Source organism: Amycolatopsis sp. H20-H5 (assembly GCF_035828755.1).
Lineage (GTDB): Bacteria > Actinomycetota > Actinomycetes > Mycobacteriales > Pseudonocardiaceae > Amycolatopsis.
This window is the reverse complement of record NZ_JAYMZS010000027.1, coordinates 1-54,416: the sequence shown is the minus strand read 5'-3', so window position 1 is coordinate 54,416 and position 54,416 is coordinate 1. Positions and strand designations below refer to the sequence as shown.

The 54,416-nt window shown below is 69.3% G+C and carries 60 protein-coding genes and 1 pseudogene (1 of these 61 running past the window's edge); 28 read left to right on the top strand and 33 right to left on the bottom strand.

Features of this window, described 5'->3' with window-relative positions:
• Positions 1 to 448, bottom strand: partial view of an HAD family hydrolase gene (locus QMK34_RS17475; RefSeq protein WP_326415081.1) — the 5' portion only. Its footprint begins 140 nt before the window's first position; only the first 448 of its 588 coding nucleotides appear in the window; its start codon is at positions 446 to 448; its stop codon lies off the left edge, out of view.
• Positions 445 to 1,479 (bottom strand): threonine aldolase family protein, encoded by a 1,035-nt coding sequence (locus tag QMK34_RS17470; RefSeq protein WP_326415080.1) that lies wholly within the window; start codon positions 1,477 to 1,479, stop codon positions 445 to 447. The genes QMK34_RS17475 and QMK34_RS17470 overlap by 4 nt, the downstream gene beginning before the upstream one ends.
• Before the next feature lie 136 nt (positions 1,480 to 1,615).
• Between QMK34_RS17470 and QMK34_RS17465 the strand changes: the two genes are divergently transcribed.
• From QMK34_RS17465 to QMK34_RS17420, 10 genes and pseudogenes are all read left to right on the top strand, one after another.
• Positions 1,616 to 2,134, top strand: a complete 519-nt coding sequence (locus QMK34_RS17465) for a SigE family RNA polymerase sigma factor (protein ID WP_326415079.1) — start codon at positions 1,616 to 1,618, stop codon at positions 2,132 to 2,134.
• Entirely contained in the window at positions 2,121 to 2,831 is a 711-nt protein-coding gene (locus QMK34_RS17460) for a hypothetical protein (protein WP_326415078.1), read from the top strand. The genes QMK34_RS17465 and QMK34_RS17460 overlap by 14 nt, the downstream gene beginning before the upstream one ends.
• Before the next feature lie 395 nt (positions 2,832 to 3,226).
• Positions 3,227 to 3,820 carry a TetR/AcrR family transcriptional regulator gene (locus tag QMK34_RS17455; RefSeq protein WP_326415077.1) on the top strand — a complete coding sequence of 198 codons (594 nt, stop codon included), beginning with the start codon at positions 3,227 to 3,229 and terminating at the stop codon, positions 3,818 to 3,820.
• 29 nt (positions 3,821 to 3,849) lie between these two features.
• On the top strand, positions 3,850 to 5,280 hold the full coding sequence (gene purB / locus QMK34_RS17450; protein ID WP_326415076.1) for an adenylosuccinate lyase: 1,431 nt from the start codon (positions 3,850 to 3,852) through the stop codon (positions 5,278 to 5,280).
• Between the two features lie 251 nt (positions 5,281 to 5,531).
• Entirely contained in the window at positions 5,532 to 6,356 is an 825-nt protein-coding gene (locus QMK34_RS17445; protein WP_326415075.1) for an ABC transporter substrate-binding protein, read from the top strand.
• 4 nt (positions 6,357 to 6,360) lie between these two features.
• Positions 6,361 to 7,040: pseudogene (locus QMK34_RS17440) on the top strand (ABC transporter substrate-binding protein).
• A gap of 16 nt (positions 7,041 to 7,056) precedes the next feature.
• On the top strand, positions 7,057 to 7,839 hold the full coding sequence (locus QMK34_RS17435) for an ABC transporter substrate-binding protein (RefSeq protein ID WP_326415074.1): 783 nt from the start codon (positions 7,057 to 7,059) through the stop codon (positions 7,837 to 7,839).
• Between the two features lies 1 nt (position 7,840).
• Positions 7,841 to 8,602, top strand: a complete 762-nt coding sequence (locus QMK34_RS17430) for an amino acid ABC transporter permease (protein WP_326415073.1) — start codon at positions 7,841 to 7,843, stop codon at positions 8,600 to 8,602.
• A complete protein-coding gene (locus QMK34_RS17425) occupies positions 8,599 to 9,345 on the top strand; it encodes an amino acid ABC transporter ATP-binding protein (RefSeq protein WP_326415072.1) in 747 nt (248 codons plus the stop codon). Before QMK34_RS17430 ends, QMK34_RS17425 begins: the two co-directional genes overlap by 4 nt.
• A gap of 91 nt (positions 9,346 to 9,436) precedes the next feature.
• On the top strand, positions 9,437 to 10,324 hold the full coding sequence (locus QMK34_RS17420) for an MOSC domain-containing protein (protein WP_326415071.1): 888 nt from the start codon (positions 9,437 to 9,439) through the stop codon (positions 10,322 to 10,324).
• Here the strand turns inward: QMK34_RS17420 and QMK34_RS17415 are convergent.
• Positions 10,207 to 11,013, bottom strand: coding sequence for an SAM hydrolase/SAM-dependent halogenase family protein (locus tag QMK34_RS17415; RefSeq protein ID WP_326415070.1), 807 nt, complete (start codon positions 11,011 to 11,013; stop codon positions 10,207 to 10,209). The two genes, QMK34_RS17420 and QMK34_RS17415, sit on opposite strands and share 118 nt — an antisense overlap.
• Before the next feature lie 42 nt (positions 11,014 to 11,055).
• On the opposite strand from QMK34_RS17415, the gene QMK34_RS17410 reads away from it, so the two are divergent.
• From QMK34_RS17410 to QMK34_RS17400, 3 genes are read left to right on the top strand one after another with little or no spacing between them, the layout of a single operon-like run.
• Positions 11,056 to 11,940, top strand: coding sequence for a phosphoribosylaminoimidazolesuccinocarboxamide synthase (locus QMK34_RS17410; protein ID WP_326415069.1), 885 nt, complete (start codon positions 11,056 to 11,058; stop codon positions 11,938 to 11,940).
• Positions 11,937 to 12,449 (top strand): NADPH-dependent FMN reductase, encoded by a 513-nt coding sequence (locus QMK34_RS17405; protein ID WP_326415067.1) that lies wholly within the window; start codon positions 11,937 to 11,939, stop codon positions 12,447 to 12,449. Before QMK34_RS17410 ends, QMK34_RS17405 begins: the two co-directional genes overlap by 4 nt.
• A gap of 37 nt (positions 12,450 to 12,486) precedes the next feature.
• A complete protein-coding gene (locus QMK34_RS17400; RefSeq protein WP_326415066.1) occupies positions 12,487 to 13,194 on the top strand; it encodes a DUF2334 domain-containing protein in 708 nt (235 codons plus the stop codon).
• A gap of 82 nt (positions 13,195 to 13,276) precedes the next feature.
• Here the strand turns inward: QMK34_RS17400 and QMK34_RS17395 are convergent, their stop codons facing one another.
• On the bottom strand, positions 13,277 to 13,912 hold the full coding sequence (locus tag QMK34_RS17395) for an MBL fold metallo-hydrolase (RefSeq protein WP_326415065.1): 636 nt from the start codon (positions 13,910 to 13,912) through the stop codon (positions 13,277 to 13,279).
• A 223-nt stretch (positions 13,913 to 14,135) separates the two neighbouring features.
• Between QMK34_RS17395 and QMK34_RS17390 the strand changes: the two genes are divergently transcribed.
• Positions 14,136 to 15,638, top strand: a complete 1,503-nt coding sequence (locus QMK34_RS17390; protein WP_326415064.1) for an aldehyde dehydrogenase family protein — start codon at positions 14,136 to 14,138, stop codon at positions 15,636 to 15,638.
• A 94-nt stretch (positions 15,639 to 15,732) separates the two neighbouring features.
• Here the strand turns inward: QMK34_RS17390 and QMK34_RS17385 are convergent, their stop codons facing one another.
• The 3 genes from QMK34_RS17385 to QMK34_RS17375 all read right to left on the bottom strand — a co-directional run bounded on the left by QMK34_RS17385 (position 15,733) and on the right by QMK34_RS17375 (position 18,197).
• Positions 15,733 to 17,313 (bottom strand): GMC family oxidoreductase, encoded by a 1,581-nt coding sequence (locus QMK34_RS17385; RefSeq protein ID WP_326415063.1) that lies wholly within the window; start codon positions 17,311 to 17,313, stop codon positions 15,733 to 15,735.
• Between the two features lie 99 nt (positions 17,314 to 17,412).
• Positions 17,413 to 17,790 carry a hypothetical protein gene (locus tag QMK34_RS17380; protein WP_326415062.1) on the bottom strand — a complete coding sequence of 126 codons (378 nt, stop codon included), beginning with the start codon at positions 17,788 to 17,790 and terminating at the stop codon, positions 17,413 to 17,415.
• 146 nt (positions 17,791 to 17,936) lie between these two features.
• Positions 17,937 to 18,197, bottom strand: coding sequence for a hypothetical protein (locus QMK34_RS17375; RefSeq protein ID WP_326415061.1), 261 nt, complete (start codon positions 18,195 to 18,197; stop codon positions 17,937 to 17,939).
• 95 nt (positions 18,198 to 18,292) lie between these two features.
• Between QMK34_RS17375 and purS the strand changes: the two genes are divergently transcribed.
• Positions 18,293 to 18,532: a phosphoribosylformylglycinamidine synthase subunit PurS gene (purS, locus tag QMK34_RS17370; protein ID WP_326415059.1), complete on the top strand. Its 240-nt coding sequence runs from the start codon at positions 18,293 to 18,295 to the stop codon at positions 18,530 to 18,532.
• Entirely contained in the window at positions 18,529 to 19,203 is a 675-nt protein-coding gene (gene purQ / locus QMK34_RS17365) for a phosphoribosylformylglycinamidine synthase subunit PurQ (protein WP_326415058.1), read from the top strand. The genes purS and purQ overlap by 4 nt, the downstream gene beginning before the upstream one ends.
• Positions 19,204 to 19,444: 241 nt before the next feature.
• On the opposite strand, the gene QMK34_RS17360 is transcribed toward purQ, so the two are convergent.
• Positions 19,445 to 21,181 carry an ABC transporter ATP-binding protein gene (locus QMK34_RS17360; protein ID WP_326415057.1) on the bottom strand — a complete coding sequence of 579 codons (1,737 nt, stop codon included), beginning with the start codon at positions 21,179 to 21,181 and terminating at the stop codon, positions 19,445 to 19,447.
• Positions 21,178 to 22,809 carry an ABC transporter ATP-binding protein gene (locus QMK34_RS17355; protein WP_326415056.1) on the bottom strand — a complete coding sequence of 544 codons (1,632 nt, stop codon included), beginning with the start codon at positions 22,807 to 22,809 and terminating at the stop codon, positions 21,178 to 21,180. Before QMK34_RS17355 ends, QMK34_RS17360 begins: the two co-directional genes overlap by 4 nt.
• A gap of 206 nt (positions 22,810 to 23,015) precedes the next feature.
• On the opposite strand from QMK34_RS17355, the gene purL reads away from it, so the two are divergent.
• Positions 23,016 to 25,316 (top strand): phosphoribosylformylglycinamidine synthase subunit PurL, encoded by a 2,301-nt coding sequence (gene purL, locus QMK34_RS17350; protein ID WP_326415055.1) that lies wholly within the window; start codon positions 23,016 to 23,018, stop codon positions 25,314 to 25,316.
• A 57-nt stretch (positions 25,317 to 25,373) separates the two neighbouring features.
• On the opposite strand, the gene QMK34_RS17345 is transcribed toward purL, so the two are convergent.
• From QMK34_RS17345 to QMK34_RS17320, 6 genes are all read right to left on the bottom strand, one after another.
• Positions 25,374 to 26,246, bottom strand: coding sequence for a hypothetical protein (locus QMK34_RS17345; protein ID WP_326415054.1), 873 nt, complete (start codon positions 26,244 to 26,246; stop codon positions 25,374 to 25,376).
• Complete coding sequence (locus tag QMK34_RS17340; RefSeq protein WP_326415053.1) at positions 26,243 to 27,364, bottom strand: pentapeptide repeat-containing protein; 1,122 nt, start codon at positions 27,362 to 27,364, stop codon at positions 26,243 to 26,245. The genes QMK34_RS17345 and QMK34_RS17340 overlap by 4 nt, the downstream gene beginning before the upstream one ends.
• A 3-nt stretch (positions 27,365 to 27,367) precedes the next feature.
• Positions 27,368 to 28,411: a hypothetical protein gene (locus QMK34_RS17335; protein ID WP_326415052.1), complete on the bottom strand. Its 1,044-nt coding sequence runs from the start codon at positions 28,409 to 28,411 to the stop codon at positions 27,368 to 27,370.
• A gap of 188 nt (positions 28,412 to 28,599) precedes the next feature.
• Entirely contained in the window at positions 28,600 to 29,454 is an 855-nt protein-coding gene (locus QMK34_RS17330; protein ID WP_326415051.1) for a lysozyme, read from the bottom strand.
• Positions 29,455 to 29,642: 188 nt separating this feature from the next.
• The gene (locus QMK34_RS17325) at positions 29,643 to 30,449 is read right to left on the bottom strand and encodes a lysozyme (protein ID WP_326415050.1); all 807 of its coding nucleotides are present in this window, start codon (positions 30,447 to 30,449) and stop codon (positions 29,643 to 29,645) included.
• Between the two features lie 122 nt (positions 30,450 to 30,571).
• The gene (locus tag QMK34_RS17320) at positions 30,572 to 31,180 is read right to left on the bottom strand and encodes a type VII secretion system-associated protein (protein ID WP_326415049.1); all 609 of its coding nucleotides are present in this window, start codon (positions 31,178 to 31,180) and stop codon (positions 30,572 to 30,574) included.
• 62 nt (positions 31,181 to 31,242) lie between these two features.
• On the opposite strand from QMK34_RS17320, the gene QMK34_RS17315 reads away from it, so the two are divergent.
• On the top strand, positions 31,243 to 31,623 hold the full coding sequence (locus tag QMK34_RS17315; protein ID WP_326415048.1) for a sterol carrier family protein: 381 nt from the start codon (positions 31,243 to 31,245) through the stop codon (positions 31,621 to 31,623).
• 62 nt (positions 31,624 to 31,685) lie between these two features.
• Here the strand turns inward: QMK34_RS17315 and QMK34_RS17310 are convergent, their stop codons facing one another.
• The gene (locus QMK34_RS17310) at positions 31,686 to 32,540 is read right to left on the bottom strand and encodes an SAM-dependent methyltransferase (RefSeq protein ID WP_326415047.1); all 855 of its coding nucleotides are present in this window, start codon (positions 32,538 to 32,540) and stop codon (positions 31,686 to 31,688) included.
• 168 nt (positions 32,541 to 32,708) lie between these two features.
• On the opposite strand from QMK34_RS17310, the gene QMK34_RS17305 reads away from it, so the two are divergent.
• From QMK34_RS17305 to arfB, 6 genes are all read left to right on the top strand, one after another.
• Complete coding sequence (locus tag QMK34_RS17305; RefSeq protein WP_326415046.1) at positions 32,709 to 33,617, top strand: helix-turn-helix domain-containing protein; 909 nt, start codon at positions 32,709 to 32,711, stop codon at positions 33,615 to 33,617.
• A gap of 263 nt (positions 33,618 to 33,880) precedes the next feature.
• Complete coding sequence (locus tag QMK34_RS17300; RefSeq protein WP_326415045.1) at positions 33,881 to 34,120, top strand: DUF397 domain-containing protein; 240 nt, start codon at positions 33,881 to 33,883, stop codon at positions 34,118 to 34,120.
• Positions 34,107 to 34,508: a hypothetical protein gene (locus QMK34_RS17295; RefSeq protein WP_326415043.1), complete on the top strand. Its 402-nt coding sequence runs from the start codon at positions 34,107 to 34,109 to the stop codon at positions 34,506 to 34,508. The genes QMK34_RS17300 and QMK34_RS17295 overlap by 14 nt, the downstream gene beginning before the upstream one ends.
• A 123-nt stretch (positions 34,509 to 34,631) precedes the next feature.
• A complete protein-coding gene (gene purF, locus QMK34_RS17290; protein ID WP_326415042.1) occupies positions 34,632 to 36,170 on the top strand; it encodes an amidophosphoribosyltransferase in 1,539 nt (512 codons plus the stop codon).
• Positions 36,171 to 36,211: 41 nt separating this feature from the next.
• Complete coding sequence (purM, locus tag QMK34_RS17285; RefSeq protein WP_326415041.1) at positions 36,212 to 37,282, top strand: phosphoribosylformylglycinamidine cyclo-ligase; 1,071 nt, start codon at positions 36,212 to 36,214, stop codon at positions 37,280 to 37,282.
• Between the two features lie 70 nt (positions 37,283 to 37,352).
• A complete protein-coding gene (arfB, locus tag QMK34_RS17280; protein WP_326415040.1) occupies positions 37,353 to 37,781 on the top strand; it encodes an alternative ribosome rescue aminoacyl-tRNA hydrolase ArfB in 429 nt (142 codons plus the stop codon).
• A 154-nt stretch (positions 37,782 to 37,935) separates the two neighbouring features.
• Here the strand turns inward: arfB and QMK34_RS17275 are convergent, their stop codons facing one another.
• From QMK34_RS17275 to QMK34_RS17265, 3 genes are all read right to left on the bottom strand, one after another.
• Positions 37,936 to 38,688, bottom strand: a complete 753-nt coding sequence (locus tag QMK34_RS17275; RefSeq protein WP_326415039.1) for a GNAT family N-acetyltransferase — start codon at positions 38,686 to 38,688, stop codon at positions 37,936 to 37,938.
• 275 nt (positions 38,689 to 38,963) lie between these two features.
• Positions 38,964 to 39,647: a VanZ family protein gene (locus tag QMK34_RS17270; RefSeq protein ID WP_326415038.1), complete on the bottom strand. Its 684-nt coding sequence runs from the start codon at positions 39,645 to 39,647 to the stop codon at positions 38,964 to 38,966.
• A gap of 247 nt (positions 39,648 to 39,894) precedes the next feature.
• On the bottom strand, positions 39,895 to 40,794 hold the full coding sequence (locus QMK34_RS17265; RefSeq protein WP_326415037.1) for a Gfo/Idh/MocA family protein: 900 nt from the start codon (positions 40,792 to 40,794) through the stop codon (positions 39,895 to 39,897).
• Positions 40,795 to 40,971: 177 nt separating this feature from the next.
• Here QMK34_RS17265 and QMK34_RS17260 point away from each other — a divergent pair, with 177 nt between their 5' ends.
• Positions 40,972 to 41,361, top strand: coding sequence for a hypothetical protein (locus tag QMK34_RS17260; RefSeq protein WP_326415036.1), 390 nt, complete (start codon positions 40,972 to 40,974; stop codon positions 41,359 to 41,361).
• Here the strand turns inward: QMK34_RS17260 and QMK34_RS17255 are convergent.
• Together QMK34_RS17255 and QMK34_RS17250 are read right to left on the bottom strand one after the other, a co-directional pair.
• Positions 41,358 to 42,218, bottom strand: coding sequence for a 3-hydroxybutyryl-CoA dehydrogenase (locus QMK34_RS17255; protein WP_326415035.1), 861 nt, complete (start codon positions 42,216 to 42,218; stop codon positions 41,358 to 41,360). The two genes, QMK34_RS17260 and QMK34_RS17255, sit on opposite strands and share 4 nt — an antisense overlap.
• A 107-nt stretch (positions 42,219 to 42,325) precedes the next feature.
• Positions 42,326 to 42,508 carry a DUF3073 domain-containing protein gene (locus tag QMK34_RS17250; RefSeq protein WP_326415034.1) on the bottom strand — a complete coding sequence of 61 codons (183 nt, stop codon included), beginning with the start codon at positions 42,506 to 42,508 and terminating at the stop codon, positions 42,326 to 42,328.
• A 206-nt stretch (positions 42,509 to 42,714) separates the two neighbouring features.
• Between QMK34_RS17250 and QMK34_RS17245 the strand changes: the two genes are divergently transcribed.
• Positions 42,715 to 43,599 (top strand): hypothetical protein, encoded by an 885-nt coding sequence (locus QMK34_RS17245; protein WP_326415033.1) that lies wholly within the window; start codon positions 42,715 to 42,717, stop codon positions 43,597 to 43,599.
• A gap of 311 nt (positions 43,600 to 43,910) precedes the next feature.
• On the opposite strand, the gene QMK34_RS17240 is transcribed toward QMK34_RS17245, so the two are convergent.
• The 3 genes from QMK34_RS17240 to ygfZ are packed head-to-tail and all read right to left on the bottom strand — an operon-like array spanning position 43,911 to position 46,583.
• Positions 43,911 to 44,840 (bottom strand): asparaginase, encoded by a 930-nt coding sequence (locus QMK34_RS17240; protein ID WP_326415032.1) that lies wholly within the window; start codon positions 44,838 to 44,840, stop codon positions 43,911 to 43,913.
• Positions 44,837 to 45,409: an RsiG family protein gene (locus QMK34_RS17235; protein ID WP_326415031.1), complete on the bottom strand. Its 573-nt coding sequence runs from the start codon at positions 45,407 to 45,409 to the stop codon at positions 44,837 to 44,839. Before QMK34_RS17235 ends, QMK34_RS17240 begins: the two co-directional genes overlap by 4 nt.
• Positions 45,410 to 45,452: 43 nt before the next feature.
• Complete coding sequence (gene ygfZ, locus QMK34_RS17230) at positions 45,453 to 46,583, bottom strand: CAF17-like 4Fe-4S cluster assembly/insertion protein YgfZ (RefSeq protein WP_326415030.1); 1,131 nt, start codon at positions 46,581 to 46,583, stop codon at positions 45,453 to 45,455.
• A gap of 31 nt (positions 46,584 to 46,614) precedes the next feature.
• On the opposite strand from ygfZ, the gene QMK34_RS17225 reads away from it, so the two are divergent.
• Entirely contained in the window at positions 46,615 to 47,478 is an 864-nt protein-coding gene (locus QMK34_RS17225; RefSeq protein ID WP_326415029.1) for an aminodeoxychorismate lyase, read from the top strand.
• Here the strand turns inward: QMK34_RS17225 and QMK34_RS17220 are convergent.
• The 9 genes from QMK34_RS17220 to QMK34_RS17180 all read right to left on the bottom strand — a co-directional run bounded on the left by QMK34_RS17220 (position 47,462) and on the right by QMK34_RS17180 (position 53,543).
• On the bottom strand, positions 47,462 to 47,875 hold the full coding sequence (locus tag QMK34_RS17220; RefSeq protein ID WP_326415028.1) for a hypothetical protein: 414 nt from the start codon (positions 47,873 to 47,875) through the stop codon (positions 47,462 to 47,464). The genes QMK34_RS17225 and QMK34_RS17220 overlap by 17 nt on opposite strands.
• Positions 47,876 to 47,877: 2 nt before the next feature.
• Positions 47,878 to 48,738, bottom strand: coding sequence for a biotin-dependent carboxyltransferase family protein (locus QMK34_RS17215; RefSeq protein WP_326415027.1), 861 nt, complete (start codon positions 48,736 to 48,738; stop codon positions 47,878 to 47,880).
• Complete coding sequence (locus QMK34_RS17210) at positions 48,735 to 49,346, bottom strand: 5-oxoprolinase subunit B family protein (protein WP_326415026.1); 612 nt, start codon at positions 49,344 to 49,346, stop codon at positions 48,735 to 48,737. The genes QMK34_RS17215 and QMK34_RS17210 overlap by 4 nt, the downstream gene beginning before the upstream one ends.
• Before the next feature lie 17 nt (positions 49,347 to 49,363).
• On the bottom strand, positions 49,364 to 49,981 hold the full coding sequence (locus tag QMK34_RS17205) for an FABP family protein (protein ID WP_326415025.1): 618 nt from the start codon (positions 49,979 to 49,981) through the stop codon (positions 49,364 to 49,366).
• 302 nt (positions 49,982 to 50,283) lie between these two features.
• Positions 50,284 to 50,592, bottom strand: coding sequence for a DUF1416 domain-containing protein (locus QMK34_RS17200; RefSeq protein ID WP_326415024.1), 309 nt, complete (start codon positions 50,590 to 50,592; stop codon positions 50,284 to 50,286).
• A complete protein-coding gene (locus tag QMK34_RS17195) occupies positions 50,592 to 51,428 on the bottom strand; it encodes a sulfurtransferase (RefSeq protein WP_326415023.1) in 837 nt (278 codons plus the stop codon). The genes QMK34_RS17200 and QMK34_RS17195 overlap by 1 nt, the downstream gene beginning before the upstream one ends.
• A gap of 47 nt (positions 51,429 to 51,475) precedes the next feature.
• Entirely contained in the window at positions 51,476 to 51,910 is a 435-nt protein-coding gene (locus QMK34_RS17190; RefSeq protein WP_326415022.1) for a DUF4395 domain-containing protein, read from the bottom strand.
• A 286-nt stretch (positions 51,911 to 52,196) separates the two neighbouring features.
• Positions 52,197 to 52,628 (bottom strand): TlpA family protein disulfide reductase, encoded by a 432-nt coding sequence (locus QMK34_RS17185; protein WP_326415021.1) that lies wholly within the window; start codon positions 52,626 to 52,628, stop codon positions 52,197 to 52,199.
• A 6-nt stretch (positions 52,629 to 52,634) separates the two neighbouring features.
• Complete coding sequence (locus QMK34_RS17180) at positions 52,635 to 53,543, bottom strand: LmeA family phospholipid-binding protein (RefSeq protein ID WP_326415020.1); 909 nt, start codon at positions 53,541 to 53,543, stop codon at positions 52,635 to 52,637.
• A 163-nt stretch (positions 53,544 to 53,706) separates the two neighbouring features.
• Here QMK34_RS17180 and QMK34_RS17175 point away from each other — a divergent pair.
• Positions 53,707 to 54,416, top strand: a 710-nt coding sequence (locus QMK34_RS17175) for a winged helix-turn-helix transcriptional regulator (RefSeq protein ID WP_326415019.1), incomplete at its 3' end; no start/stop codon positions are given.

Genomic DNA, 54,416 nt, shown 5'->3' with positions numbered 1-54,416 from the left:
TCGCGAGCAGCGAGGTGAAGATCTCGGCGTCCGGCTTGGCACAGCCAAGGTCGGCGGAGAACACCGTGGTGCGGAACAACTTCGCCCACTCCTGCCGCTCGACCCACCGGCCGAACGACGAAGGCGCGTTGGACAGCAGCGCGAGCGCCGCCCCGGCCTCGTGCAGCGCCGAGAGCAGTTCCATCGACGCGGGTTCGGTGTGCGACCAGCCCTCGATGTCGAGCGCGGTCAGCTCCTGCGCCAGCGCGTCGTCGACCGTGACGCCCAGCCCGTGCCCGATCGCCTGCCAGTAGTCGAGGTCGGCCGCGCCCCGGTCGTAGCGGTCGCGGTGCTTCCAATACTCGGGCTCGAACGCGCCGGGCTCGACGCCAAGGGCCGCGGCGAGTTTCGGCAGCGCGGCGGTGCGCTCGCAGAGCACCTCGCCGTAGTCGAACACGATCCAGTTCACGCGCGCGCTCCCGTCTTGATCCGGCCCAGCGTCTCTTCGATGTCGGTCGCGGACAGGTCCCGGTGGGTGACGAACCGGACCTTGCCAGCCATCGGCAGCGCCTGGATGCCCAGCGAACCGAGCCAGTCCAGCGTCGACGGCACGTCCGGGACCCTGACCAGCACGATGTTGGTGTCCGGCGTCGCCGCTTCCCAGCCGTGCTCGACCAGCCCGTCTGCCAGCCGCCGGGCGTTTTCATGCGAGTCCGCAAGGTCGTTCACCCGATCGAGGGCCACCAGGCAGGCCGCGGCCAGCACGCCGCCCTGCCGGACGCCGCCGCCGAGCATCTGGCGCGTCCGCCTGGCCTGCTCGACGAAGGCGGCGCTGCCAGCCACGACCGAGCCGACCGGCGCGCCGAGCCCCTTGCTGAAGCAGGCGGAGACGGTGTCCACGCCGACGGTCAGCGCGGCGACCGGCACGCCCAGCGCGACGGCCGCGTGCCAGATCCGGGCGCCGTCGAGGTGCACCTTCAGCCCGGCGTCCTTGGCGACCGCCAGCAGTTGCGCGTGCTCGTGCGGCGGGGTGACCGCGCCACCGGCGGCGTTGTGCGTGTTTTCCAGGCACAGCAACGTCGTGCGCAGTGCGTAGTAGGGGCCCGCGGCGCTCCCGATGGCGGCGGCCAGGGTGTCCGGCGTCGGGCGGCCCGGTCCGGCGTCGTGCTCGAGGATGTCGGGCATGCCGCCGGCGAGCCAGGCGGCCGAGCCGAGTTCGTTGTTGAGCACGTGCGCGCCGCGCGTCGCGAGGAACCTGTCGCCGCGGTCGAGGTGGACGCTGAGCGCGATGAGGTTGGCCATCGTGCCGCTGGGCGTCCAGAGCGCGGCGGGCATGCCGAGCACCTTCGCGGCACTGACCTCGAGTTCGGCGATCGTCGGATCGACGTCGATCACGTTGTCCGCGACCTCGGCGGCGGCCATGGCCCGCCGCATGGTCTCGTCCGGCCGGGTGACCGTGTCGGAGCGGAAATCCAGGAGCGGGAGCGGTTGCAAGGTCACAGTAAGATCACATCACACCTTCGTGGTTTCGATCAAACGCCTTCCGGGCTGGTCTGGATTACGCGGTCATGCAACCGTGGACGCCCCCGGTTCCGTCTTCACCCACGGACGAAGCAAGAGCGGAGAACCCAAGCGCGTGGACCAGCGCGACGAGCAGGAGTTCGCGGAGTACTTCGCCGCCAGGCGGGACGCCGTGCGCCGCACCGCGTACATGCTGTGCGGCGACTGGCACCAGGCCGACGACCTCGCGCAGACGGCGTTCGTGGCACTGCACCGGAGGTGGACCAAGATCAGGGATCGTGGGGCGACCGACGCGTACGTGCGCAAGACCCTCGTGCGGGCCTCGATCGACGAGTCCCGCCGGCCGTGGCGCCGCGAACGGCAGACCGAAGAGCTGCCGGAACCGCCGGTGGACGGCCTCGGGCTCGACGACCGCGTCGCGACCAGGGAAGACCTGCTGGCCGCGTTGCGTGAGGTGCCCCCGAAGCAGCGAGCGGTCCTGGTGCTGAGGTACTTCGAAGGTCTCGACGTCGGCGGCGCGGCGAAGGTGCTGGGCTGCAGCGAAGGAAACGTGAAGAGCCAGACCGCCCGAGGGCTGGCGAACTTGAAGCAGGTGCTGGAGAAGGAGGTGGAGACCAATGATGGACGAGCGTGAGCTCGAGTCGTTGTTCGCGGATCTCCCCGGCGAGCCGCCCGCGGCGACCTTCGGCAAGGGTGACGTCCTCACGGCGTCGAAACGGGCGACGCAGCGCAGCCGCAACCGCGTCATCCTGGCTTGCAGCGCGTTCGTGCTGGTACTGGGCGGTGTCGGCGTCGCGACCGCGATCAGCGGGACGAGCGGCGGCGACCTGAGTACGGCGGCGGCGCCTGCCGGTGCCCCATTCAGCGTCCAGGGCGAGCAACCCGGCACCGGTGCCGGACGTCCTCAGGACACAGGCTTCCCGGCCACGCCGCCTCAGCAGGGGGGTGACGAGACCGGGAAGACCGGCCCTCGGGCCGAAGGCGCCTCCGGGTGCGAAAAGGGCGACCGGGAGCTCGCCACAGCCCTCGCTGGCGAGCTCCCGGTCCCCGTCTCCACGGCCGTGACCGTCCCCGGCCCCGGCCGCGCGTGTTCGACGGGCGCCCGCACCGCCGGGTTCCCGGTCCCCGGCGGAACGATGGACATCACTCTGTTCAAACCGGGCGCCTCAGTCCCGTTCAAGCCCCCGCCCCGAGGCACCGCGAGCTCGTCGTCGGCCACTCCGAACGGCGGAATGCTCCAGATCCAGAGCACCCCGGACCCCGGCTCGGCAACAGCCCCGTTCGCCGAAAAACTCGCCCCCATCGCTCAAGCCCTAGCCCCCCGCTTCTAACCACCAAACTGTCCCTGAAGGCCACCATGACGGCGTTAAACGCCGTCATGGTGGCCTTCAGGGACAGTCGAGTACTCGCACACACTCGCCCCCGACACGCACCACAAAACCCCACCACCGCTGTGGTCCGGGACCACAGGGTCTCCGCGAGCTCTGCGAGTGGAGACTTCACCGCCGCGTGCCCTCTTTCAGGCCCGCCAGGGCCGACCAACTCGCGACGGCAGGTCGCCCCCCTGCAAACAAAACCCGCACTTTCGTACATGGCCAGGGGCGACCTGGCGGCGCGAGTTGGTGAGCGCGCCGGCCAAAAAACACAGGCTTCTCACCGCACCTCAGGACGCAACCCAAAACCCTCATCCCACTCCCGTGACGTCCACCTGGCAAAATATCCCCTCATGACCGCCGCAGCGAGCACACCCAAAGGTGAGCGCCGCCGCGCCGAGCTCATAGAGGCCGCTTCGGCCCTGCTGGTCGAGGGCGGGTTCGACGCCGTGCGCCATCGTGCGGTCGCGGAGCGCGCGGGGCTGCCACTGGCGTCGACCACGTACTACTTCGACTCCCTCGAAGAGCTGGTCACCGCGGCGGTGGAGCACCATTCCGAGCAGGAGCTCGTCAACGGCAGGCATCGTCTCGAAGAGCTCGCGACCCGGAACCGGGGCGTGCTCGCCACGGTCGACCTGGTGCTGGACATGCTGCTCGGCCCGGTCCGCGCGGATCGGGAGGCCGATGCCGAGGCCGTGCTCCTGCGGTACGAGCGCCTGGTCGCCACCGGCAGGCGCAAGTACCTGCGGCCGCTGATGCGCACGCTGTCCGTCCGGCTCTACGAACTCCTGCACGAGATCTTCGCCCGTTCCGGCGCCCCGGTCGACGCCGCCGAGCTGCAACGGCTGGTCGCCCTCGTCGACGGCGCGGTGGTCAGCGCGCTGATCGAGGTCGACCCCGAGCCGCGCGCCGCCGCGGCCCGGATGCTCCGCACCGCTCTGAGCTGAGCCGGGCCCGCACCGGTATCTTGACCTGCGTGACTGACAAGCCTCGCATTCCCAACGTGCTCGCCGGCCGCTACGCCTCACCGGAGCTGGTTTCGCTCTGGTCGCCGGAGCACAAGGTCGTGCTGGAGCGTGAGCTGTGGCTCGCCGTGCTTCGCGCGCAGGCCGACCTGGGTGTCGAGGTTCCGGAGGGGGTCGTCGCGGACTACGAGCGCGTGATCGGGCAGGTCGACCTCGCGTCGATCGCCGCGCGCGAGCGGGTCACGCGGCACGACGTCAAGGCGCGGATCGAGGAGTTCAACGCGCTCGCCGGGCACGAGCACGTGCACAAGGGCATGACCTCGCGTGACCTCACCGAGAACGTCGAGCAGCTGCAGATCCTGCGGTCGCTGGAGCTGATGCGCAGCCGCGTCGGCGCCGTGCTGGCGAAGCTGGCCGGGCTGGCCGTCGAGCACTCCGACCTGGTGATGGCCGGGCGTTCGCACAACGTCGCCGCGCAGGCGACCACGCTGGGCAAGCGGTTCGCCACCGGCGCCGACGAGCTGCTGGTCGCGTTCGAGCGGCTCGACGACCTGATCGGCCGGTACCCGCTGCGCGGCATCAAGGGTCCGGTCGGCACCGCGCAGGACATGCTCGACCTGCTCGGCGATGAGTCCACTTTGGACGAACTGGAGTCGCGCGTCGCCGCGCACCTCGGCTTCGAGCGGGTGTTCACCAGCGTCGGCCAGGTGTACCCGCGCTCGCTCGACTTCGACGTCGTGTCCGCGCTGGTCCAGCTGGCCGCGGCGCCGTCGAGCCTGGCCAAGACCATCCGGCTGATGGCGGGCAACGAGCTGGTCACCGAGGGCTTCAAGCCCGGCCAGGTCGGCTCGTCGGCCATGCCGCACAAGATGAACACGCGGTCCTGCGAGCGGGTCAACGGGCTCGCCGTGGTGCTGCGCGGCTACCTGTCGATGATCGGCGAGCTGGCCGGTGACCAGTGGAACGAGGGCGACGTCTCCGATTCCGTCGTCCGCCGGGTGGCCCTGCCGGACGCGTTCTTCGCGCTCGACGGCCTGCTCGAGACGTTCCTCACCGTGCTCACCGAGTTCGGCGCGTTCCCGGCTGTCGTCGCGCGTGAGCTCGACCGCTACCTGCCGTTCCTGTCGACGACCAAGGTGCTCATGGCCGCGGTCCGGGCCGGGGTCGGCCGGGAGACCGCGCACGAGGCGATCAAGGAGAACGCCGTCGCCGCCGCGCTCGCGCTGCGTGAGCAGGGTCTCGTCGAGAACGACCTGCTCGACCGGCTCGCCGCCGACGAGCGCATCCCGCTCGACCGCGGTGAGCTCGACAAACTGCTCGCCGACCGGATCTCGTTCACCGGTGTCGCGCCGCGCCAGGTCGACGCCGTCGCGAAGCGCGTCGAGGCCGTGCTCGAGCGTTTCCCGGAGGCCGCGCAGTACTCGCCGCAGCCGATTCTCTAGGAGTCAGCTGAAGGTCGCCCTTGGTGCGTTCAGTGCACCAAGGGCGACCTTCAGCACGCTCAACGCACTGAAGGCGACCTTCAGCTGTTCTGTGGGCGGGGTCTCAGCAGGTGGTTCACACCGTGGGACGGGATTACTCGATCGGGCGAAATGTCTACTGTCGATCGCTGAACCCGGAGCGCCAGGCCGCCTTTCCGCAGCCTGGCGTGCTTGTATCGCGCTCTCGGCGCGCTCTAACCACGGAAGAAGCGATGAGATCCACGCTGTCGAAAATTGCCGCCGTCGTCACCGCCGCCACGGTCACCCTCGCCATGGCTGCCTGCGGCTCCTCCACCGGCGACGCGGCGGGCAAAACCCTGCGCGTCGGCACCCTGAGTGACGCGCCGCCGTCGATCTACCTCGAGAACGGCACCTTCACCGGCTACGACAACGAGCTCCTGCGCGACATCGCGAAGAGGGAGGGCTTCGAGGTCGAGTTCGTCGGCACCGAGTTCGCCAGTCTGCTCGCCGCCGTCGCGAACGGGCAGTTCGACATCGGCAGCTCCACGATCTCCACCACCGAGGCCCGCAAGAAGACCGTCGCCTTCAGCAATGGCTACGACACCGGCTTCACCACCATCGTCGGCAAGAAGGGCGCACACCTCACCGACCTGGCCGGGCTGGGCGGCAAGCGGCTCGGCGTCGTCCAGGCCTCCGTGCAGGACGACTTCGCCGGGCGGATCGCGGGCGCCGACGTCGTCCGTTTCCCGGACTACAACGCGGGCTTCGCCCAGCTGAAGAACGGCACGCTCGACGGCTGGGTGGTGCCGAAGGACATCGGGCAGAAGTACCTCGACCAGAACCCGGCGATCGCGCTGGAGTTCGGGTACACCGCCGAGGACAAGGACACCCCGTCCGCGTACGCCGTGCGCAAGGACAACAAGGACCTCCTCGCCAAGCTCAACGACGGGCTGACCAAGGCCATCGCCGACGGCACGGTCGCGCGGCTGCACGCCCGGTTCTACCAGCAGGCGCCGCTGACCAGGGAACTGGCGCAGGGCGGCCCCGGCTTGCCCGTGCGGAACCCGGGGGCCTGACGTCATGCGGAAAACCCTCATCGCCGTACTGGCCGCTAGCCTGCTCGCCGCGCTCACCGCGTGCGGCGGCGACAGCGACACCCTGCGCGTCGGCACTCTCAGCGACGCCCCGCCGAACGTCTATGTCGACAAGGGCAACTACACCGGTTTCGACAACGAGCTCCTGAAAGCCGTCGCGGTGAAGCAGAATTTGAAGCTCGAATTCGCCGCGACGGACTTTTCGTCGCTGCTCGGACAGGTCGCGGGCGGGCAATTCGCGATCGCCAGTTCCGCGATCGCGCAGACCGAAGAGCGAAAAAAGACGGTAGACTTCTCCGGCGCCTACAATTTCGAGGTCATGAGCATCCAGGTCAAGGAGGGCTCTCCTATCACCGACGAGGCCGCTCTGGCAGGCAAGCGGGTCGCCGTCATCCAGGCGACCGTCGGTGACAACTGGCTGACCTCGACGGTTCCGGCCGCGCAGGCCGTCCGCTTCCCCGGTTACGCGCCCGCGCCGCGAAATTGACCGTAGTCAAGTCGTTCACCACTGATGTTCCGCACGGGTTCGCGGTGAAAAAAGGCAACACCGAACTGCTCGGAAAACTGAACGAGGGGCTCAAGCAGGTCGTCGCCGACGGCACCTGGGTGAAACTGCACCAGCAGTTCCTGCCGACGGCCCCGGTGCCCGCCGAATTCAAGGGCTGAGACGCAAGGAGTTCCGATGAAGAAGACTCTGCTCGCGACGGTCGCCGCCGCGGTGATGCTGGCCGTCACGGCCTGCGGCGGTGGGAGTGGAGACAGCGGTTCGGTCGTGCGGGTCGCCACGCTCAGCGACTCCCCACCGAACACGTTCCAGAAGGACGGCCAGTACACCGGCTTCGACAACGAACTCCTGAAGGACATCGCGAACAAGGAGAACTTCAAGGTCGAGTTCGTCGCGACGGACTTCTCGGCGCTGCTGGGCCGGGTCGCGGGCGGGCAGTCGGACATCGCGAGCTGCGCCATCGCGCAGACGGCCGAGCGCAAGAAGACGGTCGACTTCTCGGCACCGTACAACTACCAGTCGCTCGCCATCGAGGCGAAGCAGAGCTCGCCGATCGCCGACGAGAAGTCGTTGCCCGGCAAGCGGATCGGTGTTGTGCAGGGCACCGCGTCGGAGACCTGGGTGGCCACGAACGTGCCTACCGCGCAGCTGGTGCGCTTCCCGAACGACTCGGCGTCGCTGAGCGCGCTGAAGACGGACGCCATCGACGCCACCGTGTTCGACCAGGACACCGCGGAGGCCTACATCAAGGCCAACCCCACGGCGAACCTGAAGATCGTGAAGGCGTTCACCACCGACACCCCGCATGGCTACGCGTTCAAGAAGGGCAACACCGAGCTGATCACCAAGGTCAACGACGGGCTCAAGAAGGCCATCGCGGACGGCACCTGGCTGAAACTGCACCAGCAGTTCATCCCGAACGCCCCGGAGCCCGCCGAGTTCAAGCCCGGCGGAAAATGACATGGGGGATCTGCTCAACACCTTCCTCAACTGGGACTACATCACCCAGGTCTTCCCGGCCCTGCTCGGCATCGGCCTGCTCAACACGCTGATCCTGGCGCTGTCGTCCGCGGTGATCGCGACAGTGCTCGGCATGGTCCTGGCCGTCATGGGGCTGTCCACGAAACGGTGGTTGCGCTGGCCCGCCCGGGTGTACACGGACATCTTCCGCGGGCTGCCCGCCATCCTGACGATCCTGCTGATCGGCCAGGGCCTCGGCACCGTCGCGCGGCCGATCGTCGGCACGAACCCTTACCCGCTCGGCATTCTCGCGCTGAGCCTGATCGCCGCGGCCTACATCGGCGAGATCTTCCGGTCCGGCATCCAGAGCATCGAAAAGGGACAGCTCGAGGCCAGCCGCGCGCTGGGGATGACGTACGGCAAGGCAATGCTGCTGGTGGTCATCCCGCAGGGCGTGCGGGCGGTGCTGCCCTCGCTGGTGAACCAGTTCATCGCGCTGATCAAGGATTCCAGCCTGGTGTACTTCCTCGGCCTGCTGGCGTCGCAGCGCGAACTGTTCCGCATCGGGCAGGACGCCGCGGCGACCAACGGGAACCTCTCGCCGCTGGTCGCGGCCGGGTTCTTCTACCTGCTGATGACCGTGCCGCTGACGCACCTGGTGAACTACATCGACAAGAAGCTGCGGACCGGGCGCAAGATCGACACGGTGAACCCGAACATCAACTACGACCCGAGTCAGTACTCGACCGGAGGCATGGCATGACCGCGCAGGCGCCGGTGCGATCGTCGAGTGTGGAACTGAAGGACATCCACGTCACCTTCGGCACGCTGGAGGTGCTGCGCGGCGTCGACCTCAAGGTGCCCAACGGCAGCACGACCTGCGTCATCGGTCCGTCCGGCTCGGGAAAGTCGACGCTGCTGCGCTGCGTCAACCGGCTGCAGGAGCCCGACTCCGGCGACCTGCTGCTCGACGGCAAGAGCGAGATCACCACCAACCCGGACGAGCTGCGCCAGCGCGTCGGGATGGTGTTCCAGCACTTCAACCTGTTCGGGCACCGGACCGTGCTGGACAACATCACGCTGCCGCTGCGCAGCGTGCGCAAGCTCAGCAAGGAGGAGGCCACCGAGATCGCGCACGCCCGGCTGGCCGAGGTCGACCTGTCGGACAAGGCCCCGTACCGGCCGAGCGCGCTTTCCGGCGGCCAGCAGCAGCGCGTCGCGATCGCCCGTGCGCTCGCGATGGAACCCGAGGTCATGCTGTTCGACGAGGCCACCAGCGCCCTCGACCCGGAGCTGGTCAAGGGCGTCCTCACCCTGATGGCCGGGCTCGCCGAGCGCGGCCTGACGCTGCTCGTGGTCACCCACGAGATGGGCTTCGCCCGCGGCGTCGCCGACGAGGTCGCGTTCATGGACGCGGGCAAGATCGTCGAGCAGGGCACGCCGGAGGCGGTCTTCGACTCTCCCCAGAGCCCCCGGCTGCAACGCTTCCTCTCGCAGGTCCTGTAGTCCGCTCAAAGTGTCATGAAAGGGTCTTTGCGGACACTTTCTGCCCGCAAAGACCCTTTCATGACACTCGGAGCCCGGTAATCTCGCGGACATGGTGAGGGTTACGGGGCTGGTGTACTACCCGGTCAAGGGGTGCGCGGGGACGTCGGTGCGTAGTGCGGACGTCGGCCCGGCCGGGCTGGCGCACGATCGGGAGTTCATGGTCGTCGCGCCCGACGGCGTGTTCCGCAGCCAGCGCCGCCACCCCGTGATGGCCGCCATCCGCCCGGTCGTGCTGGACGGCGGGCGGCGGCTCGCGCTGAGCGCTCCCGGTGTCGGCGATTTCGTGCTGGACGTCGTGGCTGAGGGTGACCGGCATCGGGCCGAGAACTTCCGGTGGCAGGGCGAGGCCGTGCACCAGGGCGACGCCGCGGCCGAGTGGTTCTCGGCGGTGCTGGGCGTGCCGTCCGTGCTCGTGCGGGTCGCGCCGGACCACGAGCGGATCACCCACGGGGAGCGCGCGGGCACCGCCTGGTTCGCCGACGGGCACGCGCTGCTCGTGCTCTCCGAGTCCTCTTTGGACAATCTGAACGACCGCATCCTCGAGCGCGGCGCCGAGCCGGTGCCGATGGATCGCTTCCGCCCCAACATGATCGTGTCCGGCTGGCGTGAACCGCACACCGAGGACGAGGTGCGCGAGATGTCCATCGGCGGGGTCGGGATCGGCTACGCGATGAAGTGCGTGCGCTGCACGGTGCCGATGGTCGACCAGGAGACCGGCGCGAAGGCGGGTCCCGAGCCGATCCGCTCGCTCGCCGGTTACCGCCGCGATCCCGAGGGCGGGGTCGTGTTCGGGATGAAGGCGGTCGTCACCCGGCCGGGTCAGGTCGCCGTCGGCGACGCCGTGATCGTCAGCTCCTGGGCCGGACCGACGTCGAGCGCCTCGGCCGCCGACCCGCGGTTGATCGCGACCGCGAGCCGCCCGGCCGAATCGGTGTAGAGCACCGGGGCACCCGGCGCCACGTCCGCGAAGGTGCGGCCCAGTGCCGCGGTCACCACGGTCCGCTCGCTGTAGACGCACACCCTCGGGCCGAGCCCGCTCAGCCGCAGGTCCTCCGGCGTCGCCGCGAGTGCGAGGTTGCCGAAGTGGTCCACCGTCAGCACCTCGGACACCAGCTTGCCGGGAAACGCCGCGACCAGCGGGTCCGGCAGCCGGACGAGGTCCTCGACCGGCGGCCCGAACGCCTCCGGCGCGACTCCGAGCGCCAGGTGCGCGGCCGCCGGGGCGAAGACGTCACGCCCGTGGAACGTCGCCGAAGTCGTGGCCGTCCGGTAGTCGGGGGCGACGAGCGCGTAGGCCGCCAGGACGCCACCGAGCGCTTCGGCGGCTGGTAACAGGAGGCCGTTGTCGGGGCCGACGAGCAGTCCGTTCGCGGCGACGACCACGACTCCGCGCCGCCGGGTGCCCACGCCGGGGTCGACCACCGCGAGATGCACCGCCTCTGGCAGGTAGGCGACGGTGTCGGCGAGCACGGTCGCGCCGTGCCGGACGAGCTGCGGGGGCACCACGTGGGTGATGTCGATCACCCGCACGGAGGGTGCGACGCGGGCGATGACGCCGTGACAGGCGGCGACGAAGCCGTCGCGCAGGCCGTAGTCGGTGGTGAAGGAGATCCAGTGGTACTCCATGCCCCGCATTCTCCCAGGCCGGAGGTTGGTTAGGGTTCAGCCGTGACGACGCTCGCCGAATACCCGAAAATCGCCGCCGGCAAGGTCCGTGAGCTCTACGCCGTCGGGGACGAGCACCTGCTGCTCGTGACCTCCGACCGGATCTCGGCCTACGACTTCGTCCTCGACACGCCGATCCCGGACAAGGGCCGCGTGCTGACCGCGATGAGCGTGTTCTGGTTCGAGCAGCTCGCCGACCTGCTCCCGAACCACCTGGTCGCCTACGACGATCCGCGCATCCCCGCCGAGGTCCGCGGACGCGCGCTGCTGGTCAGGCGGCTCGAGATGCTGCCGGTCGAGGCCGTCGCGCGTGGTTACCTGACCGGTTCGGGCTTCAGCGACTACACCGCGACCGGCTCGGTCTGCGGCGTCGAGCTGCCCGCCGGGCTGGTCGAGTCGTCGAGGCTGCCGGAGCCGATCTTCACCCCGGCCAGCAAGGCCGACCTCGGCGAGCACGACGAGAACGTCACCTTCGAGCACGTCGCCGAGAAGATCGGCAAGAAGCGCGCCGAGGAAGTCCGCGACGCGACCCTGGCGATCTACCGCCGCGGCGCCGAGCTCGCCGCCGAGCGCGGCATCCTGCTCGCCGACACGAAGTTCGAGTTCGGCCGCGACAACGACGGGAACCTGGTCCTCGCCGACGAGGTGCTGACTCCGGACTCGTCGCGGTATTGGCCGTCCGAGGGCTACCAGGCGGGCCACTCGCAGCCGTCGTTCGACAAGCAGTACGTGCGCGACTGGCTGACCAGCCCGGCGTCCGGCTGGGACCGCGAGTCCAACACCCAGCCGCCGCCGCTGCCCGACGAGGTGGCGCTGGCCACGCGCGGCCGGTACGTCGAGGCGTACGAGCGCATCACCGGCCGCTCGCTGGCGGACTGGCCGGCGTGATCCTGCTCATCTGCGGCAGCTTGCGGGCCGGGTCCAGCAACGCCGCCGTGGTGCGCACGGCCGCGACGTTCGACGACGCGCAGGTGTACGAGGGCTTGGGCGACCTCCCGCACTTCAACCCCGACGACGACCGCGAGCCGCTGCACCCCGCCGTCGCCCTGCTGCGGGCGACGATCGGGGAGGCGGACGCGGTGCTGTTCTGCACCCCCGAGTACGCCGGTGGGCTGCCGGGTTCGTTCAAGAACCTGCTGGACTGGACGGTCGGCGGCGGCGAGATCTACCAGAAGCCGGTGGGGTGGATCAACGCTTCGTCGGTGGCCGCGCCGACGGGCGGCGGCGACGCCCACGATTCGCTGCGCAAGGTGCTGACGTATGCGGGCACGATGATCGTCGAAGAGGCCTGCGCGCGGATCCCGATTCCGCGTGAAGCGGTGTCGGACGGGCGCGTCGAGGACCCCGAGCTGGTGGGGCGAATCGGAAATGTCGTCGCGACGCTCGCCCGGCGGTAACCTCTCAGTCGCTTGGCGGTCACTCTGAGCGCGCCTAATGAGCAGCGTGGACGCCAAGCTGCTGGTTTCGCTGTCCGGCCTGACCGCCCGGACGCTGCATCGCTGCGCCGACCTCGCAGCCGAACTCGACCGCCGCCAGGTCCCGCTGTCCGTGCTCTACGCGGCCAGGACCGGCGAAGGCGCCGTGACCCAGTGGGTCCGGGGCCGGGCCGCCGGTGGTGATTCCGTGCTGCTGCACGGCTACGACCACCGGATCACGCCCACTCACCGCACGGTGCACCTCGGCAAGAAGGCCGAGTTCGCCACCCTCCCCGCACACGAGGCGCGCCTGCGTCTTATCGCCGCGAAGGCCGCCCTCGACACCACCGGCCTGGCCGTCGACGGCTTCGCGCCGCCGCGCTGGCTCGCGTCGCCGGGCACCCTGCAGGCCCTGCGGGAGCACGGATTCACGCTGTGCGCGGACCTGGTGTCGGTCCGCGACCTCACGACCGGCGAGATTCACCGTGCCAGGGTCCAGGAGTTCGCGAGCCAGTCGCAGCGCACCGAGACCGTGCGCTGTTTCGCGCTGGTGCTGGCGGCCGCCCGCGCCGCCCGCCGCGGCGGCCTGGTCCGCCTTGGCGTCGACGCGGCGGACCTGATCCGGCCAGGCCTGCGCCAGGCGTTCCTCGACGCCGTCGACGTCGCACTGGAAAACCGCGCCTTCGGCACCACCTACGGCGCGATCCGCCGCCAAGTCGCCGCCTGACCCCCCGAACCACAAGTCCCTGAAGGCCACCTTCAGAGCGTTAGACGCCCCGAATGTTCCCTTCGTCACCCGCCGCGACTCGCTACAGCTTCGTGAGCTCACCGGGGTCGAGAACCTTGACCTCGGTGCCGTCGGGCGCGAAATTGGTGAACATGCCGTAGTGCATCCCCGGCCTGCTGAGCACGGCTTCATGGATCGGCACCGCGAGCCGCGGGGCGACGGCACGCAGGTAGTCGATGGCCTCGCCCAGCTTCAGCCAGGGCGCGCCGGTCGGCAGGCCGAGCACGTCGATCTTCTGCTCGGGCACGAAGAACGAGTCGCCGGGGTGGTAGAACGCGCCGTGGTCGACGATGTAGCCGACGTTCGGGATGCCGGGGAAATCGCCGTAGATCGCCGCGTGGTCGCCCCCGACGACATTCAGCGCGGTCTCGCCGATGCCGAACGCGTCGCCCGGCTTCGCGACCTGGAACACGACGCCGAGCTTCTCGACGGTCTCGACCGATCCCGGGTCCACGATCAGTTTCGCGTCCGGATTGGCCGCCAGCAACGCGGGCAGGCGCTCGGTGTCGAGGTGGTCGAAGTGCTGGTGGGTGATCAGCACGGCGTCCAGTTCGCGCTCTTTCTCGAACCCGGCGGAGAACGTGCCAGGATCGATCAGGATCCGGCTGTGTCCGGTTTCCAGCAGTACGCAAGAGTGTCCAAAGTGGACAATACGCATTGGATCTCCTCAACCTGTGATCGTTTCCAGCCTAGGCCCGCGGCAGCGCCTCGCCAAGTCCGGTCCTCCGGTGGAGTGCGGCCACTCCGACTCGCGCCGCTGCTCGGTGTCCTTGCGGCCTCGCTCGCTTGTGCGATGCTGGTGAGCAGGCCAGGACGAGCTGTTGGCACATCGCCAGTTACCTCGTAACCTGAGGGTTCAGCCGAGATCACGGGAGACGCCGATGACCGCCGTCCAGCCGAAGACGACCCTCCCCAGCGTGGAGGAGACGTTCGATTCGCTCAGCCCCGCGACCGACGAGGTGGTCGGGACCTACCCGGTGCACACCGCCGCGGACGTCCGGGCCACCGTCGACGCCGCGCGCGAAGCAGCCGTGTGGTGGGCGGGCCTGGGCTTCGACGGCCGCGCGGAACGCCTGCGCCGCTGGAAGGGCGTCATCGCCCGGCGGCTGCCGCAGCTGTGTCAGGTCGTGCGCGACGAGACCGGCAAGCCGATCGCCGACGCCCAGCTGGAGAGCGTGCTCGCCATCGAGCACATCGCGTGGGCGGGCAAGCACGCGCGCAAGATCCTCGGCAGGCAGCGCCGGTCGGCCGGGCTGCTGATGTCGAACCAGGCCGCGACCGTCGAGTACCAGCCGCTCGGCGTGGTCGGCGTGATCGGGCCGTGGAACTACCCGGTGTTCACTCCGCTCGGCTCGATCGCGTACGCGCTCGCCGCGGGCAACGCCGTGGTGTTCAAGCCCAGCGAGTACACCCCCGGCGTCGGGAAATGGCTGGTCGACGCGTTCAACGAGGTCGTTCCGGAACAGCCGGTGCTGCAGCTGATCACCGGCTTCGGCGAGACCGGCGCGGCGCTGGTCACCTCGGGCGTCGGCAAGATCGCGTTCACCGGCTCGACCGCGACCGGCAAGCGGATCATGGCCGCCGCGGCCGACACGCTGACCCCGGTGATCATCGAGGCGGGCGGCAAGGACGCGGTGCTGGTCGACGCGGACGCCGACCTCGACGCCGCCGCCGACGCGACGGTCTGGGGCGCGTTCTCCAACTCCGGCCAGACCTGCATCGGCGTCGAGCGCGTCTACGTCCACGAACGGGTGCACGACGCGTTCGTCGCGAAGGTCGTCGAGAAGTCGCGCGACGTCCGCGCGGGTTCGGACGAGGCCGCGCAGTACGGCCCGGTGACGATGCCGTCGCAGCTCGCGGTCATCAAGCGGCACATCACCGGCGCGCTGGCCAGCGGCGGAAGGGCGCTGGTCGGCGGCGTCGACGCGGTCGGCGACCGGTACGTCCAGCCGACCGTCCTGGTCGACGTGCCCGAGGACGCCGAGGCCGTGCAGGAGGAGACCTTCGGCCCGACCGTGACCATCGCCAAGGTGCGCGACATGGACGAGGCCGTCGAGAAGGCCAACGACACGCGCTACGGCCTGGGCTCCACGGTGTTCTCGAAGGCCCGCGGCATGGAACTCGCCGGCCGCCTGCGCTCCGGGATGACGTCCATCAACGCCCCGCTGTCCTTCGCGGGCATCGCCTCACTGCCGTTCGGCGGCGTCGGCGACTCGGGCTTCGGCCGCATCCACGGCCCCGAGGGCCTGCGCGAGTTCGCCCGCCCCAAGTCCATCGCCCGCCAGCGCTTCACCGCCCCGATCGCCCTCACCACGTTCCAGCGCAAGGAAAAGACCGACGCGCTGGTGGCCAAGCTGATCACCGTGCTCCACGGCAAACGCTGACCCTCGAGAGTGTCATGAAAGGGTCTTTCAGGACAAAAATTGCCCTGAAAGACCCTTTCATGACACTTCGCGGAACTCGGGCCGGGTGAGAGGGCTACTTTCCGCGGATGAGGTCGGCGGCCTTCTCCGCCACCATGACCGTCGGCGCGTTCGTGTTGCCGCGCGGGACGACCGGCATGATCGACGCGTCCACCACCCGCAGCCCCTCGACGCCGCGCACCTTCAGGGCCGGGTCGACCACGGCGTGCTCGCCCGTGCCCATCGCGCAGGTGCCGACCGGGTGGTACAGCGTCTGCGTGTTCTGTCGCGCGTGCTCGGCCAGCGCGTCGTCGTCCAGGTCGTGGCGGTCCGGCAGGAAGGGCTTGTCGAGGAAGCGCGCCAGCGGGCCGGACTTGCCGATCTCGATCAGTGACCTCAGCGCCGACAGGGTGGCCTCGAAGTCCGCCGGGTCGGCGTAGTAGGCCGGGTCGATTTCCGGCTTCCACAAGGGATTGCCCGACTTCAGTCGCAGCCTGCCCCGGCTCGCGACGTCGACCAGGGTGGTCGCCGAGGTGAAGCCGGACACCGTCGGCTCGCGCATCCCGTTGTCGTAGAACAGGGTCGGCGCGACGTGGATCTGCATGTTGGGCGCGGCCAGACCGTCCACAGTGGAGAAGAACGCGCCTGCCTCGCCGATGTTGGACGCCAGCGGGCCGCGTTTCGTGAGCTGGTAGCGGATCAGCCCGGCCGGGGTCGCGGAGTCGGCGACGTCGCTGGTGCCGCGCGTGGACCAGATGATCGGCGACGCCGGGTGGTCGTGCAGGTTCTCGCCGACGCCGGAAAGCGCGGCCACGACGTCGATCCCGTGCTCACGCAGGTGCTCGGCCGGGCCGACGCCGGACAGCATCAGCAGCTGCGGTGAGTTGATCGCCCCGCCGCACAGCACCACCTCGGACGCCGCCCGCGCGGCGTGCTCCGTGCCTCCGTCCAAATAGGACACGCCGACCGCGCGGGTGCCCTCGAACAGGACGCGGGTGGTCTGCGCGTGCGTGCGGACCGTGAGGTTCGGCCGGGACAGGGCCGGGCGCAGGTACGCGTCGGCGGTCGACCAGCGCTGCCCCTTCTTGCAGGTCACCTGGTACAGCCCGGCGCCTTCCTGCGTCTCGCCGTTGAAGTCGTCGTTGCGCTTCAGGCCCCAGGAAACCGCCGAATCGACCCACGCGCTGGACAGCTCGTGCGTGAAGCGCCGGTCCTCGACGTGCAGCGGCCCGTCGGTGCCGTGCAGCGGGCCGCCGAGCCGCTGGTTGCCCTCGGCCTTCTTGAAGTACGGCAGGACGTCGTCGAAACCCCAGCCCGCGGCGCCGTGCCGGTCGCGCCAGCCGTCGTAGTCGGCGCGGTTGCCGCGGATGTAGATCATCGCGTTCATCGAGGACGAGCCGCCGAGCATCTTCCCGCGCGGCCAGTACTCGCGTTTACCCGTGTGTTTCTGCTCGACAGTCTCGTAGTTCCAATCCCAGCGCGTCTTGAACAGCGCCGCGAACGCTGCCGGGATGTGGATCTCGTCGGCGGTGTCCTCGCCACCCGCTTCGAGCAGCAGCACCTGGGCCGACGGATCCTCGCTCAGCCTGTTCGCCAGCACGCAGCCCGCGCTGCCCGCTCCGACGATGACGTAATCGAACGAGTCCTGACCGGCCACGATGCCTCCAGCAGAGTAGTTGGCACTTCGTCAACGGGGTCATCATGACGCAGTTCCGCCAGAGAAGCATCCCCCAGCCGGGCCGGTGGCGCGAGCGCGTCAGTCGGAGTCCGGGGAGAACGCCGCGACGCACGGGCCGGGAGCCGCGGTGTCGTCGGTATCGACGCGGCCGGGCCCGGCGACGCCGTCGAGCCTGCCCTCGAGATGGCCGATCGTGGTCTTCGTGGTCCGGAGCACGTCCGTGCTCTTGACGGTGAACTCCGGCTCCCCGTTCGCGACCTGCTTGGTGCCGTCGCGGGTGGTCGCCGGTGCGTTCGGGCACACCAGGGCCAGCGCGGCCGGGGCGTCCCGGGCATCGACGGCGGCGACGAACTTCGCGACCACTTCCGTCCCGCTCGTGACGCCGGGCCAGGGGCCGGGCTGCTCCGACTGGCTCGGCATCGGCTCGGGCTCGGCGTCGGACTTGATGTCGCGCACGCACCACCGGCCGTCCCGCCGCGCGATCGCCAGGCCCCAGCGCCCTCGGCCCGTGCTGATCGTGGCGGACTGCTCGTCGGGGTCCGCCGGTGCGCGGCGCCGGTCAGCTCGGCGTCGCTCGTGACCCGGAGCGCCTGCTCGACCGCTTAGGTGCGCTTCGACCGGATCCCGCAGAGTAGCTGGTCGAACGGCTCACCCGAGGACACGGCGTTGGTGAACGACTGCGCGACCTGCGCCGCGTCCCCGGCCGAGGTGGTGTCCTCGGCGAGGAAGAACCCCGGCTTCACCAGACCGGCGAAGGCGACGCCGCCGAGCAGGCCACCACCAGTGTGATCCACAGCCAGATCGTCGATGTGTTTCTTCGGTGGCGGCTGGGGCGGGTAGTGGCCCTGCGGCGGAGAGCTCATCCTGGTCCCCCTCGATACCGGTCCGTCGGCGGCCAAGACCAGTGAAGTAGGCTCGGGCGGTACCCACGACCTGCATGAATAAGGAGCAGCCTGCCGTGGCCCGAGTCGTTGTCGACGTCATGCCGAAGCCCGAAATCCTCGACCCGCAGGGCCAGGCCGCGCTGGGCGCCCTGCCGCGGCTGGGATACACCGGGGTCACCGAGGTCCGCCAGGGCAAGCACTTCGAACTCGAGGTCGACGACACCGTCGACGACGAGACCCTGGAGAAGATCGCCGAGGGTTTCCTCGCGAACCCCGTCATCGAGCAGTGGACCATCCGCCGGATCGAGTCGTGAGCGCCCGCATCGGCGTCATCACCTTCCCCGGCACCCTCGACGACGGTGACGCCGCCCGCGCGGCCCGCTACGCCGACGCCGAGGCCGTGCCCCTGTGGCACGCCGACGAGGACCTGAAGGGCGTCGACGCGGTTGTCGTCCCCGGCGGCTTCTCCTACGGCGACTACCTGCGCGCCGGCGTCATCGCCCGGTACGCGCCAGTGATGAACTCGGTCATCGAAGCGGCCCACAAAGGCATGCCGGTGCTGGGGATTTGCAACGGGTTCCAGATCCTGTGCGAGGCCGGGCTGCTGCCGGGCGCGATGGTCCGCAACGCCGGGCTGCACTTCCTCTGCCGCGACCAGTGGCTGCGCGTCGAGAACAACGAGACGGCGTGGACCACCCGGTACGAAAAGGGCGCCGAGATCCTCATCCCGATGAAGAACATCGACGGGTGTTATGTCGCCGAGCAGGCGACTTTGGATCAGCTTGAGGCTGAGGAGCGGGTCGTGTTCCGGTATGTCGGGGGCAACCCGAACGGGTCGCGGAACGATATCGCCGGGATTCGTAGTGAGAACGGGCGGGTTGTGGGGCTCATGCCGCATCCGGAGCACGCGATTGATGCTCTCACCGGGCCGTCGGATGATGGGCTTGGAATGTTTTTTAGCATTTTGGCTGGCGCGCTCACATAATCGCGCCGCCACCCCGGCGCGACCTACGTACGCAACTCGCGTTGAGTGGGAAGGGCGCCGGGGTGCCGTCGCGATTCTGGACGGCCTGGCGGCCGTGAAAGAGGGCGCGCGGCGTGAAGTCTTCCCTCGCAGAGCTCGGAAAGACCCTGTGGTCGGGTTTAGGGACTGCTGAAGGTCGCCCTTGCTGCGTTCAACGCACCAAAGGCGACCTTCAGCAGGTTCAACGCACCAAGGGGGGCCTTCAGCTGGCGGCGGCGACCAGGGCGGCGTAGGGGCCGTCGGCGGTCAGGAGGTCGGCGTGGCTGCCTAGTTCTGTTATGCGGCCGGCCTCGATTACTGCGACGCGGTCGGCTGCTGCCGCTGTGTGTAGGCGGTGTGCGATCGCGATCACCGTGCGGCCCTTGAGCACCGCGCTCAGCGAGCGCTCCAGGTCCCGTGCCGAGCCCGTGTCCAGCAGCGAAGTCGCCTCGTCGAGTACCAGCGTGTGCGGGTCTGCCAGGACGACGCGTGCCAGGGCGAGCTGCTGCGCGACGCCCGCCGGGACCGGGTGTGAGCCCGAGCCGATCTCGGTGTTAAGCCCGTTGGGCAGCGCGGAGACCCACGCCGACGCACCCACCGAGGCCAGCGCGTTCCTGAGCTCGTCGTCGGTCCATTCGCCGCCCGCGCGGCGTGCGGGGAGGGCTAGGTTTTCCCGGACTGTTCCTGAGAAGACGTGGTGTTCCTGGGTCAGGAGTAGGACTTCGCCTCGCAGGACGTCGTCGGCCAGTGTTGAGACTTCTGTGCCGCCGATTTGGATCGAACCTGAGGTTGGGGCTGAGATTCCTGCCAGCAGCCTGCCCAGTGTCGACTTGCCCGCGCCGGATGGCCCGACTATTGCCAGTCTTTCGCCTCGCGGTACCTGAAGGTCGATGCCGTGCAGGACTTCGCGTCCCTCTGTGTAGCCGAAGCGCACGTCCGACACCGCGATGTCGCGGCCTGAGGGTGCTTCGGTGGCTGAGGAGGACTCGACTGCCTTCACGCCCAGTACGCGTCGTAGTGCTGCGAGGGAAACCTGCAGGTCTTCCAGCCAGAACAGGGCTTCGTTCAGCGGGGTCGTCATTGCCTGGGCGTACAGCAGCATGGTGGTGACTGTTCCGAGGCCTACCCAGCCCTGGCCGTACGCGAACGCGCCGAGCAGCAGCATGACCGCGATGGGCAGCACGTAACTGATCTCCAGTGACGGCATCCAGCGCACCTGCAGTGCCCGCAGCTTCCGCTCGCCCAGCAGCGCGTCGTCCAGCGCGTGCCGCCCGAAGCCGACCCGGCGCTCGGTCAGGCCCAGTGCCTCCGACGTCCGCGAGCCTTCGACCGTCTCGTGCGTGATGGACTGCAGGGTGCCCCAGCTGTCGAGCATCTCCTGCATCCGCGCCGGAACGCGCCGCTGATACCAGGTGGTGGTCGCCGCCAGCAGTGGCACCGCGACCAGCAGGCCCAGCGACAGCAGCGGCGACGTGAGCACCATCGCCACCGTGGTCAGCAGCACCGCGACGATCGCGACCAGGATCTCCGGCGCGGCGTTGCGCACCGCGTGGTCGACCCGGCTGAGGTCGGTGGTCGCGCGGCTGAGCAGGTCGCCGGTGCCGGTCCCCTCGACGGTGCCGAGCGGCAACGTCAGCGCGTTGCCGACGAACTGCTCGCGGGTGTCGGCCAGCACGTGCTCGCCGAACTTCCGCGCGCGCAGCCGGGCGCCCCGCTTGATCCACGCCTGCAGCAGCAGGACGACGACGAACACCCCGGCCAGCAGGTCGATCCGCCCGGTCGTGGTGCCCGCCGTCACCGAGTCGACGAGCAGGCCGAGCAGCTGCGGCCCCGCCAGCCCGATCAGCGTCGCGAGGCAGAACGTGCCGATCATCAGGGAGAATTCGCGCCCGTTCGTGCGCGCGGTCGTCACCGCCCATTTTCGGACTTCCCTGGTCGAGGCCAGGGGTAGCTTCTTCATGCCGGCACCTTCGAACTCACTACTTCGTCGGCCAGGTGCGTCCACAAAGGACTCTGGCTGAACACGATGGTGGTCTTGCCGCGCCGCAACCGCGCGACGCGCTCGGTGATCCGCGCCTCGGTGTGCGCGTCGACGGCCGAGGTCGGCTCGTCGAGCAGCAGCACGTCGGCGTCGATCGCCAGCGCCCTGGCCAGGTTGAGCCGTTGCCGCTGGCCGCCGGAAACCTCCCGGCCGCGTTCGCCGATGACCTCCTCGACGCCGTTCGGCAGCGCGTCGATGATGTCCTCGGCGTCCGCCGCGAACAGTGCCGCGGTGATCCCGACCTCGCTCGGCCCGGCCGGATCGAGCTGCTGCGCCAGCACGCCCGAGAACCACAGGTCCTGGTTGTGCGCGTAGACGACGCGGGCCCGGAGCTCGGCGAGCGCGATCTGTTCGGCCGGGACGCCGCCGATCAGCACCCGCTCACCCTTGGCGGCTTCGGTGAACCTGGCCAGCCGCGAGGCCAGCGCTTCGGCCTCGGCACCGGCGTCGATCACGGTCAGCCTGCCCGCCGCGAACGTCGTCCCGGTCGCCGAATCGTGCAGCTCCAGCTGGCCTTCCGGCAGCGGGACGGGGTTTTCGGGATCGGTGATCCGCGGGCGCAGGTTGAGCAGGCCGCACACCTTGCGCGCGGCGACCAGCCCGGAGCTGAGCGCACCGGCGGCCTCGGTCGCGGAAGTCACCGGCACCACCAGGAACGCCGAAACGCCGTAGAAGGCCACCAGTTCGCCGACGCCGATCGTGCCTTCGGCGGCGAGTCGCGCGCCGAGCCAGGTGATGACCACGGTGACCAGCCCCGGCAGCGCGATCTCCGCGCCCGCCAGCCAGGATTCGCTGCGGCCGACCTCGATCCCGGCCAGCCGGACCCGCTGGCTGGCCTCGTGGAAGCGGCTGTTGAACCGCTTCTCGCCACCCACGCCGCGCAGGATCCGCAGGCCGGACACGATGTCCGCGCCCAGCGCGGTGACCTTGCTGAGGTCCTCACGCTGCACGGCCTTGCGTTTCTGCAACGGCGCCAGCAACGGCCCGATGCCCAGCACGGCCAGCGGCACGCCGATCAGCGCGACGACGCCGAGCAGCAGCGACGAGTTCAGCAGCGCCACCGCACACACCACGAACGCGATCAGCGAGCCGAACGCGCGGCCGACGACCTCGTAGACGTCCCCCACATGATTGAGGTCGCTGGAGGTGATGGCCACCACGTTCCCGGTGGTCGTTTCTTCGCGCAGCGTGGCGCCGAGCCGCGCGGCGTGCGCGGACGCCACTCGCTGCGTCGAACCCGCGCCGTGCAGCCAAGCGCCGAAGTCGGTGAAATGCAGGAGCGTCCCGAGTGCGGCCTGCGCCACACCCAGCACCGCGGCGACGGCCGCCCATTGCCAGACCCCCGGCCAGTCCTTCGCGCCGATCGCGTCGATGCCGCGGCCCACCACGAACGGGAACAGCGCCATCGGCAGCATCCACAACGCGCCGATCACCGCGGCGAACGCCATCAGGCCCGGCCTGGCCCGGATCCCGGCCAAGAGGTAACCGCCGGGCGTCACCGGGGACGTCAGGCGCAGGGGCGGGAGCGGATATGTGGCGGAGAGCACGATTGTCGACGGTAAGCGGACATACCGGCTGAGCGCGACTGATTTATGAGCAAGCGAACGCGAGGTGTCCAACCCGCTGACCTATCCATCCATGCCCCCGCCGCCACCCTCAATCGAGACGCTGCGCGCCGCTGACCTAGTCCATCCATGCCCCCGCCGCCACCCTCAACGGAGACGCTGCGCGCCGCTGACCTAGTCTTTAGGCCGTGGCGAACCCCGAAGCGGACACCGTGACCGTCGACACCACCGAGCGCGCTGTCGCGACTCCCGAGCAGACCCAGCCGTATCTCGAGCTGGGCTTGGCCGAGGACGAGTACGCCCGGATCCGCGAGATCCTGGGCCGCCGTCCCACCGACGCCGAGCTCGCGATGTACTCGGTGATGTGGAGCGAGCACTGCTCGTACAAGTCCTCGAAGAAGCACCTGGCGTACTTCGGCGAGACCGCCACCGACGAGATGAAGTCGAAGATGCTCGCGGGCATCGGCGAGAACGCCGGTGTCGTCGACATCGGCGATGGCTGGGCCGTCACTTTCAAGGTGGAGAGCCACAACCATCCGTCCTATGTGGAGCCTTACCAGGGCGCCGCGACCGGCGTCGGCGGCATCGTCCGCGACATCATGGCGATGGGCGCGCGCCCGCTCGCCGTGGCCGACGCGCTGCGTTTCGGCCCGGCCGACGCCCCCGACACCCGCCGCGTGCTGCCCGGTGTGGTCGCCGGGGTCGGCGGTTACGGCAACTGCCTCGGCCTGCCGAACATCGGCGGCGAGCTCGTGTTCGACCAGAGCTACTCTGGTAACCCGCTGGTCAACGCCCTGTGTGTCGGCGCGATGCGCGTCGAGGACCTGCACCTCGCGTTCGCTTCCGGCGCGGGCAACAAGATCATCCTGTTCGGCGCGCGCACTGGCCTCGACGGCATCGGCGGCGTGTCCGTGCTGGCGAGCGACTCGTTCGGCGCCGGATCTGAGAGCACCGGCCGTAAGAAGCTCCCGAGCGTCCAGGTCGGCGACCCGTTCACCGAGAAGGTGCTCATCGAGTGCTGTCTCGAGCTGTTCCAGCAGCACCTCGTCGTCGGCATCCAGGACCTCGGCGGCGCCGGGCTGTCCTGCGCGACGTCCGAGCTGGCCGCGGCCGGTGACGGCGGCATGCATATCGCGCTCGACCGGGTTCCCTTGCGTGCCAAGGGAATGACCCCGGCGGAGGTACTGTCCAGCGAGTCGCAGGAACGCATGTGCGCGGTCGTCTCGCCGGAGAACGTCGAGGCCTTCATGAAGGTCTGCGAGAAGTGGGACGTCATCGCCACCGACATCGGTGAGGTCACCGACGGCGAGCACCTCGAGATCACCTGGCACGGCGAGGTCGTCGTCGACGTCCCCGCGCACACCGTGGCGCACCAGGGCCCGGTGTACGACCGCCCGGTCCAGCGTCCGTCCACACAGGACGCCCTGCAGGCGGACACCTCGGCCTCGCTGCCGCGTCCGTCCACTCCGGACGAACTGCGCGCCGACATCCTGAAGCTCATCGCGTCGCCCAACCAGGCGTCGAAGGAATGGGTCACCAGCCAGTACGACCGTTACGTGCGCGGCAACACCGTGCTCTCGCAGCCGTCGGACTCCGGAGTGATCCGGATCGACGAGTCGAGCGGCCTTGGTGTCTCGGTGGCGACGGACTGCAACTCGAAGTTCGTCTACCTCGACCCGTACAACGGCTCGAAGCTCGCGCTGGCGGAGGCGTACCGCAACGTCGCCACCGGCGGCGCGACCCCGGTCGCGGTCTCGGACTGCCTGAACTTCGGCGCCCCGACCGACCCCGGCGTGATGTGGCAGTTCGTCGAGGCCGTCCACGGCATCGCCGACGGCTGTGTCGAGCTGGGCATCCCGGTCACCGGCGGCAACGTCAGTTTCTTCAACCAGACGGGTGACACGGCGATCCTGCCGACCCCGGTCATCGGCGTCCTCGGCGTGATCGACGACGTCACCCGCCGCATCCCGACCGGCATCGGCGCGGAGGCGGGGGAGACCCTGCTCCTGCTCGGCGACACCCACGACGAGCTCGACGGCTCCGCGTGGGCCCGCGAGCTCCACGGCCACCTCGGCGGCCTCCCGCCGAAGGTCGACCTGGCGCGCGAGAAGCTCCTCGCCGACATCCTCATCGCCGGATCACGCGACGGCATGATCTCCGCCGCGCACGACCTGTCCGACGGCGGACTGGCGCAGGCGCTGGTCGAGACCGTCCTCATCGGACAGTGCGGCGCCCGGGTGTTCCTCGACTCCGAGCAGGACCCATTCGTCCAGCTGTTCTCGGAGTCCTCCGGCCGCGTCCTGGTCGCCGTACCGCGCACCGAGGAGCTCCGCTTCACGGAGATGCTCACCGCCCGCGGCCTCCCGTGGCGCAAGACCGGCGTCGTCGACCCGGAGTCCGGCGCCTTGGAGCTCCAGGACATCACGACGTTCACCATCGCCGAGCTCCGCGAGCCCTTCGAGGCCACCCTCCCCGCGCTGTTCGACTAAGCCCCCCGAGTGTCATGAAAGGGTCTTTCAGGGCAATTTTTGCCCTGAAAGACCCTTTCATGACACTTCAGGTACCTCCGCCAGCAGCACCGACCCCTCCGGGAAACGCGCCCCGGTGACGTCCGGCCGCACGGCGTGGGTGAGCTCACCGAAGTCGACCGGGCGGTGCGCGTTCAGCTCGCGCATGGTGATGTCCCGCTTCGACACGGTGCGCAGGAACTTCAGGTTGCCGTAGCACTCGACGTTGTCCAGGTGGACCTTGCCGGAAAGCTCCGTGTCCTCGAGGTCCAGCGCGTGCAGGATCTGGGACCGGCTCAGCCCGAGCCACCCGACGCGCCGCGCGGTCAGGTTGAGCCGATCGATCCGGGCGTCGCTGAGGTTGAGCCCGAACGTCGGTCCGGTGGTCCCCGCCCAGGGCAGGATGTCGCGGATCAGCCGTTCGGCGGCCCGCCGGACCAGCCGTTCGCGGTTGGAATCGGCTTTCTCCTCCGCCGACCATTCCCGGGCGAGATCCGTCGTCGCCGCCGAAAAGTCCGGGCTGTCGAACGGCCGCCGCAGATACGCGCACAGCACGTCCAGCACGGTCTGGATGTACTCGGGCCGCGTCCGCGCCACCCCGGCCAGCGCGTGCATCGCGCCGACCCGCACCTGGTCGGCGTCGCTGCCCAGTAGCTCGATGGCCTTGGCGAACCGCTCGTCGGAGATCCGGGCGCGCTCGATCTCGTGCCGGTCCTCCTCGGTGCGCCGCCGCCGGTCGTTGAGCCAGAGCCCGTAGAGCGCCGCGATCGCGCCACCGGCCAGGCCGCCGGTCTTCAGCGCGTCGCCGCGGCTGGTCTTCGGGTCGGCGAGCAGGAACGCGGTGACCCCAATGAGCACAGCCCCTGCCAGCACGAACACCCACAGCAGCGGCGATTTCAGCGCGCGTTTCACCGCTCCACCACGGTGAGCCGGACGTTCCCGTTCGCCGCCGTTTCGATTCCCCAGCCGCCGGGCAACTGGTGTTCCTTCTCCGGGTTCACCGTGGTCTGGTAGAGCGAGACCGGGTGGGGAGTGGCGGCGAAGCCCAGGAAAGCGGTGCCCTCGAACCGGGTCCGGCGCAGGTCGAGTGACTGCCCGACGGTGGCGCCGGTGAAGATCGCGTCCTTGGCGAACCGCGCGTCCTTGAACGCGGTGAGGCCGTCGAACCTCGTGTCCTCGAAGTCGGCCAGCTCGGTGAAGACGGTCCCGCTGAACCAGGCGCGCTCCCGGAACGTCGCCTGGCGGCACCGGAACATCCCGATCAGACGGCCTTTCGCCGTCCCCGCTCCGGTGAAGTACACCGGCCCGAGGAACTCGCAGCCGCTGAGGTTGGTGCTGCTGTACAGCCCGGCATACCGCAGCACCAGCTTCCCGACCCGGTGCCCGGACAGGTCGAAGTACTCCAGCGCGGCGCCCGTCAGGTCGAGGTCGTACGCCGGCGCGTCCGGGTCACCGGCCGCGGGGAGCAGGTCGCTGATCAACCGCTGCGCGGTCAGCCGGACCTGCAGTTCGAGCTCCTGCTCCGGCTTGTCGGGCAGGGTTTGGCCGTTGTTCCGGCCGGTTTCTCCGGAGGTGTAGCGCTCATGGGTGAACGGCCGCCGCAGGTACGAGCACAGCACGTCGAGCACGGTCTGGGTGTACCCGTCGCGGTTGCGCGCCAGCGCCGCCAGCGCGTGCAGCGCGCCGACCCGCACCTGGTCGGCGTCGTGCCCGAGCAGCTCGACGGACTTCGCGAACCGTTCGTCCGAGATCCGTTCGCGGTCCTGGTCGGCCTTCCGCATCTCCAGCGCGTGCCGGTCCTGCTCGACCTGCTGCCTGCCCTCCTCGACCCGCCGCCGCCGGTCGTTGAGCCACAGCGCGTACAGCGCGACGATCGCGCCGCCCGCGAGGCCGCCGGTCTTCAGCGCGTCACTGCGGCTGGTCGCCGGATCCGTCAGCAGCCATCCGCCGACAGCGACCAGGAGCAGCAGCGACGAGGTGAACGTCCACAGCAGCGGCGAACGCCACCACTGCCGTCGAGTGTCCGGCACCGGTTACGGGGTGGTGAAAACGAGGAACAGGGAGACGCAGAAACCCTGGCCGGAGTCCTGCGCGAGGATCGATCCCCGGACCTTCTTGCCGTTGACGTCCCCGCCGACCTCGGCGGAGACGAACTGGCTGGAGCCCTCGGCGGCGGCCGTCAGCGCGGCGCCGGGTACCGCGAACTCGGTGACCTGCTTCTGCAGCAAATCCTTGAAGTTGGGGCAGCCCAGCGCTGTCGCGCCCGCCGCGTCACCCGAGTTGATCTTGCCGACGAAGTCCTTGATGAACGCCGCGCCCTCGGCCGAGGGCGGGTAGGACGGCGACGTCGACGGTGAGGTGCTCGACGGCGATCCGGTCGGCCTGCTGCTGCCCGTCGGCTGGAAGCGGCTGACCAGCTTCCAGCACCACTTGTCCCCGGCACTGTCGATGGTGCCCTTGGTGGTGCCCGGCCTGCCGTCGATGGTCAGCGCGACGACCGCGGTGTACTCGCTTTCGGAGACCTTCGTCAGCGGGCCGGAAAGCTTGACGTCGGCCACGCTGTCGAGTGCGGCGAGGACCTCGTCGATGTCCTTCTCGGCGTCCCCGCACTTGAGCGCGGTGAGCGCGGCCCTGTCCTTCTTGTTGAGCCCGTCGACGATCGCCTGCGCGGTCGCGTCGGGACCGGCGGCCGTCGTCGTCGAGTCCTTGCTGAGGAAGAAGCCCGGCGCGACGAATCCCGTGACGCCCAGCGCGATGACAACCACCAGCGCGATGGCGCCACCGATGATCAGGCCGGTCTTGTTCTTCTTCGGCGGCTGCGGGGGCGGGCCGCCGAAGCCCTGGCCGTACCCGCCGGGGTTGTTCGGGTCCCACGCGCCCTGCTGCGGGTACTGCTGGGTCGGGTACGGCTGCCCGTACTGCTGCTGCTGATCCCAGCCGGGCGGCTGCTGGGGTTGCTGCGGCTGCTGCCATCCACACTGCTGGGGGTACTGCGGCTGCCCGTACCCGGGCTGCTGCGCCCAGCCCTGTGCGTTCGGGTCGCCCTGGGGATCCCCCGGCTGCGGTGGGTAGGTCATGGGTCCGCCTTCCGTGTCGACGCCATATTCTGACGCCGGGCACGAGACTACGGTTCCCCCGCGCCTCGCTCGCTGGGTCGACTCGCATTCTGCTAGGACCCTGGCCGCCGCGCGAAAGCGGCTCCCGCCGCGACTGCCGGAAGACAGCCGCGGCGGGAGCCGCGGTTGAGCGTCGAGCGGTGGTGCGATCAGCCGTTGGCGAGTGCCTGCAGCCGGTCGTACGCGCCGTTGAAGGTGTCCTGATCCAGCGGGCTCGAGGTGTACTGCCAGACTGTGTAGTAGCTCCAGCCGATCGGCAGCGTGCCCACCGACGAGGCGTAGCGCGCGACCCACAGTGGCACCGTGCTGCCGAAGGTCTGCGACGAACCCACGCACTGGTTCCACCAGCTCGTCGAGGTGTAGATGACGGGCCAGCGGCCGGTGCGCGCGTGGTACTGGTCGTGGAACGAGCGGACCCATGCCCCCATGGAAGCCTGGCTCAGGCCGTAACAGGTCGCCCCGTTCGGGTTGTACTCCATGTCGAGCGCCCCTGGCAGCGTCTTGCCGTCGCCCGACCAGCCGCCGCCGTGGTTCACGAAGTAGTCGGCCTGCGTGGCGCCGCTCGACGTGTTCGGGGAGGCGAAGTGGTACGCGCCGCGGATGAAGCCCTGGTTGTAGGAACCGTTGTACTGCTGGGCGAAGTACGGGTTGGTGTAGCTGGTCGCCTCGGTCGCCTTGGTCCAGACGAACCGCTTGCCCTGGTTCCACCAGGACGCCCAGTCGACGTTGCCCTGGTAGCTGGCGACGTCCATGCCGGCGACGGTGGCCAGCACCTGAAGTGCGGCGGCCTTGGTCTCCGGCGTCGACTGGTCACCGCCCTCGAACCGCCGGATCTGCGAGCCGAGTGTGTGGTTGTTCTGGTCGGTCAGCACCGGTCCGGCGGCGGCCGGTTCGGCGGTGGGGGTGGCCGACGCCTGGACGGTCACGCTGAGCAGGAGCGCGGCGGTCGTGGCGGCGATGACAGCGCCGAAAGCTCGCCGTCGGACTCTTCGGGAAGTTGACATGACGACAATCCCTTCACAGATACCCTCGCGAAGGACGGCTAGTTGCAGGTAGCCGTCCGCGCACGATTGTTAATGACGTCGAGGCGTTTGTCACTAAGTTCCGTGAATTTTGGGTCTCTCGTGGGTGATTTACACCGCCACTTGGACCACTGTTAGTGATCTTGTCACCGCACTGGCGTCCTCGCAGGTCAACCCTTCGATAGTGTGCGCAGCGCGTCGAGCGGCCCGTTGAAGTAGTTCTGGTCGCCGGGCAGGCTGCCCGCGTCCGCGAACTGCCAGATGCTCTGGAACGGCCAGCCGGCCGGCAGTTCGCCGACCTTGGTGTTGTAGCGCGCGAGCCACAGCGGGCTGTCGCCGAACGAGCCGTTGTTGCCGGTGCAGCGCGTCCACCAGCTCGTCGACGTGTAGATCGTCGGCGCACGGCCGGTCCGGCCGCGGTAGGTGTTCGAGAAGTCCCGGATCCAGGCGACCATGCCCGCCGGATCCTTGCCGTAACAGGTTTCGCCGTACGGGTTGTACTCCGCGTCGAGCGCCCCCGGCAGGGTCCTGCCGTCACCCGACCAGGCGCCGCCGTGGTCGACGAAGTAGTTCGCCTGCGCCGCGCCGCCCGAGACGTCCGGCCGTGCGAAGTGGTACGCGCCGCGGATCATCCCGACGTTGTACGAGCCGTTGTACTGCTGGGGGAACTGCGGGTTGACGAACCCGGTGCCCTCGGTCGCCTTCACGTAGGCGAACTTGCCGCCGGCGCCCCAGGCGGACGGCCAGTCGACGGCGCCCTGGTGCCCGCTGACGTCGTGGCCGAGCACCTGGGCGGTGGTCCCGTAGGCCACTTCGGGTTTGCCGCCGACGCCTTCGTGGGCGGCGATCTGCGAACCGGCGTAGTTGTCCTCCGCGCCCGCGTAGGAGGCCGAGGCCGTGACGGGCGCGTGGGCCCACCAGACGAGACTCGCGGCCAGGACGGCGCCGTAGCGCACCAGTGGATTACGACGCTTCACCCATGACTCCCAACCGGACGCGTGTACTCCTTAGAGCGCCACGATGCCTCGATCGAGTCGGATGTGCGAGTCGGGTGTCACTCGGAAGAGTGGCACGCCCAGGTGAAGATCATCGGCAGGGTTCAGCGCTGTTCGTCGGCGATCGCCTTCACGAGGTGCTCGGCGGGGATGACCGCGGTGATGAGGTCGTGCGGGTTGATCGCCACGGCGTGCCCGGCGAGCAGCGGGACCATGTCCCGGCCCAGCACGGCTCGCGCGTGCGGCCATTCGCGCGGCACGAGCGCTTTCGTCGTGTACGCCGGGACGAGCACGCGGCCGTCGACGTTGTGAAAGCCGATGACCGTGCGCTGCACCGGTGACATCGCGTAGACGAACAGAGTCGCGTCGAGGACTCCGCCGGGGAGGTCGTCGGCGGGCCGGTGATTGGTCCGGACCAGCTGCAGCAGCCGCTCGAGCTCGTTGGCTGGCTCGGGAAAACCGAGCGCCTTCGGCGAGGGGCGGTAGCGGTCGTTGGGGTGGAAATCCTCGACGACTTTGCCCGCGGCGTTCACCGGGTACGCACCGACGACGGCCCACGAGGGGACCGGGCCGCCGGGGTCGAAGGCCTCGTCGATGACATAGAGCCAGCTGTTCGGATTGGCCCTGGCGTTGGCGCGCATCTCTTCGGTGATCTTCGGCTTTCCCGCTGTGGTCCGTGAAACCAAGCGGTCTGCCTCGTCCCGCTGCGCCATAGAAGCCGTCCCCACGTTCCGGGTGCCCGAATGTTCTTGGTGCGTCACTCTACTGTTCTCCCATGGCCTCTTCGCGTTCGGTCGACCCCGCTGAGTTACGTGTCGCGGTGCAGGCCGTTTCCGCCTGGTTGAGCGGCGAAGGATCCGCTCCGGCCCGGCCGGAACTCGCCGCCGCGGTCCGGCTGAGCCTGCGCACGCTCGCGGCCGTCGCGCCCGGCCGCAGCGTCGAAGTCCGGGTGCCGCCGTTCGCGGCGGTGCAGTGCGTCGAGGGCCCGCGGCACACGCGCGGCACGCCCGCCAACGTCGTCGAGATGGACCCGCGCACCTGGCTCGAACTCGCCACCGGCCGCCTGCTTTGGCCCGACGCGCTGGAAACCGGCCGCGTCACCGCTTCCGGCACCCGGGCCGACCTCGCCCACTGGCTGCCGATCGTCCGTGCTTGAAAGCCCCTGAAGGCCACCATGAGGGACTCTAGGTCCCTCATGGTGGCCTTCAGGGGCAGTTACTACTTCTTACGGCCGACGCCGCCGGCGATGGTGCGCTGCGCGGCGTTGAGCTCCTTGAGCCGGGGGCCGTCCGGCCACCAGTCGGCGCAGAGCGAGACGCCCGGGTTGCCCAGCACACTCGTGTCGACCATCTCGAGGTCGCCGAACAGCGCCTCGATCTCCGGCTTGGTGGCGAACGACCCGGAGCCCATCGGGCTGTGGATGAAGAACTTCTCCATCTCACGGGCGGTCTTGGACAGCTCGTTCTCGGGGTCGAGGAAGTGCGAGATCCCCGCGTAGGACCCGGACGGCATCGCGTCGATGTACTTCCGCATGATCGCGGCGGCTTCCGCGCGGGTGCCGGTGTAGTGGTGCAGCGTGCCCATCTGCAGCACCACCAGCGGCTGGCTGAAGTCGATGTGGCGCCGGATCTCTTCGTTCTGCAGCAGCGCGTCCGGCTCGAAGATGTCGTCCGCGACGAAGTGCGTGTGGTCGTTCTCCTCGAGCAGCGCGCGGCCGTGCGCGAGCACGACCGGGTCGTTGTCGACGTAGACGACGGTGGATTCGGGGTTGATCCGCTGCACGACGTGGTGGGTGTTCTCGGCCGTCGGCAGGCCGGATCCCAGGTCGAGGTACTGCGTGATGCTCGTCTGGCTGGCCAGGAAACGGCACGCGCGGATCAGGAAACCGCGGTTCTCGGTGGCCAGGTCCTGCGCTTCGGGAGCGGCCTGCTGCACCTTGTGCAGGACGTCGCGGTCGATCTCGTAGTTGTCCTTGCCGTTGAGGAAGGCGTCGTAGACTCGCGCGATGCTGGCCCTCGTGGGATCCACACCTACTGGGGCGGGACGGTCGGAACGGGCGGGCGCATCGGGCATCTGAACCTCACAGAAATGTGTCGAAGGTCGCTGACCCCACGTAGGGTAGGGGCATGCGCTCATGGCGTAAACCATGGCGTCCACTTGACGTCCCGCGCTGGGCGTGTACGTTCAGTAGCCGGGCTGAATCCCCCTGTCGAGTCGGCGTTTGTGTAGGAAGGTCCGGTCATGAACGCGGTCAACGCGTCAGGTGAGGAACCCGGTGTGGAACGCAGTCCGTCCGGCGAGCAGAATCTCGGCCCGACGGCGCGCCGCATGATTCTCGGCTCCCAGCTGCGCAAGATGCGGGAGGACGCGGGCATCACCCGCTCCGAGGCCGGCTACAGCATTCGCGGGTCCGAATCGAAGATCAGCCGTCTTGAGCTGGGGCGCGTCGGTTTCAAGGAACGCGACGTCACCGATCTCCTGACGATGTACGGCATCACCGAGCCGGTGCGGCAGCAGAACTTCCTCGACAACCTGAAGGCGTCGAACGAACCCGGCTGGTGGCGGCGCTACGGCGACCTCATGCCCAACTGGCTCAACGACCTGGTCGGGCTCGAAGAGGCCGCCGCGCGGATCCAGGTCTGGGAGCCGATGTTCGTGTCCGGCCTGGTGCAGACGGAGGAGTACGCCAGGGCGATCGTGAGCCACGGCCAGCCCGGCATCCCCGACGACGACGTCGAGCGCCGGGTCGCGCTGCGCAAGCGGCGCCAGAAGATGCTCAGCCGCCCGGACGCCCCGCGGCTGTGGATGGTGCTCGACGAGTCGGTCCTGTACCGGCCGATCGGTGGCACCAGGGCGCTGAAGGATCAGATCGAGTACCTGCTCGACATCACCAGCCAGCCGAACGTCTCGGTGCAGATCCTGCCGTACGCGCGCAGCGGGTACCCCGCCGAAGGCGCGTTCTCGCTGCTGCGGTTCTCCGAGCCGGAGCTGCCCAACATCGCGTACGTCGAGTACCAGACCGGCGCGATGTACATCGAGAAGCGCGAAGAGCTCGAGGTCTACAGCCGCTCGCTGGACAGGCTGGCGGTCGACGCGGAGACGCCGGAACGCAGCCGTCAGACGATGTCCAAGAGGCTTTCGGAGATCTGAGCCCGGCTCATCTAACTCTCGCTCTGAGCGATTTTTCTCGGTAACCCTTGTAAGAGTTCACTCGATCGAGTGTTGCTTCGTCACCCGTTAGATAACTTTTGTTCAAGTGTTTCGTCTCTTCGTGAGAAGTTTGCAAAAAATTCTGCACGTGCATTTACCGCTGCAGCCACACGTGCTAACTTCGAAGTCTCAGTCAAATGCACATGCAGATGCATAGCCCGCAGACGCAGATCCCCGGGCATCCCTTCGGGAAGGTGAATGACATGGCGGAACAGTTCGAAAACGGTATTCCGGCCGATCGTCTGTCCGGCGCCCAGTGGCGCAAGGCGAGCTACAGCGGCGCCGTCGGCAACTGCGTCGAGGTCGCCCCGCTGGCGAACGGCGAGATCGCGATGCGCAACTCGCGCTTCCCGACCGGCCCGGCCCTCGTCTACACCCAGGCCGAGATGGCCGCCTTCCTCGCGGGCGCCAAGGACGGTGAGTTCGACGATGTCCTCCACTGACGTCGTCGCCTCCGAGATCACGGACATCGAGTCCGGCCTGCAGGAACTGATCAACCGCGGTTACCAGTTCGTGCACCCGCGCGACAAGCACGGCGAGGTACTCGCCGTGGTCGGCGTCCGCGTGCACGACAACGTCGTCGACGTCGTCCGGCTCAACGCCGAGGACGACGTCACCGCGACCAGGATGCCCGGCACCGAAGAGGACATCTTCGAGCCGTCGAAGTGGCTGTGGCGTTCTCGCGGAGAGGCGGCCGCGGTGCTCACCGAACTGCTGGCGCTCCCCGACGAGCGGACCCCCGGCGCGCTTCTCACCCCGGCCGAAGCCAGGGTCAAGGGCCGCTGGGTGTCCGGCGCCACCGGCAACTCCAAGTGGCTGGCCGCTGGCTGAGCGGCACCAGAAGTACTTCAGGCCCCGTCCGAAGTGGTCAGAACCACGTCGGGCGGGGCCTGGTTCATGTCCGCAGCGTTTACACTGGCCTTGGCCTGCCCACGTCTTCTTGGGAGCACCTCGGTGGTTTCCGACCCGTCCGTCACCGGACAGCCCGATACCGACCAGCCAGATCCGGAACCCCGCGAGGAGTGTGGCGTCTTCGGCGTCTGGGCACCTGGGGAAGAGGTCGCGAAGCTGACCTACTACGGCCTCTACGCCCTGCAGCACCGCGGCCAGGAGGCCGCCGGGATCTCGGTGTCGGACGGCTCGCAGATCGTGGTCTTCAAGGACCTCGGCCTGGTCAGCCAGGTGTTCGACGAGCAGGTCCTGCAGTCACTGCAGGGACACATCGCCGTCGGCCACTGCCGCTACTCGACCACCGGCGCGACGATCTGGGAGAACGCGCAGCCGATCTTCCGCACCACGCCGACGGGCAGCGGGCTGTCTTTCGCCCACAACGGCAACCTTGTCAACACGGCTGAGCTGCGGGAACGCACCGCGGCGGCCGGACTCAAGCCGCACATGGGGCTCACCGGGTCGTCCAGCGACTCCGACCTCATCTGCGGGCTGCTCGCCGCGAACTCGGCCGACAAGGGCATCGAGGCCGCCGCGCTGGAGCTGCTGCCCACCGTCAAGGGCGCCTTCTGCCTGGTCTTCGCCGACGAGTCCACTTTGTACGCGGCACGTGATCCGCACGGCGTGCACCCGCTGGTGCTCGGCAGGCTGGAGCGCGGCTGGGTGGTCGCGAGCGAGACGGCCGCACTGGACATCTGTGGCGCGTCGTTCGTCCGAGAGGTCGAGCCCGGCGAGCTGATCGCGATCGACGCCTCGGGCCTGCGCTCGTCGCGGTTCGCGACCCCGGAGCCCAAGGGCTGCGTGTTCGAATACGTCTACCTCGCGCGCCCCGACACCTCGATCGCGGGCCGCAGCGTGCACGCCACGCGCGTCGACATCGGCAAGCGCCTCGCCGTGGAGCATCCGGCGGTGGCCGACCTGGTCATGCCGGTGCCGGAGTCCGGGACGCCCGCCGCGATCGGTTACGCACAGGCGTCAGGCATCCCGTACGGCACGGGACTGGTGAAAAACGCGTACGTCGGGCGGACCTTCATTCAGCCCTCGCAGACCATCCGGCAGCTCGGGATCCGGCTGAAGCTGAACCCGCTGCGCGACGTCATCCGCGGCAAGCGCCTGGTCGTCGTCGACGACTCCATCGTGCGCGGCAACACCCAGCGCGCGCTCGTGCGCATGCTGCGTGAGGCAGGTGCGCTCGAAGTGCACGTCCGGATCGCTTCGCCGCCCGTGCGCTGGCCGTGTTTCTACGGCATCGACTTCGCCACCCGCGCCGAACTGGTCGCGAACGGCGTCGACCTGGACGGCATCCGCCGGTCCATCGGCGCCGACTCGCTGGGCTACGTCTCGCTCGACGGCCTGGTCGCGGCGTCGGAGCAGCCGAAGACGCGGTTGTGCACGGCCTGCTTCTCCGGTGAGTACCCGATCGCGCTGCCCGACGACGCGCTGCTCGGGAAACACCTGCTCGACAGCTTGGACTCGGTCAATGGCGCGGCGCAGCCCGTCGCCCCGGCCGGGTACGGTGCCGAAGACGCCGTCCGGCGTCCCTAGCCTGTTTCTTTTCCGTTAACCCAGATTTGGAGTCCGCTTCCGTGAGCGAGTCCACGAGCGCCACGTACGCCGCCGCCGGAGTCAGCATCGACGCTGGTGATCAAGCCGTCGAGCTGCTCAAACCGCACGCCGAGCGGGCCACGCGGCCCGAGGTGCTGGGCGGGGTCGGCGGGTTCGCCGGGCTGTTCTCGCTGAAGCTCGGCAAGTGGAAGGAGCCCGTGCTGGCTTCGTCCACGGACGGCGTCGGCACGAAGATCGCCGTCGCGCAGGCTCTGGACAAGCACGACACGGTCGGCATCGACCTGGTCGCCATGGTGGTCGACGACCTGGTCGTCACCGGCGCCGAGCCGCTGTTCCTGCAGGACTACATCGCCGTGGGCAAGGTGTACCCGGAGAAGATCGCCGCGCTGGTCGGCGGCATCGCGGAGGGCTGCGTCCAGGCCGGGTGCGCGCTGCTCGGCGGCGAGACCGCGGAGCACCCCGGGCTGATGGGTGAGCACGACTACGACATGTCGGCCACCGGCGTCGGCGTGGTCGAGGCGTCGCTGCTGCTCGGCCCGGAGCGCGTCCGTCCGGGTGACGTCGTGCTGGCGCTCGGCTCGTCCGGACTCCACTCGAACGGGTACTCCCTCGCCCGCCACGTGCTGCTGGACATCGCGCGCATGCCGCTCGGCGGGCACGTCGAGGAGTTCGGCCACACGCTGGGCGAGGAGCTTCTCAAACCGACCACGATCTACGCGAAGGACTGCCTGGCGCTGGCCGCCGAGACCGAGGTCCGCACGTTCTCGCACATCACCGGCGGCGGCCTCGAAGCCAACCTCGCCCGCGTGATCCCGCGCGGCCTGGTCGCGAAGCTCGAACGCGGCACCTGGACGCCCGCGTCGGTGTTCGCCCTGATCGGCCAGCTCGGCAAGGTCGAGCGCGCCGAGCTCGAAAAGACGTTCAACATGGGCGTCGGCATGGTCGCGATCGTCGCCCCCGACGACGTCGACCGCGCGCTCGCGATGCTCACCGCCCGGCACGTCCCGGCCTGGATCCTCGGCGACATCCAGCCCGCCGAGAACCCGGACGGCGCCCGCGCCGTGCTGTCGGGCGACCACCCGCGCTTCTGAGTTCTCGCCGGGCGCTGTTACGTACAAAACCCGCTACCGCTGTCGTGTGTGGCGCTGTCACACTGGACGCATGGCAGAGGACGTGGTGGTCGGCGACCGGTTCGTGGTACCGGCCGCTGAGCTGTCCGAACGCTTTTCCCGGTCCTCCGGGCCGGGCGGCCAGGGCGTCAACACCACGGACTCGCGCGTGGAGCTCTCGTTCGATGTGGCCGGTTCGGCAGCCATCCCGGAGCACCTGCGGGATCGCGTGCTGGACCGGCTTTCGGCCCGCCTGGTCGACGGCGTCCTGACGATCGCGGCCAGCGAGCAGCGCTCCCAGCTGATGAACCGCGAAGCAGCCCGTGGCCGCCTCGCCAACCTGCTGCTGGACGCCTCCGCAGCGCCTTCGCCGAAGCGCCGCCCCACGAAGCCCTCGCGTGGCTCGAAGGAGCGGCGGCTCGCTTCGAAGAAGCGGCGAAGCGACGTGAAGCGCGGCCGCGCGGGCCGTTTCGACCCCTGAGATTTACTGCCCCTGAAGGCCACCTTCACAGCGTTAGACGCCGTGAAGGTGGCCTTCAGGGCCGGTCACCGCTCGATCCCGACTTAACCGATTGCGGTGTGCGCTGAAGGCCACCATGAGGGACTTAGACGCCCTCATGGTGGCCTTCAGGGACTTACGCGATCGACAGGTGGACGCACTCGCCTGCGGTGCGGTAGCCGACCCGGGTGTACACGCGTTGCGCCGGGCCGTGGCCCGGGGTGAGGAACACCGTGTGCGCGCCCCGCGAGTGGGCCTCGCGGGTGAGCGATTCGACGATCGCGCCCGCCACGCCGCGACGCTGGTACTTCTCGCGGACGCCGATCCCGGCCACCTCGGTGGTGCCGTCGAGCAGCGCGGTCGCGAACCCGCCGCCGACCGGGTCGCCGCTGATGGCGTGCACCGCCAATAGCGCGATCCCGCCCCGTTCCGGCAGCTCACGGGCCCGGTCGACGTCCTCGTCGCTGATCGGGCCGGTCTCGCCGAATGCCTCGTTCTGGGCCTCGATCATCGCCCGGTATTCGAGGTCGAGGTCGGGAGTGAGCAATTCGACGCACTCGGGCACGCGCTGCGCGGTGACCTCGTCGCGCGGGCAGATCATCAGCGGGACCCGCCGTTCGAGGGCGAACCCGCGCTCGGCCAGCACCGCTTCGACCTGCGGAGCGGCCTCGGTGAGGAATTCGAGGCGCGGGCTCAGGCTTCGCCGCCGGTAGGCCTCGATCAGACCGTCCACATCGGACACCGTGGGCACGGAGTCGTCGTCGGGGATGGCGTAGTTGAGGAACGGGTTGTCCGAGTGCGGGGAGAAGGTGGCCAGGAACGGCCCGACCTGCTCGGTTTCACGGCCACGCGCCGCGGTCGTGCGGATGTACGACTGAAGGTCATGCATTTCTGGAAGCGCCTTTCGAGAACGACGGAAGAACGCACGCGGTCAGGCGTGCGTGCGGAGTGCTCTGCGGCGACGGCGTCGGCCCTAGCAGCGGCCGACGCCGAGGTAGGCGCCAGTCATGAGGCAGTCCTCGTTCTCGAAGGTGCTGGTCAAGCCACTGTCCCACGGCGGGCAAGCGAATTTCACCGCCCGGGGCGGACGTTTTGAATGCCCCTGAAGGCCACCTTCACGGCGTAAAACGCCGTGAAGGTGGCCTTCAGGGGCAACTTATTTCCTCAGTGGGCTTCGGGCTGGACTGCCGCGGGGTGGCCAGCGGCGGCGTAGCGGGTGTCCCAGACCGAGCGGGGGACTCGCAGGGTGCGGGTGGGGGATTCGCACACGGTGCGGCGGACCTGGGCCGGGATGCGCTGGGGCAACGGGGGTGGCGTGGGGCGGACGTCGAGGCTGTGCCAGCGGCGGCGGCTCAGGAGGCCGCCGACGGCCGCGCCCGTGGTGTTGAGCAGGACATCGTCGGTCGAGGTGACCCGGCCCGCGTGCATCAGGTACTGCACGCCTTCCACCAGCGTGGACGCGATCAGCGCGGCGAGCACGATGCGGCCGAGGGAACGCAGGCCGCGCACGCGCAGGGGGAGCAGCGCGCCGAGCGGGGCCAGCATCAGCAGATTGCCCAGCAGTTGCCAGATCGAGCCGTCGTCGGCGAACGCGGCGACCAGGTCGGTGCCGGGGGTGAGGTCGAGAGTGCTGGTGCCCGAATCGCCCACGGGCATCGTGACCAGGCACAACGCGAGCAGGCCGAGCGTCACGGCGGCCACGTCGACGGCGGCCGTCAGGCTGGCCGTGCGCACTGGGTGTCTTCGACGGCGCCGGGCCGCCAGTAGTGGCCAGGCGAGCAGCGCGTAGGAGAACGCGATCATCGTCAACGGGATCATGGCCCCGAACGCGCGTAGTAAGTCACTCACCGTGACCCCCTTCCGAACCCTCCCAAGATCAACCTTCGCACCGCAAGATCCACTCGGCATGTTCAACGGGGTGCACTATGTGGTGATCTTGGAGTGGCGCGCGCGGCGGGGCCGTGGTTCAGTCGCACGGGCTGCTACGGGCTCGGATCGTCCACAGTGGAGGCTGTGGACAACCCTGTGGAAGAAATTCCGGCCGAACGTGAAAAGCGTTACACGGCAACCGTAACGCAGGTCAGAAGCCTGTGTACTACTTTGCGCTACCGGCGAGTTCCCGAGCGCGTTCGATGAGCCGCTGCAGGTGCAGGCCCCGGTGCACGTCGCAGGGATGGGTCGTCGTGCCGCTCGCGATCATGGCCGCGAAGTCGTCCAGTAACGCCGTGTAGGACTCCTGCGCCGCGCCCGGTTTGCGCCCCAATGTGCGGTAACCGTGTTCGCCCCAGACCGCCAGTTCGACCACGCTCGGTTGCACCGGCAGCCGCAGCGACAACGTCGCGGTGCTCGTCGCGCCACTCTCATGGGCGAAAGTGACGTCCCAGAGGTCCTCTTCCGAGCGATGCGCGGAGAGCACCTCGGTAATCGGTCCCAGCGCCGCGTCCAGCAGGTCGAACGCGTGCGGGCCGATGTCGGCGAGCGCTCCGGCGTCCGTCCGCCACGGTGAGCTCTCGTACATGCCGCCGAGCAGCGCGCCCGAAAGCCACCGCGCGCCGCCGCCGCGCCAGTCGCCTGCCTCGGCGATCCCGGCCAGCCAGGCCCGGGTCTGGGCCGCGTAACGCAAGGTCAGTACCACCAGCGCGGTCACTTCGGCGCCGGTGACGGCGTCCGCGAGCCGCTGCGCTCCGGCCAGGTCGGCCGCGATCGGCTTCTCCAGGATCAGGTGCTTGCCCGCCTCCGCGGCGAGGACGCCGTACTCGGCCTGCACCGTTGGCGGGACCGCGAACGCCACCGCGTCCACTTGGGAGAACAGCTCCTCGATGCTGCCGGCGGTCCGCGCGCCGTGCGCGTCGGCGAGCTCCTGGGCGGCCTCCGGGCGGCGTGACCAGACCGCGGTCAGGCAAATCCCGGGGTGGTCCGCCAACCCGGGCGCGTGCACCGTCCGCGCCCATGGTCCGGTGCCGATCAGGCCTACTCGCAGCTGTCCCTGTCCCACGGTCGGCAGTGTATGTGTGGCCGCGCTCGCTTTCCGCGCCCACCTCCGCCCGGCCGCCCTGGCCTTGACGGGTCAGCGGCCTCTCCGGCGACCTCCACCGACCTAATCTGCGGCGGAGGAACGGGGGCAGGTGATGTGTTTCTTCATTGTCGGGTTCTTCGTCGCGGCGGTGCTGCTGTGGCTGGCCGTCAAGGGCACCCGAGGGAACGCTCGCGCTGCCTGCCCGGAATCTCGGCGGACGAGCTGGTGTACGGCAAGCGGCGGACCCGGCTGAAGTCTCTCGAGCTGTGGCGACTGGGGCCGATGGCCCGTGTCGTCAAGGTTTCGCCTGGCAACGAGTCCGGGTTCTGGACGGACCTCCCGGCGATCGTGCAGGTCTTCTTCGCCCGTGGCGGCAGGCAGTTCGAAATCCTGGCCCCCGGTAACCAGCCGTGCATGCTCGAGTTGCCGCCCGTCGCGAAGACGAACGTGGTCACCCCGCGACGGAGGTGGCGCAGTGAAACGGGCACGCCAGTCGGCGGGACAGCCCAAGAAGGAGCTGTCCCGCCGACGAAAATTGCGTCCTAGGCGTACGAGTAGAAGCCGCGGCCGGTCTTCTTGCCGAGCAGGCCGGCGTCGACCATGCGCAGCAACAGCGGCGGCGAGGAGTACAACGGCTCCTTGAACTCGGCGTACATCGAGTCCGCGATCGCCTTGATGGTGTCCAGGCCGATCAGGTCCGACAGCCGCAGCGGGCCCATCGGGTGCGCGGTGCCGAGCTCCATGCCGCGGTCGATGTCCTCCGCCGAGGCGAAACCCGACTCGATCATGCGGATCGCCGAGAGCAGGTACGGCACGAGCAGCGAGTTCACGATGAACCCGGCCCGGTCCTGCGAACGGATCACCGTCTTGCCGAGCGCCCCGGTGGCGTGGCCTTCCGCGCGGCTGATGGTGTCCTCACCGGTCAGCAGCGATGGGACCAGCTCCACGAGGGGGAGCACCGGCACCGGGTTGAAGAAGTGGATGCCGACCACCTGCTGGGGACGGCTCGTCGCCATGCCCAGCTTCATGATCGGGATGGAAGAGGTGTTCGACGCGAACAGCGCGTCCTCGCGCTCGACGACCTTGTCGAGCGTGCGGAACACGTCGACCTTGGCCTGCTCCTGCTCGAGGATCGCCTCGATCACCAGGTCACGGTCGGCGAACTCGCCGATCTCGGTGGTGAACCGCAGCCTGCCGAGCGCCGCTTCGGCGTCCTCGGCTGCCAGCTTGCCGTTCTTGACGCCGCGCTGGAGCGACTTCTCGATCCTGGCCCGCCCGGCGTCGAGCGCCGGTTGGTTCACCTCGGTGACGATCACGTCCAGACCGGATCGTGCGTGCACCTCGGCGATACCCGAGCCCATCAGGCCGGCACCAACTACGCCGACCTTGGTTATGTCTGTCACCCGCAACGCTCCTTATACGCACTCAGGCAGAGGTAAAGTGGGCAGCACGCAACCCACGAGGGTGGTAACCGGGCTCACCCGGCCCCACCCTCGCGCGTCACGAGTGCTCAACGACGATATTCGTCGTACCCGTCATACGGGTCTTCGTCCTGCTTTTCGTCCTCATGCCTGTATTCAGGAGAACTACTGGACAGCTCGCGCTGCAAAGCATCGAAGTCGGTCTCGTGCGAGCTGTACTTGAGCTCGCGCGCCACCTTCGTCTGCTTGGCCTTAGCCCGGCCGCGCCCCATGGCTCGACCCCCTCGCACAGGGGCGGGGCGGCCGGGGGAATCGGCGGCCCCGCATCGTCTCGACAACTTTTCCTGTTCACACCGTACCGTGTCCCGGGGGTGGGATGCGACGTGGCACGGTGTGCCGGACGCGACAGTGTTTCCCGGACACCGGTTACCGGCCGGTCGATGACCGTCGTCGCAGGTCGACGTGCCACGATGCTCCCGTGCTCCGTCCGTTCGTGGCTTACCTCCGCGTGTACGAACCCCTGCTCGCGCTGGGTGACCCACCGGACCCGCGCCTCTTGAAAGCCGTCGAGACCGCCGAGCTGACCCGCACCGGCTTGGGCCGCCGCGAACAAGAGATGTGGCTCAAGTCACAAACCGCACTGCCAGTACGACTCCTGCCCGCAGAGCTGGCCGACGGCCGCGCCGCGCCCAGCACATTCACCGACATCCTGGTGCTGCACCCCAACGAGGGCGAGGGCGAGGGGCCGTTGATCTGCCCCCTCGAGTTACGAGCCCGCTCAGCCGCCTCCCTGGTCACCTTCCTCGCCGACGCCCACCCAGCCCTACGCAACGCGGTGCTCGACGCGAGCGGCGCGACCAACGAGACGGTCCGCGGCCGCGCGGTCTCGGCACTAAGCGACCTGGCCAAGCCTGCGGCACACATGCTGACCACCACCTGGACCGTCCCCTTGCCCTGGTTTGCCCTGATCGACCCACCAGACCGCCGCCTCAACCTGGGAACCGGCCAATACGACCAGGCCCGCGAGCTCTCGTGGCGAACGCCCATCGAGCAGGCACTGGACCGAGCCACGGAAGCCACCCACCTGCTCGAAGCAACATTCGGCGACTCAGGCCCCAGCCGAGTACTCCAGGAAACCACCCGCTGGCTGGAAAACTTCGCCCCAGGCTCGGTAGTCGAGCTGGACTACGGCGGAATAGTCCAGCTCCTCTCAAACCCCATCCTCGAATCAGACACAACAGCCGAAGAAGTCCACGAAATCCTAAAAGCCCTACGCACCGGCAACCCAGAAGAGCTCACCACCCTCTTCGCCGACCTAAGAGAGTTCTGGAGCGAAGTAGCAGCCCGCGAACACGCCAACTAACCAACCCCAACCCCAACACCAACAACAAAAACAAAAACCAACCCCCACGGTCCGCCCCAGCCCCAGCGTCTCCCCGAGCCCTGCGAGGGGAGACTTCACCGCCGCGCGCCCTCTTTCAGGGCCGTCAGGCCCTCCCAACTCGCGACGGCAGGTCGCCCCCCTTCAAGCAAAACCCGCGCTTACGCTGGGGGCCGGGGCGGCCTGGCGGCGCGAGTTTGTGAGCGCGCTGGCCAAAAAACACAGGCTCCTAACCGCACCTCAGGACCCGCCCACCACACCGCGACCACCACCCCCAAGCCGTGGCGGCTCGTTTAAAGCGGAGCCACAACCCGGTAGGTCCCTACGGGATGACCCCCGCCCAGCACGACATTGGCCGGAAGCCCAGCCACTTCCGGCCCCCCCCCCACCCCCAGGTACCCCAGCGCCGCCAGCAGCAACGGAAGCCGTGCCCGCTGAGCACCATCGTCGACCTTCAAGGCGAAAGCGGTCCCATCCGCGAGACAGAACGCATGAACCCCCTCGGCCCCACCCTTGATCAAAAGCCCCGGCACCGCACGCATCAACACGGTGTCCTCCCGACCGGTACCCGCCACCAGCCAAGGACTCCTCCGCATCGCGTCAGCGACACGAGAATCCGCCCCCACAACCAGCCGAGAGAAAGCCCTGGCCAGCCCTGTCAGGGAGAAGGCCAGAAGTGGAGCCCCACACCCATCAACCCCGGTCGCCGCCACAGACTCCCCGGTCAGCGCCGTGATCGTCTCAGCGATCACCTGCTGAAGCGGATGATCCGGCTGCTCGTACCCCTGTGTCGCCCACCCCCGCTGGACACAGGTCATCAACATCGCCGAGTGCTTGCCGGAGCAGTTCATCGCCGCGCGCCGGGGCTGTTCGCCGGGGACCCGACTGCCTTCATGCAGGGGATTGTCCGGCGGACAAACCAGCGCCGACTCATCCAGACCAGCGGCAGCCAGCATGGCGACCGCCCTGGCCACATGCCCCGGCTCGCCATTGTGCGAAGCGCAGGCAAACGCCAGGTCCTCGTCATCCACTTCCAGCCCAGCACGCAGCATGCCGGTGGCCTGTAAGGGCTTACTGGACGATCGGGTAAAAACGGGCCGATCCACTGCACCCAGCGCCAACTGGACAGTGCCATCCGGCCGAGTGATGACCAGCGAGCCGCGATGGGTGCTCTCCACGAACCCGGAGCGGACCACCTGGACCAGTTCAGGGTTGACGGTCACGCCGGAGTGGGGCCGCGTCGCTCGGTGTCCAGCAGGTCATCCACCGAGGCCGTCCCAGTGCGGTACCGGGTGCCGATCTCGGCGTTGATCGTGTCCATCACACCCTGGACCTCGCGGCGGCGAGCCGACACCGACGTCTCTTCGTCGCCGTAAGTCGTCAGGACCGAGTCCAGCTGGTCATTCGAGAGCGCGCCGACGTCGGACAAGTCCGTATCGCCCACCAACGCTTCAGCCTGACGACGGTGCTCACCCGCGCGTGAGGGCTCGAGTTGCTGATGGCGGCCGGAACCGGTCGCCGGGCCGATCGCGTTGTCGGCCAGGATCGTCGCCAGCTGGTCCACGATGCTGCCCGCCTCGCCGCCGCCGGTGCGGCGCTGCTGCTCGGCGCGCACGATGTCGATGCGCGCGTGCAGCAGCCGGCGCAAGTACGACAGGTCGGTCTCTTCTTGAGCGGCCTCGTCGCGGCGCTCGCGCAGGGTGGACAGCGGCAACTCGCCGAGTTCCCGCAGGTAGCCGGGGGCGAGCACGCGGTCGATGCGACGGCGACCACCTGGCCGGACTTCGATCACGGGGTCATCCTGCTCTACATCTCCTGCTCACGCCAGCTTCGGTTCAGCCACGAAGCCGCTGGGCCGCTTCACGGCCGGGGGCGACGTGCTCGGTGGGCATCGAGTCCGGGTCGATCGCGGCCTGGACCACCCTGTCCTCGACGCCGGCGAGCAGTTCCGCGTCGACCGGGGTCGAGCGCTTGACCAGCGCGAGCGCGATCGGTCCGAGCTCGTGGTGCTGCACCACACTGCCGACCCGGCCGACCGTGCGCTCGCCGTGGAGTACCGGGTCGCCCGTCTCGGGGGTGACCGCCGGGGAGCCGTCCAGGTGCAGCAGCACCATGTACCGCGGCGGGCGGCCGACGTTGTGCACCTTCGACACCGTCTCCTGCCCGCGATAGCAGCCCTTCGCGACGTGCGCGGCGGAGCCGACCCAGTTGACCTCGTGCGGGATGGCCCGCTCGTCGGTGTCGATGCCGAGCCGCGCGTGCAGGGACTCGACCCGCAGCGCGTCGAACGCCCAGCTGCCCGCCGGGCGCGCCCCGCCGTCGGTCAGCCGCTTCCACCAGCCTGCCAGGTCCGCGCGCGGGACCGCGAGGTCCACACTGGACCGCCCCGGCCACGGCATCCGGCGGGCGAACCCGCCGCCGGGCAGCGCCACCACGGCGTACGGCTCCGGCCCGACCTCGACCCCGGCGGCGCCGAGCACGCGATCCGCGTCGGGGCCCAGCACGCTGACCAGCGCCAGCTCGCCGGTGACGTCGCGGATGTCCACTTTGGACCAGAATTTCATCGCTTCGAGGTAGTCCTTGAGCGTCTGCCGCCCGCCGGAGGGCAGCGCGCTGGTCGCCTCGGCGCCGGCGTCACTGTCCAGCCACACCGTGCCGTTCGCGTGCGCGACGACCATGTGCGTGTCGATGCGGCCGAGGCTGTCGAGCACCAGCGCCTCGGTGCCGGCGCCCTCGGCGAGCTCCGTCATGTGCTGGGAGATCACCAGGTGCAACCAGGACAGCCGCTCCTCGCCGGTCACGGACAGGATCTCGCGGTGCGAACGGTCGATGATGACCGCGCCGCGCGCCGCCGTCCGCTGCTCGGCGAACGGGTCTCCCCAGTGCCACGGCACTCCCGCCTCGGGGTGGCCTTCGGGGGTCGCGATCGATCCGGGCAGGTCCAGCAGGGGGGAGCGGTAGGACATACATCCCATGTTAGGTGAGTACCGTGTCGTCATGCGCGTCCTCGCCTTCCTCGACGAAACCCTGGCCGACCCCGACCTCGCCCACCTGCGGGTGGACGATCTGGGACTGCTCCGCGGCGACGGGGTGTTCGAGACGATCCTCGTGGCGGGCGGAAAGCCGCGGGAACTGGCCGCGCACCTGGACAGGCTGGCCCGCTCGGCGGCGATGATGGACCTGCCCGAGCCCGTTCTGGCGGACTGGGAGCGGGTCGTCCAGCTGGTGCTGCGGACCTGGGCCGGGGGGCCGGAGTTCGTCCTGAAACTGGTCCTCACCAGGGGAATCGAGGGTGATCCCGAGCACCGGACCACCGGGTTCGCACTGGCTTCGGAGGTACCCGCGAAGGTGCTGCGCTCCCGCGTCGACGGGGTCTCGGCGATCACGCTGGAGCGGGGTTTCGAGCCCGGCCTCGCCGAGCGCGCCCCCTGGCTGCTGCTCGGCGCGAAGACGATGTCGTACGGGGTCAACATGGCCGCGCTGCGTGAAGCCGAGCGCCGGGGCGCCGGAGATGTGATTTTCACCGCCGCCGACGGCTCGGTGCTGGAGGGGCCGACCTCGACGGTCGTGCTCGCCAGGGATCGCACGCTCTACACGCCGCCGTCGAACGTCGGCATCCTGCCGGGGACCACGCAGGCCGCGCTGTTCCGCGGGGCCGAGCGGGCTGGCTGGTCGGTCAAGGTCGAGCCGTTGCGGGTCGCCGACCTGTACGAAGGCGACGCCGTCCTGCTCGCGTCCTCGGTGCGCAAGCTCGCGCGCGTGCACACGCTGGACGGCCGGGAGCTGCGCGATCCAGGCGTGCTGCACGACGAGCTCGCGGCGGCCTACGAAGCCGAGTACGCGGTCACTTCGAACTGCTGATCCGCAGGACCGAAGGGGACACCTCTTCCGCGCGGTAGGCGGCGATCTTGTGGTGCCCGTCGAGGATGAGGCCCTGGTCACCGGCCTCCAGCAGCACGGCGACCGGCCGGTGCCCGCTCTGGATCGCGGTCCGGTAGTACTCGACGCGGGTGGTGTCGGGCGGCGGCCAGCCGCCGGTCGGGGTGAGCACGCGCTCGTCCTCCAGCCGTTCCGGCCCGTCGATCCGGTAGGGCCCGTCCGCCAGCAGGTCGAGCAGCGGCCGCAGCGTCTGGACGAGCGGCCGCCGGAGCTGCCCGGTGGCGAGTGCGATGCCGAGCGCCTGTGGCAGTTCCGGTTTGGTTACCGCCGAGTTCGTGTCGATGACACCCGTGCCACCGCTCACCGTTACCTGTTCCACGCTTATCTGGACGGTTGAAACCGCACCAGGGTTCCTGGGCGTGCCTGTCCTAGCGCTCCGAGTGATACTGCTCTCACCACGGCGGCCACGGGGTAACCCCCAGTCGTCGGATGATCGGCAAGGAACACCACCGGCAACCCGCTTGGCGGTACCTGGATCGCGCCGGTGACGAGACCTTCGCTCGGGAGCTCGTCGTCGGCGTAGGCGGCGGCGCGGCGCAGCACGGGCCCATCCAGCCGGAGCCCGACGCGGTTGGACTCCGCGGTCACGGTCCACCACTCGGCCAGCCCGCGTTCGACGTCCGCGATCCACTCGGCCCGCGGGCCGAGCGTCACCGGCAGGGTCAGCGTCTCGCCGGTCGGGAACGGCACGACGACGTCGGCCCCGGCCGGGACGCCGCCGGGCGTGCCGAGCGGGAGGACGTCCCCGGCGCGCAGTGGCGGCGGGCCGATACCGGACAGGACGTCGGCCGACCGGCTGCCGAGCTCCGGCTCGGCCGCGAGGCCGCCGGACACCGCCAGGTAGCAGCGCAGGCCCTCGCCGGGGGTGCCGATCGTCAGCGTCTGGCCTTCACCCAGGTGGATCGCGACGTGGGAGCCGCGGTCCCGGCCGTCGACGCGGACACGCACCACCGGTCCGGTCACCGCGACGGTGCAGGACGACCGGGCCCGCAGCACCAGCCCGCCCAGCACGGACTCGATGCCCGCAGCGGACTCGGGATTGCCGGTGAGCCGGTTGGCCAGCCGCAGCGAGCCGGTGTCGAGCGCGCCGGACGGCGGCACGCCGAGATGGGCGTGACCGGGTCGTCCGAGGTCCTGGACGAGCGCGAGCGGACCGGTCGCGACCACTTCGAGTGCCCTCAAGGCACGCTCCGGAACCGCACCCGGACCCCGGGCGCCAGCAGCGACGGACGTTCGGCGCGCGGGTCGAACAGCACGGCGCCGGTGTGGCCCAGCAGCCGCCAGCCGCCGGGCGACTCGCGGGGGTAGACGCCGGTGAACTCGCCCGCGATCCCCAGCGAACCGGCCGGGACACGCGTCCTTGGCGTCGGGAGCCGGGGCTGGCGCAGTGCCTCCGGCAGGCCGGTCAGGTAACCGAAACCGGGGGCGAACCCGGTGAACGCGACGGTGTACTCCGCGCTGGTGTGCAGCTCGACGACGTCGCCGGCGCTCATCCCCGCGTCCTTCGCGACGAGCTCCAGGTCTTCACCGTCGTAGTGGACGTCGAGAGTGACTTCGCGGGCGTCACCGGCGGGCGGATGGTCGAGGTCAGCGTCGTCCAGCAGCGCGCGGACGGCTTCGAGCGCGCCTGAGCCGGGACGTTCCGTCACGAGCAGCACGCGGGCGCCGGGAACGAGCTCGACCACGCCGCTGGGACGGGCCGCGGACACCGTGGCGTGCGCCGCGCGCATCCGCGCGAGCGAGTCACAGTCGAACAGGGCGGCGTGCTCCCCACACCGCCGCCACCGCACGGGGCCTGTTCTCGCTTTCAGCCCACCACGCGGCGCAGCAGCGCCGACGTGTGCGGCTGCAGTTCCTGGCCCATCATGGCGCGCTCCTCGACGTAACCGAGGTCGCCGTTGTTGACGAGGCCGTAAAGCCGCTGCGACGCCGTGACGTCCTTCGCGGAAGCAGAGCGGACGACCGCGTCCGTGCCGAGCTCCCAGGACGCCTGGCCGCGAGTGGCGCCGTAGAACAGCTCGATGATGCCGGTGTTGTGCGCGAGCATCAGCTCGACGGTGTCGTCGTCCTGCGGGCGCCAGAAACCGGACTCGCGGGCGGCGGGCCGGATGACCTTGCCGTCCTCGTCGAGCAGCCAGGAGCGGGCCTCGTGGATCAGGAACGGGCGGCCGTCGTGGGCGATGGTGAGCTGCATGCCGAAGCGGCGCGGGCCCTCGATCGTCGGGTAGTCGACCTCGCCCTCGCCGCGCCACACGCCGACGAGCGGCAGCAGCGCGAGGCAGGCGTCGTTGAGGTTCGCGCCTTCGCGCAGGTTCGCCGTGTCACCCGGGACGGGCATGTCGTCGAACTGGGGAAGGTTGCGCGCGGCCGTGCTCTCGGCACGTTTCTCCGCGGCCTGGATGGCGTCGTCGCCACTGGCGCCCATGGGTCAGCGCTGGTCGGCGTACAGCCGATAGACGACGTAGACGGCGAACCACGTGATCGCGATGCCCGCGAGGATCAGCATCGTCGTAAACAGGATCTCCACGAGAAGCACAATAGTCCCTGGTCGCCCACCCGGCGGCTCGCAGGGTCGGCGCCGTGAGGACGGTCACGGAGTCGCTCTGCCGTGGGCCTGGACGGTGGACTCGGTGATCGGGCGGATCCCGGCGAGCACCGCGACGACGCCGGACATGACGAAGGGGACTTTCACCAGGCAGGCTTGGTGAAAGTCCCCTTTTGCACGCCTTACGCGACCGAGATCGCCAGCTGGTGCAGGCCGGGGCCCTCAGCGGTGACGGACGCTTCGCCGTTGCCGCTGCGGTGCAGCGCGCGAATGGTCCAGTCGCCGGGGGCGGCGTAGAAGCGGAAGTCGCCGTCGGCCGACGAGACCACCTCGCCGGTGAAGTCGCCGCCGCCGTCGAGCAGCCGGACGAACGCGCCGCCGACCGGGCCGTCGGTGCCGGTCACCTTGCCGGCCAGCACGACCTGGCCGTTCGTGTCGAAGTTCGCGGGGGTGGCCTCCTGGGCCGGGGCGCCGCAACCGTCGTCAGCCATTATTTCGCTCCCAACTCGACCGGCACGCCGACCAGCGAGCCGTATTCGGTCCATGAACCGTCGTAGTTCTTGACGTCCGAGTGGCCGAGCAGCTCGTGCAGCGCGAACCACGCGATGGACGAACGCTCACCGATCCGGCAGTACGCGATGGTCGACTTGGCCGTATCGAGGCCTTCGTCCGCGTAGAGCTCGGTGATTTCCTTCTCGGTCTTGAAGGTGCCGTCCTCGTTGGCGACCTTGGCCCACGGCACGTTCAGCGCGCCCGGGATGTGGCCGGGCACCTGGGACTGCTCCTGCGGCAGGTGCGCGGGCGCGAGCAGCTTGCCGGAGAACTCGTCGGGCGAGCGGACGTCGACGAAGTTGCTGGCGCCGATGGCCTGGACGACCTCGTCGCGGAAGGCACGGATCGAGAGGTCCTGCTCCTTGGCGGTGTAGCCGGTCGCGGCGCGCTTGACCTCTTCGGCGTTCAGCTCACGGCCGTCGAGCTCCCACTTCTTGCGCCCGCCGTCGAGCAGCTGGACGTTGTCGTGGCCGTAGAGCTTGAAGTACCAGTAGGCGTACGCGGCGAACCAGTTGTTGTTGCCGCCGTAGAGGACGACCTGGTCGTCGTTGGAGATGCCCTTCTCGGACAGCAGCTTCTCGAAGCCCGCCTTGTCGACGAAGTCGCGGCGGACGCCGTCCTGCAGGTCCTTGCGCCAGTCGAGCTTCACGGCGCCGCGGATGTGGCCGTTGTCGTAGGCGGTGGTGTCCTCGTCGACCTCGGCGAACACGACACCGGGGGTGTCCAGATTCTCTTCGGCCCACTGGGTGGTGACCAGGACTTCTTCACGGCTCATGGAAACGGCACTCGCTTTCTGGTGATCGATGGAGGGTGACGAGGTGTTCAGGAAGCGCGGGGGCTGGGGCTGAACCGCTTGATGAGCAGGTACATCTCGCAGCCGAGGCAGAAGTCGAACGCCGCGTTGAGGAAGGCGGCGAACAGCGCGAACGCCGTCGCCACGATGCCGACCGGGACGATGCCGACGGCGAAACCGACGGTGCCCACGAGCGCGAACACGAAACCGACAGCCTGCGCGAACCGCAACGGCGCCGCGTCCTCCCGCTCGCGCGGCGGGCCGAGCCGTGGCGCCACCAGGTAGCGGTAGACCAGCGAGTACGGCGCCGGCTTGAGCCCCACGAACGCCCCGATCGCGAACACCACGGTCTGCGCGGCGAGCAGTGGCCACCACTGGGTGACCAGCACGACCGCGAGCACGACCGTCGTCAGGATGGCGGAGAAACGGGGACCACGCGGGTCCACTGCCGGTCCTGCGGACATGGGTCCTCCTGCGCTTCAGGCTTCATGAGGGAGGCTGATCTTGCGGTGACACGGCGCCGCTCAGTGTTCGGCGGCTTGCTTTCGGACGCGCTTCTGCGGCGACGCGGTCAAGCCGGACACAGGCTGCTACGCACGCGGCACAGGTCTACTGCGCGGCGCTGCGTAAGCAAGGTGAGCGGAAGCCTGTACACGGGCACGAGAGTACCCAGAGCTCCCTCAGGGTGGGAACACCGTTCATTCCTTGGGACGATTCCCAAAGTCCGGGAGTTCCCTGCTACCGGGCGTTTCATCGCACGGGAGAGAGGTGGGGGCGTAGCGCTTCCAGCAGCGTCGCGCCCTTCGGGACGCCTCCGACGCGTAGCAGCTCACGGCCGTCCGAGGCGAGTGCGAGCGTTGTCGGGGTGCGGAGCACGCCGAGCTCCTTCGCGACGTCCGGCTGGTCGGTGACGTCGATGTCGACGTGCCGGAGCCCGTCGGTGCTGTCGGCCAGTGCGGACAGCACCGCGCGGGTGTGACGGCAGGGGGCGCAGAACGTGGTGGAGATCTGCACCAGCGTCACCGCTGTGGCGGGCTCGAGCGCTTCGGCGACGGGGGCGGGCAGCGCGCGTGAAGGCGCGGCCGGACGCGCGGCACGGACCTTGCCGTTACGCGCGCGGAGCACCGCTCCGGCGAGCAGGCCGAGCACCAGCGTGCCCAGCAATACCCACAACCCCGCCATGGCGGATCACCCCTTCGCGGGCTGGCCGGTGAACGTGACGTTCTTGGCCTCGCCCTTGATGGTCACCGAGCCGCTGTTGACCCGGACCGCGGTCGGCGTCACCGAGAACGGCAGGTCACCCGCGTTGATGGTGGCCCGGAAGTTCGGCAGCAGCGCCTTCTGCACTGCCGGTGGAACGACGGTGGTCTCTTTGTCATTCCCGAACTGCAGCCGGTTCGGGCTGATCTCGATCTTCTTGTCCTTGACCGAGATCAGCGCGAAGCAGAAAATCTCCACCTTCTGCCCGGCGACCTGGACGTAGCCGGAGATGCGGATCCCGGCCGTCGAGCTGTCGATGGGCTGGCCGTCGGCGTCGGTCGGCGTGACCGTCGGGGTGGGCGTGCTCTCGGCCTGGCCGGAATCGCCGCTCTTGACGTAGTCCTCCGTCACCGGCTCGATCTTGAGCTGCTGGACCTTGTCCAGCGGAGAGAACCGCGCGAAGTCGCTCGCCTTGACGGTGACCTGGCCCTTGAGCGAGCCGATCTTGATCGTCTTGGTGTTGCCCGCCAACAGGTCCGACAGCGGCGCCGTCACGTTCTCCAGCTCGGCGCTGAGTTCGACGTCACGCAGTTTGTCCTGCACCGGCACCCCGGCCGCGTAGACGCTGATGTGACTGTAGTCACCGGACAGCGCCTGGGTCAGGAATGGGAAGCCGTGCACCGTGACCGACGGGTCCTGGCTGAGGTTGCCGAGCTGTTCGCGGGCCTTCTGGGAGATCGTGTGCTCGGCGTACGCCGCGGCGCCGAAGTCGGCCCCGACCAGCACGAGTGCCAGCACCACGAGGACGATGACCCACCGCCGCACGCGCCGTCCGCGCCGCCGGTTGTCCGGCTGGCCGACCGGTCGGTCGTCCCGGGCCACAGGCCTGCTCACCATCGCGTCCGTTCTCCTTCGTTCGGTCACAACCCCGCCCCAGTGCGTTTCACCAGGTGTGATCGATACAGCATGGGGGAGGTGTTCCGGGCGTTCACCCGCTATTCTCACTTAGCACCGACTGCAGCCACGCTTGAGGCGACGACAAAGAGACGGCGGTGCGGCGATGAGCCTGGACCTTCTGGTACTGACCGCGGAACCCGACGCCACCTCGGTGCTGCCCGCGTTGGATCTTCTGCCCCACACCGTACGCGTACGCGCTCCCGAGGTTACGGCCCTGCTCGACGCGGGCCACCGTGACGTGATCGTGCTCGACGCGCGCACCGACCTGGCCTCCGCGAAGAGCCTCTGCCGCCTGCTCAAGGGCACCGGCGAGGACGAGGCCACCACCCCCATCATCGCGGTCGTCGGCGAGGGCGGCCTGGTCGCGGTCAGCGCGGAATGGCGCACCGACGACATCCTCCTGCCGACAGCCGGTCCCGCCGAGGTCGACGCGCGGTTGCGCCTGGTCACCACGCGTGACGGTGGTTCCTCGCAGGTCGACGCGGAGCTGCGCGTCGGCGAGCTGGTCATCGACGAGGCGACGTACACCGCGCGCCTCAAGAAGCGCACCCTCGAGCTCACGTACAAGGAGTTCGAGCTGCTCAAGTACCTCGCGCAGCACGCGGGCCGCGTCTTCACCCGCGCCCAGCTGCTGCAGGAGGTCTGGGGCTACGACTTCTTCGGGGGCACCCGGACGGTCGACGTCCACGTCCGTCGCCTGCGCGCCAAGCTCGGCCCCGAGCACGAGCAGATGATCGGCACCGTGCGCAACGTCGGCTACAAGTTCGAGCGCCCGGCCAAGGGGGCCACCCCCAAGACCCCGCGGCCCCAGCC

What these genes read in the sequence shown, in the direction of transcription:
- QMK34_RS17460 (WP_326415078.1), top strand. Translation starts at nt 2,121, where the DNA reads ATGGACGAGCGTGAGCTCGAGTCGTTGTTCGCGGATCTCCCCGGCGAG.
- QMK34_RS17455 (WP_326415077.1), top strand. Translation starts at nt 3,227, where the DNA reads ATGACCGCCGCAGCGAGCACACCCAAAGGTGAGCGCCGCCGCGCCGAG.
- QMK34_RS17445 (WP_326415075.1), top strand. Translation starts at nt 5,532, where the DNA reads ATGAGATCCACGCTGTCGAAAATTGCCGCCGTCGTCACCGCCGCCACG.
- QMK34_RS17435 (WP_326415074.1), top strand. Translation starts at nt 7,057, where the DNA reads ATGAAGAAGACTCTGCTCGCGACGGTCGCCGCCGCGGTGATGCTGGCC.
- QMK34_RS17430 (WP_326415073.1), top strand. Translation starts at nt 7,841, where the DNA reads ATGGGGGATCTGCTCAACACCTTCCTCAACTGGGACTACATCACCCAG.
- QMK34_RS17425 (WP_326415072.1), top strand. Translation starts at nt 8,599, where the DNA reads ATGACCGCGCAGGCGCCGGTGCGATCGTCGAGTGTGGAACTGAAGGAC.
- QMK34_RS17420 (WP_326415071.1), top strand. Translation starts at nt 9,437, where the DNA reads ATGGTGAGGGTTACGGGGCTGGTGTACTACCCGGTCAAGGGGTGCGCG.
- QMK34_RS17415 (WP_326415070.1), bottom strand. Translation starts at nt 11,013, where the DNA reads ATGGAGTACCACTGGATCTCCTTCACCACCGACTACGGCCTGCGCGAC.
- QMK34_RS17400 (WP_326415066.1), top strand. Translation starts at nt 12,487, where the DNA reads ATGAGCAGCGTGGACGCCAAGCTGCTGGTTTCGCTGTCCGGCCTGACC.
- QMK34_RS17395 (WP_326415065.1), bottom strand. Translation starts at nt 13,912, where the DNA reads ATGCGTATTGTCCACTTTGGACACTCTTGCGTACTGCTGGAAACCGGA.
- QMK34_RS17390 (WP_326415064.1), top strand. Translation starts at nt 14,136, where the DNA reads ATGACCGCCGTCCAGCCGAAGACGACCCTCCCCAGCGTGGAGGAGACG.
- QMK34_RS17375 (WP_326415061.1), bottom strand. Translation starts at nt 18,197, where the DNA reads ATGAGCTCTCCGCCGCAGGGCCACTACCCGCCCCAGCCGCCACCGAAG.
- QMK34_RS17360 (WP_326415057.1), bottom strand. Translation starts at nt 21,181, where the DNA reads ATGAAGAAGCTACCCCTGGCCTCGACCAGGGAAGTCCGAAAATGGGCG.
- QMK34_RS17335 (WP_326415052.1), bottom strand. Translation starts at nt 28,411, where the DNA reads ATGACCTACCCACCGCAGCCGGGGGATCCCCAGGGCGACCCGAACGCA.
- QMK34_RS17330 (WP_326415051.1), bottom strand. Translation starts at nt 29,454, where the DNA reads ATGTCAACTTCCCGAAGAGTCCGACGGCGAGCTTTCGGCGCTGTCATC.
- QMK34_RS17320 (WP_326415049.1), bottom strand. Translation starts at nt 31,180, where the DNA reads ATGGCGCAGCGGGACGAGGCAGACCGCTTGGTTTCACGGACCACAGCG.
- QMK34_RS17315 (WP_326415048.1), top strand. Translation starts at nt 31,243, where the DNA reads ATGGCCTCTTCGCGTTCGGTCGACCCCGCTGAGTTACGTGTCGCGGTG.
- QMK34_RS17310 (WP_326415047.1), bottom strand. Translation starts at nt 32,540, where the DNA reads ATGCCCGATGCGCCCGCCCGTTCCGACCGTCCCGCCCCAGTAGGTGTG.
- QMK34_RS17305 (WP_326415046.1), top strand. Translation starts at nt 32,709, where the DNA reads ATGAACGCGGTCAACGCGTCAGGTGAGGAACCCGGTGTGGAACGCAGT.
- QMK34_RS17300 (WP_326415045.1), top strand. Translation starts at nt 33,881, where the DNA reads ATGGCGGAACAGTTCGAAAACGGTATTCCGGCCGATCGTCTGTCCGGC.
- QMK34_RS17295 (WP_326415043.1), top strand. Translation starts at nt 34,107, where the DNA reads ATGTCCTCCACTGACGTCGTCGCCTCCGAGATCACGGACATCGAGTCC.
- arfB (WP_326415040.1), top strand. Translation starts at nt 37,353, where the DNA reads ATGGCAGAGGACGTGGTGGTCGGCGACCGGTTCGTGGTACCGGCCGCT.
- QMK34_RS17275 (WP_326415039.1), bottom strand. Translation starts at nt 38,688, where the DNA reads ATGCATGACCTTCAGTCGTACATCCGCACGACCGCGGCGCGTGGCCGT.
- QMK34_RS17250 (WP_326415034.1), bottom strand. Translation starts at nt 42,508, where the DNA reads ATGGGGCGCGGCCGGGCTAAGGCCAAGCAGACGAAGGTGGCGCGCGAG.
- ygfZ (WP_326415030.1), bottom strand. Translation starts at nt 46,583, where the DNA reads ATGTCCTACCGCTCCCCCCTGCTGGACCTGCCCGGATCGATCGCGACC.
- QMK34_RS17225 (WP_326415029.1), top strand. Translation starts at nt 46,615, where the DNA reads ATGCGCGTCCTCGCCTTCCTCGACGAAACCCTGGCCGACCCCGACCTC.
- QMK34_RS17205 (WP_326415025.1), bottom strand. Translation starts at nt 49,981, where the DNA reads ATGGGCGCCAGTGGCGACGACGCCATCCAGGCCGCGGAGAAACGTGCC.
- QMK34_RS17200 (WP_326415024.1), bottom strand. Translation starts at nt 50,592, where the DNA reads ATGGCTGACGACGGTTGCGGCGCCCCGGCCCAGGAGGCCACCCCCGCG.
- QMK34_RS17195 (WP_326415023.1), bottom strand. Translation starts at nt 51,428, where the DNA reads ATGAGCCGTGAAGAAGTCCTGGTCACCACCCAGTGGGCCGAAGAGAAT.
- QMK34_RS17190 (WP_326415022.1), bottom strand. Translation starts at nt 51,910, where the DNA reads ATGTCCGCAGGACCGGCAGTGGACCCGCGTGGTCCCCGTTTCTCCGCC.
- QMK34_RS17185 (WP_326415021.1), bottom strand. Translation starts at nt 52,628, where the DNA reads ATGGCGGGGTTGTGGGTATTGCTGGGCACGCTGGTGCTCGGCCTGCTC.
- QMK34_RS17180 (WP_326415020.1), bottom strand. Translation starts at nt 53,543, where the DNA reads ATGGTGAGCAGGCCTGTGGCCCGGGACGACCGACCGGTCGGCCAGCCG.